The sequence below is a fragment of the Sinorhizobium chiapasense genome (assembly GCF_036488675.1).
Taxonomy (GTDB): domain Bacteria; phylum Pseudomonadota; class Alphaproteobacteria; order Rhizobiales; family Rhizobiaceae; genus Sinorhizobium; species Sinorhizobium chiapasense.
The window spans coordinates 57,672-115,342 of record NZ_CP133150.1 but is presented as its reverse complement, the minus strand read 5'-3'; the positions used below and the strand labels follow the sequence as shown (position 1 = coordinate 115,342).

The window sequence follows — 57,671 nt, the reverse complement described above, 5'->3', positions numbered from 1 at the left end:
TTGCATCAAAGTGCCATCGAAAGCTTCCATCCAGAGCGCAAACCTCAAACGTCAGCAAATCACCCGATAGGGCTGTTTCAGAATGCGCGTTCGATGCTGGATCGCCAGCGGCAACACAGCTGTCCGTCGTGATCGTGATGCCAATCGGCCAGGGTCGGCGTGATCGGAGCGCCTCCATACCTCGCAATCTCGGGCAGCGCGCGATGAGATCCCGCGCAAAGCTATCGTGCTCCCTCAACTGAGCACATTCTGCCGCCACTGCCCTGCGCACTTCTGCAAAGCCAAGGCTGAGATCAACGGTAATTTCCATCGGCACGACAGAAGCGACAAGCGCTTCCAGTGTCTTTAATCCGGCTGGCGACCCATTCGTAGCGGGAGTCCATCCTAATTGAAGCTCTGACACGCCCGTAATGCGGGCGAGATAGATCAGCCAAGCAGTCAGCAAGTGTTCCGCGCGATCAATTTCGGACAACTCAGCCAAAGCAGGCGGCGTGATCCACGGACTCGCCTTCCATCTGGGCGGAGCCGCAGCTATGGACGGCGACAGAAAAGGAAGCTGCAAGGTCTTAAACTGCTCAAGCCGCTGTCGCCAAAAATCCTCCTGAGGCGCCAGCTTTTCATGTGCAGCAGTGATGCTCCGCGCCTGGTCATCGCTCAATATCGGGAGGCGATCGCCGACGTCCACATCAAAACGTTTCGCGAGTGCTCGGGCGTCGAGGTCCTCACCATCTGAGCTGCCAAAGCAAACATCGACATCCTGCGTACCCGTCGCCACACGCCAATGGCTGGAGTGGATTTCAAGCAGGCGACCTGCCGGAAAGCCCGAGCGTCGAGGCAACACCTCCAGGCGCCTGACTGTGGCGGCGTCCTCGCCTAGCAGCACCTTGGGCAGACACATGGGATTGGAATGATACGGTCCAAAATCTACGGCACGTGTCATCGCTGACAGGTCTTGCGCGGGTCGATCCCATCGCAGACAGCCCGCCGCATCCGGCCGTTGATGCTTCGTAAAGAAGCTTCTGTCCATTAGCGCCTGAAACTCCTGGGCCGGTGAGTGCGAGACCGCCATTGTCGTAACGGATCGTTTCACCAGTGTCCTGAGCAATCGGCGTGCCAATCAAACAAGTTGTGCGAACCTTGGTTAAAGGAAAAAACCATGTTGTTCGCGTCGCGTCGGCGGAATATTGGCGCCTCAGTGTCGGACTCCGGACACAGACGTCGGTAGCGGAGGCGACGACACGGATCCTGGCCTGAGGACCGGTCGCCTCGTCCCGAACTGCAATGTCTGCTCGCGGAGCAATCCGTGATGGCGACCTCATGACGAGGCGGTACCGACATGACTGTATAAAGTTGGAGTCAGGCGGCTTCCGCATGCCCGGCCATAGAACATAGAACTTCTTTTCGGCATCGAAACTCGGAATGAGTAGCGCATCCTGCTTGCCACCGAAGCCGGCGGAGGCTCACTTCAACTCTTTAGGCGAGCGTCTGGGAAACGACGGTCGACGCGCAACCGCGGGGCATCATTCTCATCGAAATCGCGCAGCCAAGGCAATGATCCCTCCCGCGAAGGGAAGATAAATTCCGTTTATAGTTCGACTGCCGAAACTCATCGGTTTTTCCGAGTTGCCAATCTCAGCCTCGAACGACCCGCTCTCGTCATTTGTCCTGACACAGACATCTTGAAAATCCAAGAATGCACCAGTACTCGGCGCAGATGATTTGTATACAGCTTCTTTTATCACGAAGATTAGTTTCGGGCCGAAGCGACTGCTGGACCCGCTCCGCTCCATTTCGGTAGGCGTGCATATGATCGGCAGCAGGTCAGCTCCGAGCGGTTCATCATCTTCAATGTCCAGTCCCAGAGCGAGCACGCTGCTGGAACGTCCGGCAACGGCTCCGCACTCAGACAAAGAGTGGGAAATGCTCCCGACGACTCCGAAAGGCCAAAGAGGAGCGCGATCTGCTCTCGACATGATCGGAACAGGAGCAACACCCAATCGTCGCAACGACTCCCGAGCGTGATGCCGTCCCCCCCCAGGCGAACTCACGCCGACGGCGAAGGGAGACGTTTCCCAGCATTTCAGCTTGAGTGGCAAATGGGAGCGGAACCGGATACCTATCGGTCCGCCCGAAAAGCTGATGTCATGCGCGAAGGTTGAGCCGATAGCAGCCCCCTAAAGTCGCAAGCCTGTTCATAGCTGAGCGAGTTTTTGTTTTGGGACTGTAATGTGCGCTTGCGCGCACCGGGAGGATAACTATTCTTCATCTTCAGCTTCAGCCAATTCATCGCGTAGGTTGGGCAGTTCCCGTCCGAGGCGTCGCGCCACGTAGCGACCCAAACCAGTCACACTGGTTCGGATTTGCTCGGGAGTAACCGCGCTGAACGCCAATCGAATCCGGCAGTCTTGAGAGTTATCCAACGCGAAGAAGCTCGTCGGCATAACGATGACATCGTCACGCCTTGCGCACTCGCTCACGCTCTCAGCTCCAAATTTGAAAGGAAGATCAAAACTTAGAAAGAAGCCGCCGGAGGGACGATTCCATCGAATCTGATCCGGAAAATTTGAAAAAACGCTGTCCAACTGACACAACATGGCGTCGCGGTTCGCATGGTACCAATCCAGCGCCGGCTGAACCCAGGCACGCAAGCTTATCCCCTGTTCAATCAACAGCCCTGCCACGATCGCTTGTGTGATCTGGCTTGTATTGAGGGTGACGAAACTCTTGCGCTGAACCAGATCTTCCCAAAGTGCCCGGGAAGCCCGGGCGTCTCCAAAGATCGTCTCGGGCAAAATCGCTGCTCCGACCCGGAGAGCTGGGCTGAGAGTCTTGGAGAATGTCGACAGGTAAATAACACTTCCGACCTCATCCAAAGCGGCCATCGGAGGTACCGCATCTCCTTCATACCGAAATAGCCCATATGGATTGTCCTCCAGAACGACGATCCGATGTCTGGCGCACACTTGAAGGATATCGCGCCGTGCAGCGGTATCGAGAACGCGCCCCGTCGGATTGTCAAAATCGGGAATAAGATATATCGCGCGAGCCCTCCGACCATTCCGGCGCAATTGCGGGACGGCGAACTCGATGGCGTCTGCGATGGAAGGCGCAGAGTTGCATAACGCGGTGATGGGGACCCTTGCAACGTTAGCTGCACCGATCGCACCTATATAGGTGGGATTGCAGACTAGGAGCACGTCTGAAGGTTCGGGACACAGTGCCGGTACGCAGAGGGCAAGCGCCTCCTGGCAACCTGCCGTGATCAGTACGCCATCCGCCCTCGCAGGAACCCGCTCATCGGATCGAACCTGCTGTGCAACGAGCTCGCTGATGACTCCGGCGGTTCGTCCATACTGTAACAACTGAGACCATACTTGCCCACCCCCGTGACCGCCAGCTGAATGTCGTTCATACACAGCCAGTGAATTCAACAGCACCTGGGGCTTCAGCCTAGCGAGGAAACGGTCATTCGGTCTGCCAGACGCCAGCGAGACAGCCGAGGGAAACAGACTCGAGACTTCGTTCAGGAAATTCATTACATGTTGCGACGTAACATCCATCATGAGCCTTGTGGAGGAGCATAAAAAGGAAAAGACACCAGCGTCGCAGCGTGAGCCTACTGAAGGTCTAAGGACAGCTAGTATTTTCCGGATGACTCAAGCTGATCAAACAGTTCTTGAACGTTGCTCTCAAGAAATCCTTCCTTGCCGCTCCTATGGATGAGTTCAATAGTCATCCCGGTATTGGGGCACCGAGAAGAGAATGCCTGTGTTAGCCCAGCCCCCTCAATAACGGTCGTGTCAAACGACAAGCCGCGCTCCTTAAGTGTATCGATCGCCGTCGACACATCATCCACGGCTAAGGCGACGTGAGCTAGCCCCGCACCAAAATTTTGGACAAGTTGAGACACCTGCGACTCCGGCTCTGTACCTTGGCAAAGTACAAAGCATATCCCGTCGCGAACCATGTCTGCAGCCACCATCCCACTTTTCTTACCCTTTATGTGGAAACGGCGCCTCAGCCTAAAGCCAAGGACATCTTGAAACAAGTGGATAGCGTCGTCCAAGTTATGAACCGCTAAAGCAATGTGATCAATACCATGGAATGATGGAGTCGCATGGCTACCCACCTCGGCCGAGTCTTGCGGAACACGATCAATCGACGAATTCATGGAATTATTCATTTTGAGTCCCTTTGTCCTAATTGTGTCCTTGTCCCTAGCTAGCGCAGTCTATTTAGTGACCACCACTCGCCCACTGCATCCGAGTGGCAATATGTAATATGGCACCAGCACCCAGCGGATGACGCGGCCCATTTCCCTGACTATGCGCGCAGCTAATAGGCAATGTACTACTACCAATAAAGACGCTAGCGCAGACCAATCGGGTTGCAGGTTGTCGCCTATCCAAATCGCCTGGATCGCAAGCGTCTGCACGCACTTGAAGGAGACCTATGTGCCATCGTCACCCCCTCATCCAATCCATTCCCTAGGCTGCATAGTTTCAGCCCTGGGCGACGAGCCACAACCAAATGCGGAGCACTGGTTGTGGCTCGGGAGTAGCCACGCTGTAGGCGGTAGTCTCGAGAGTTATCCAGGGCGAAGGGCGCAAGCGGCACCGGCGATGGATACGGCAACGCTTCACTTGCCCGGACCGCACCCAACAGTGCAGTGTCCATGGCACTGGGTTGGATTGAGAGAGCAAGTTTCATCTGAACTCCCGGGTCATGACTGCGAGACCGCCATTGTCGTAACGGATGCTTCACCGTGTCTAGCAATCGGCGTGCCAATCAAAGAGGTTGTGCGAACTTGCTAAAGAGGAACAAAACAACGTATTTCGCGTCGCGTCGGCGGAAATCTTGCAGCCTTGCTGTCGGACTTCAGACACAGACGTCTGGGACCGGACACTATGAACGTGACAACACGGAGCGCCGACCGAGGACGGTCGCCTCGTCCCGAACTCGTAGGTCTAGGCAAGGCAGCCGAACTCGCCTTGGAGTGCATGGATGAGGAGAACACACGGCTACAGTCGCTTCGCGACCGATTGGAGAAAGGACTTCTTGAGCGCATCCCCAACATCTTCGTCACCGGCGATCCGCTGGCGCGGTTGCCGAATATCGCAAACGTCGCCTTCGACAGCATCGACTGCGAGGCGACACATTTCTCCTCAACCGCCGCTGCATCGCCTGCTCCTCGGGCTCCGCCTGAGCCTCTAGCTCCTTGGGGCGGAGCCATGTTCTAGCGGCCATGAATATCCCATGCCCCGGGGCAGTGCGCTTCTCCCCTTCACGCTACAACCGCGATGTCGATCGGGTGCCCGAAGTGCTACCGGGATCGTGAAGAAATTGCGCGACTTTTTCCCAAAGTAGGAAATGCTGAGGACTTCCAGCCCGGGTCTCTGCCTGAGGGAAAGGAGCGAGGTCATGAGGCGTCGGGTCCTTCCAATCAGACAACGCGCGGTGGTGCAGAACAGGCCCCAGGCATCGCCTTCTAAGAGATCTGTGCGCGGGGTCGTTTATCTCTCTGAATTCGTGCCACTTTTCGCAATTCCTTGACGACAGCAGGCGCTCGAGCGGCATCGGCCGAACGTCAACCCTTCGGTGGTGGAATAGCCGCTATCCGGCCGTGGCCAGGATGTTGAAGCTCCGTGTCAGGTTGCAGGCGATGGCGGTACGGCGGATCTGCAGGGATGCTTTGGCAAGACCCCGCCATCGCATGCGGCAAAGTCCATAGCTGCGCTTCCGGGAGCCTCGGGATCAGCTCGCCCATCGTTGATGTTGGCAGCGGTTACTGCATCTCTTCGACCAGTGTAGTCGGCATCAGCACCGACATCGGCTTTAAAACCGTGGACCGCTGGCCGCCCCTTGTGCTTGACCCAATGGCCTTCATCGGCTTCGATGGAGAGTCCCCAACGATCTGCAGCAGACCGCGTACACGCGATTGCACCGCATAGTACTTTCAGGCGGCCTTCGAGGCATGCCAGACCTACTAGATTCGCGTCATCATGCGAAGCGCCGCCTGAACGCCGACATGGAGACTCGGGCTGCAAGACGCTGGCAACGTTACATGTTCGACTTGGACACACACGCAAGGCCTTGAACGCTGCGCCATCGCTTGCGAGCAAACGAGTAGGGCTCTGGTCCCCCCGAGAGCCGCTGAAACGCCAACAATCTCAGCTTTCCCCGGACAGGACCAAACCTACAACTTATTGGAAGCTCTCGGCTAGCCGATGAAGCGGAACACTGCTTCAGCCTGAGCTAGAAGTCTATTCCGCCCCCGGGCGGCATGGCGGGCGGAGCCTCCTTCTTGGGCTTCTCGGCGATCATCGCTTCGGTGGTGACCAGCAAGCCGGCGATCGAGGCCGCATCCTGCAGTGCCGTCCGGACGACCTTAGCGGGGTCGATCACGCCCATTGAGAAGAGGTCGCCGAATTCGCCCGTCTGGGCATTCCAGCCATAGGAGAATTCCGCCTTCTCGCGCAACTTGCCGACGATGATCGAGCCCTCGGCACCGGCGTTTTCGGCGATCTGGCGAACGGGGGCTTCGATCGCGCGGCGGACGATCTCGATGCCGACCCGCTGATCGTCATTCGCCGTCGGCACCTCGGCGAGCGCCTTGACGACGCGCAGGAGCGCGACGCCGCCGCCCGGCAGAATACCCTCCTCGACTGCAGCACGCGTTTCATGCAACGCATCGTCGACGCGTCCTTCCGTTCCTTCACTTCGACTTCCGTCGAGCCGCCGGCGAGCTTCGCGAGCCGCTCCTGCAGCTTCTCAAGGCGTGGCCAGCCAGGCGAGAGGCGAATGGCGGGCGTCCCCCGTCCCGCGGCGGATCAAGCGGATGTCCGAAGATAGCGTGATCCAGGCCAGCCTTTACGGCCCAATCGAAGAGGTCGGCATCGAAGAGGCTCGCTACCAATTTGAGGTCAATGTCTTTGGCATCGCCAGCCTGACGCAGCTTCTGCTGCCAGCAATGAGAAGAAACGGGTCCGGAACGATCGTCAACATTACCTCGATGGGTGGCAAGATCTACACCCTGCTGGGAGGATGGTACCACGCCACAAAGTATGCACTCGAAGGGTTGTCGGACTGCCTGAGACTTGAACTTGCACCATTGGGCATCAAGATTGTGGTCATCGAGCCGGGCCTGATTGAGACGCGCTTCGGCGACGTGATGGCGGAAGCTCTCGTGAAAAGATCAAGCAATGGGCCTTATGCCAAGCTCGCGCAGGACGTCGCCAAGTCCACAAAGGAGGCCTATGGACACGGTCGTGGCACCGATCCTAGCGTGGTCGCCGACGTCGTGTCGAAGGCCATCAAGGCGCGAAAGCCGCGCACGCGCTATGCCGTCGGAAAATATGCCAGACCGATGATCATGCTACGAAAATGGCTGGGAGATCGCATGTTCGATCGGATCGTCATGAGTCTCATGCGGTAGGACATGCGTCCACCACAGCCGTCTCGATCACAGACCCAAGCGCGAGAAGGCGATGTGTCAGCAGAACTTCTCAGAGCGGCCTGATATCCGCGCAGTCAGCCAGATGACGGTCCCGTCCCCAACACCTGGCAAAGTCGCGTCGGCAAAGTGCGCGTCGATTTGGTGGAGTCCGTCAGCATCTACTTCAGCAAAAAGGCGAACGGACTGCATTGAGTTGCCTCATCCTGGATCAATCCGAGTTCACGGAAATTAATCTATGTTCAACCTGGCTTGCTGCCGTCGAAGATAAAAGTCCACAATTTTGCCGAAAGTTTTCGGCTCTCCCATGAATTCGCCCACGCCCCGACTACAAGCGATAACTTTCAGCGCAGATTCGGTCTCTCAGTTTCCAATCAGATTTCAAGCGCGGCCACTTTTGTGCTGAATAGAGTAGCTACTTCCGGATTTTAGTTTTGACATTTCCTTGATCAGTGTTAGTCGAGCAACCGAAAAATGGTCGCCGTTCTCGGCCGCCTGGTGACGGTTTCCCATCCTGACTTCCGATAGGAGAAGAAAATGACAGCAACCACGCTCGGTGCGAGCAACGAACTCTTTGTTGAGCTGGCCGCGGAAATCGTAGCCGCCTATGTGAGCAACCATGTGGTTCCGGTTGCCGAGCTTCCGACGCTTATCGCCGACGTCCATTCCGCGCTCAACAACACCACAGCCCCCGCGCCGGTGGTTGTTCCCGTTGAGAAGCCGAAGCCTGCGGTCTCGGTCCGCAAGTCGGTGCAGGACGATCAGATCACGTGCCTCGAATGCGGCGGCACCTTCAAGTCGCTGAAGCGCCACCTGATGACCCATCACAGTCTTTCCCCGGAAGAGTACCGCGAGAAGTGGGATCTGCCGGCAGACTACCCGATGGTCGCACCCGCTTACGCCGAAGCCAGGTCGCGCCTCGCCAAGGAAATGGGCCTTGGCCAGCGTCGCAAACGTCGCGGCAAGTAAAGCGCTTGAGCCTCGCCGCGCGATCCCTGCGTCGGGTGAAGGACCTTTTACCGCTGAACTCGTAGGAATGCCATGAGCCAACGCGCCGGCGATTCGCGGCATCGCAGCGGTTTGGACGCGATCGTCGCATTATCCTGACGGCGCTGTCAGTGATCGCGCGGCAAACGCATAGAGCCGATGATGCGCCAGCCTCTTCGGCAATGAGGACAATAAAGAAGGCCACATAGAAGTTCCCGACGATACATGGCCTTTATCAACCAAAGACAGCGACGGCTGATTTGACGATGACCCCACCATCCGGACTTCTGCGCATTTGACGGCCGGTAGCGGCGCGAAAGACTTGCAGCAATTGCAGCGCCGGCGGCACCCGCGACCACAGGGTTTTCATGCGTTCCCTGCCATTTCGGCTTTTCCGCACTGCCTGGCCCGTAACAATGCGCTGTGACCAGCGGAAGCCGATCTCGTGCAAATACAGGTCGGCGTGCTGCGGGCTGATATGATGAAAGACGCCAGCAATTGTGCGGCGGACGCGGGAATTGAAACCTTCGACCGAATTGACATGAACGGCGTCCCGAACGTATTCGCGGCTGGAATGCTTCACGGTGTCATGCCTGGCATGGTTCTCGCCAAGGGCTATGAACGCCGTCGCCTCATCGCTCATCAAACAGGCATGGGGTTCGATCTGCGTTTCGGCGGCGCGCGCCGCTGCACGTAGCGAAAGACCAGTCACCACCGCAGCACGCGCGTCACCGGCCGGAGTACCGGGTGTGACGTCATCTGGTCGCTGCACCATCGCCATGACCGGTGTCTTCTGCGTATTTGGCTGACCTTTTCGGCCCCGTCCAGGCGGTGGATCGTCCGGATTTATTCTTGGCCGCCCACCGAGATGAAAATGGTCGATCTCCACCGTGCCATCGAGCATGTGCTCGCGCGCCGCCATGAGACGCAGCGCGTGTCCCATCCGCCAGGCCGTGGGTTGGCTCACCCCCAGAGCCTCGGCCAGGCGCACCGAGGACAAACCTTTATCCGACTGCAGCATAAGCCACATGCCCTTCAGCCAGACACTCAAAGGTAGCTTTGTGGAATGCAGGGGCGTGTGGGTCGTCACCGTGAACTGGAACCGGCAATCGCCGCTGGAACATTGATAGAGACCCGGACGCGCACGCCGCTTGCCAGTATCGCGCCCGGCTATCGCAATCGAGCGTTTGTAACCACAGGCAGGGCAAACTCTCCCAGCCGGCCACACCATGCTTTCCAGCAACCTCCGACACTGCTCCTCATCGCGAAAGGCCACGATCATATCTTCCGCGGTCCGAATGTTGGTAAGCGCTGCAAGCATCGTTTCCGACATCCTCATCTCCCTCGGATCATGCCCGAAGAATCGCATGGCAGCCGTTGGATAGCAAGGTTATTGCTGTCTTTCGTTGATAAAGGCCCGATACATTATGCGATCTTCTGAGCCCAGAACGTGAACATCCTCGCAACAAGCCGTGCACAGGGCTCGTGAAGAACGGCTCCCTTCGGACGCCGGCCTCGGCGCCAGCCACCACGTGGATGGCCGGCATCCGAAACCCTGCACCGAAGCAGACTCTCAGAGGCGGATTCGTGGGTGGCCGCTTTGCGCCCCCAAGTCGGTCATTTACGCTGCGTTGACCGATTCCTAGAAGCAGACACTACCGGCAGTGAGCCAAAGTTGGGCTAGACATCCAGTGACAATATGCTCTTTCATTGCTCCGAATAGCCACTCTCAAGACGCTTGAGTGCCATGATCGCGTGACGCGCAAAGCGGTGAGCTCGGCTTTTGCGTCGAAGTCTCTCGATATCGCTTCGGTCTCCATAGACCCCGACTGTATTGAAGGCGAAGGACATCCCATCTTCCCTGTGCGGAACCTGATGGTAGAACTGGGCATCGACCCCGTCGTCTATGAAGCATCTTGATACCGAGAGGCAATCCGACGGATAGGCTGCCACCAAGTCTAGTGGTGGATATGCATCGACCCTGTCGCTCGGAATAAACCGATAGCATAGCGCTTTCTGAATCTCGCTCAGGCAACCGACGACCAACTGAGCGGGCATCTTGTGGAGCCGCACCCAAGCGAGCCGCGCTTCCTCGGCGTCCGCTGGTCGCTTCGCCTCGACCGCATAGATCAGAAAGCGAATTGCGATGAGGCAATCTTCTTCCGAAGTCGTAGGTTCAAGCGGCTCTAGCTCGGCATGATGTCGACCAACAAACCGGGTCGCGGTCGCAAAGCTTCCCCATTCTTCCTGCGGAAATGGATTTGTCCGGCTTGGCAATGCCGTGAGTGGCCGCAGTAAGGCTGCATCCGTACAATCGCCGAAGGATGCTACCTCCCTGGCAAGCCAATCCAAGTTCGTTGAACTCTTAATGTTCGATGCTCGCAGTGCGCGGCGATAAAGGCGTCGCCGCAACTCTTCGTCCAGTTTGTAGATCTCCTCGCCATAGATGGAGTCGAACGGATGATCGAACATCCTCAAACACAGCGACAGAGCAAGATCGTTATCGACGGCATCTTCATCATCAACAAGCACAGACGCCAGCTCGGCTTTGACCTGCGCCCGTGAATCCTCGGCCTCAACGTCGAGTGCGCCCAGGATCTTCAGCGCGTCGATGACACTCGAATTGATGGCCCAGTTTGCTGGGTTCACTTCGAGAGAGTTGATAGCCTCAATTAGGCGTTCAAGCACCCCCTGCGGTGCCCAACGTGCATAGCCGATTGAATTCAGCATGACGAGCTGGACATGGTACGGCTCCCACCGAAACCGCTCGCGAAACAGATAAATCAGGTGCTCGGCGAATTCACTATCATTGCCATCGAAGAACACCCGCCGCGCTTCCAGGAAAAAATGGAGTTGGCCAGAAGTTAGTTCCTCCAGCTTGATCGGGAAGGCTTGCTTCTCTTTAGATGAAGGTTCAAAGCCGCGCCGCGTTGACCGCGCAATTTCGGTAAATCCGACGGATTCACCGAACCCATAATAGGTCAGGGCGAAGCTTTGGCTTCGGATTGGATATCGCTGGTCCCGGGCGAAATCGGCCCACCGGCGCCGCTCCGTTGCTAACCGGGCATCTATTTCGGCACATAACCTCAGGAAGATTTCAAGGCCCGGTCCGTGAACGGCAAGACGGCCGAGAGCTCGGAACCTTGCCATTTCAGGATGCGTCCACTCACGCCGAGTCGCCTCGTCCCAGCTGATTAGGACGGAATCGCCTTTCTTCGAAAGCTCGAGCCGAGCATTGCGAATTTCGTCGACACAGTCTTCCGTCGCCTCGTTCAGCAAGTCCCATGCGGTCGAGGCCGCGACTGGGCCAAAGTGTCCTCTCGCCGCATCTCCCAACAATGACGAACTCATCACCTCGGAGAGGACGCCTTGAGAGACCGCAGCATCTTCGATCGCCGCAACGATGTCGCCGGCGATCGGCTCAAGGATCGGCGCCGACAACAGCTGCCCAAAGCTTTTGGGATCACTCGCCGCCGCTCGCGCCAGATCGAACGCCGCGCATGCATTTAAAATCATCTCATGGGAAAACGAGACTCGCCCGGCCCGTCGTACCAGTAGGCCCACCGCAAACAGCGCATCGCACTCCGCAAAGCCGAGGCCTTCAGCACGCATGAAATCGTCGAAATTCGCTTCAGCCATCGAGAATGCGATCTGCGTATGCAGCGAGCTCGCAAGCCGCCTCAAACCAAACGATCCAGCCCGCGCGTGCCCAGCCAAACGCTTGCGGATGTATTGATCGATCAGAAGCAAGCGGGTGACGTTGACCTTTAGACCGCCGCCAATTTCCCCGATGAGACCGGCCTCGATGCCCGATCCCACGGCCCGGAGCACCTGCAGAGCGACCGGTGTGAGTTGCCCTCCCACCACCCGTGCAATTCGTTGCTTCAATTCCAAGCTCGGGCGGGCAACCGCCACGCCTCTGAGTCCAGCGAACTCTTCCGGCTTTGCATCTTGACCGGTGATGACGAGCAGTGCCCCCATTCGTCTCGCCAGTGCCCGGACACCACGGAGCGCCTCCGGGGCCGTCGCACCGAACTCGTTGACACCATCGACGATCAGGAAGACTGGCCGATCGGAGTGCGCGACTGCGCGATAAAGCTTCGCTGGAGCGCTATCGGTGAGAAGCCCAACCTCCCTGCGCAGGCACTCGGCCCACGAGCCGGTGAAGTTCTTGGCGGCGATAAAAAATGTCGGGTGCCCTGCCTCAGCGAAGCTCGCCGCGAGCCATTTCGCCATCAGGGACTTGCCGCAGCCCGACGGGCCGCTGATGAAGCACCCCGCATCGGCCGCAGCCGCATTCATGAGTTCAGTGCGTTGATCGTCGGTCTCGGGGAGCCAGGATTTTCCATCCCGTCCATACTCGGCCGCGACAGCGGCGGCGTAGCGCCCAAGCAGGTCAAGCTCCTCGCGCGATTCGGTGCCCGCCATAGCTTGGTCCAAGGTCACCGAGCTCAACTTGAGCCTCCGCGCAAACGCCTCCCAGTCCGCGATTGACCATGGTGATGCCCCCACCGTTTTTAGCTGACGGGGAAACAGATCGATTGTCGTGACGAGCGCCTTGAAATTGCCGGGCGTGACGACGGATCCTTTCGGGATCGGGGCGGTGAATACGACGTACCCGTCCGGATAGAAGTTACCCACCGGCTTTGCCGCCTGCATCGCATCGCGCACTAGGTTCTTCGCGCCAACCGCTTGCTGATAGGCGTTCGTATAATCTTTCCACTCGCCAGACGCGGACAACCGCATCCAAGTTCCGTTGACATCACCGCGAATCGGAAGCCGGCTAGTCTTCACTTCCACGACTGAAACTGAATCGGCCGTGGCGATTATGCAGTCGATTTGACGACCTCCCAGTTCGATATTGGCAAAAACGATCGACGCGGTCTTTTGCTGGTCGAGCCATGAAACTATAGATGACAAGAATTTTCGTTCCGACTCGTGATCGATCGGCGCGCCAATCCAAATTGTTGTTTTTGTGGAATCTCTAGTCATGAGTGTACGATAGCAGAGCGTGGAGCAGACCGCACCGGTGCTGCGGGCATCAGACTTTCACCTGCTCCCAGGCGTGAGGGGCAACTGAAGTCGCCGGGAGGGCCTGCGGAGAGGCGGTGTCTGCACTCCTCGCAGCGGTCATCGGCTGGATTTCATATGATCGACTTGTTGACTGAACTCACCAAGCGCTCTGGAGAAACAGTGATCCCGCATGGTGAGTCGTTGCGCAACCGTGCTTCGATAGGCTCTCGCGCGATCGATCTTGAGACGATGGCGCTGGAATGGGCATGCGGCCCCGAGGCGACGATTGACTTGCCGAACAGTATAAAGCAACCCACAGTTACATCGAGCTGATGCTGTTAGCTTCACATCGGATGTAATTGCGCTTGATGCGGGTGGGCGATTCTCCTACAAATCGGGCGGGGGAATATGCCTGCGCAACCTTTGCCGGGCAGCATCGCCACGGCCTCGACGCTGGCCTTCGCGCTCGTTCATAAGTATGTCGACGGCACGCCACTCTACCGCTTAGCGCAGGCATTCGAGCGCGCCGGCGTTCCCGTCAGCCGTGGCGCTCTGGGCCACTGGGTGATCGGCTCGAGCGAAAAGCATCTCTTCCGCATCTATGACGCCCTGAAGCTGCGGCTCAGATCGCAGCCTCTCATCCATGGCGACGAGACGACGGTTCAGGTGTTGAAGGAAAAGGATCGAGAGGCCACCAGCACGTCATATATGTGGGCCTACCGGAGAGCGGCGAGGACAGTGATGAGCCGATCGCGCTGCTCGATTATCAGCCAGGCTGCGGCCAGATACACCCGCAGACCTTCCTCGGTGATTACCGCGGCATAGTGATGAGTGATGGCTATTCCGCCTGGCGCACGCTGGAAGGGGCAACCCATATTGGCTGCATGGCCCACTCCAGACGGCGCTTTGTCGATGCCCTCAAGGCGAGGAAGAAAGGCGGCGGTCCGCCGGAGCAGGCGCTCCGGTTCTTCGAACAGCTCTACCGGGTTGAAAGGCAGGCGCGGGACGAAAAACCGGACAGAGGCGAAACGCCAGATCAATGCATTCACCGCTTCCGCCAGCAACACAGCATTCCGTCCTGAACGCCCTGAAGGAATGGCTCGACGAAATCGCCCCGAAGGTCTTGCCGGACAGCAAGCTTGGCGACGCCGTATCCTACACTCTGAACCAATGGGAATATCTGACGCGCTACGCCGAAGACGGCAGGATGCCGATCGACAACAACCTTCTCGAACGCGATATCAGAATCTTTGCCACTGGCAGAAAGAGCTGGCTGTTCAGCGACACCGTCGATGGAGCCAAGGCCCGTGCCGTCGTCTACAGTCTGATGCTGACCTGCCGCGCCTCACGCGTCGAGCCGTTAGCCTGGTTGCGCCACGTCCTCACCGAATTGCCTCAGCGCGCCGGCGACGCCGATATCACCGACCTGCTGCCCTTCAACTTCCCCAAAACTGCCACTGTCGCCTGATCCAGCGCGACGCTTCCCGAAATCAAACGCCGAAAGGCGGCGTCAACGTGCGGGGAAAATCGCGCTTACGAATATGCGGAGCAACTCGGTCGTGAGACGGCCGACCCGTCAACGAAACCATCAAACTGATCGTTCCGCTGCTCGAAAGTTTCATCGCCACCGACCGCGGATTCGCAAAGGTCCGCAGGTCGAGTTCTGAGCCGGCGCCATTCAAATCGTAATCGTCTCAGGTCCGGGACCTAGCGATCAAGGCTTCCCCAGTTATCGCTTCTATGCTCCGACTGCTGTGAGGATCCGCTCAGCGACTGATTTGTCGTTGAGATATCCGACGATGCCGTGACGATTATCCGTCTTATTGTCCACCGAGTCGTAGTTCTCGATAGCCGGAGTGACCGGAAAGTTAGCCGTGTCCAGGGGATAAAGGGCAACAACGTCGCGCCGGTCGAAAGCATTGAACCAATCGGTCACGGCCTTGGGATACGTTACCGGACGCATTTGCTTGACAACCGCACGAATTCCCAGCGGACACCCCAACGACACGTAAAGGGGTACGCTGAGATTTTCGTCGCTCTTCAGTACGTTGTAGGCAACGACCGAGCCAAGAGAATGACCGACGACAATCGTCGGCTGCCGCGTGAGTTCCTTGGTCACTACCGCGTCAATGGTGTCCTTGACCACGAAATTGGTTGTATACAGATACACGTCTCGCATGAAGGTTTCGAGCGAACGTTGACTCAAACCTGTAGCATTCCGGTCGATGGCGCGGATGATCGCCTGTACCCACTCCCAGTTCTCCGGCCCCCTTTCCCTCGTAGTCGGATCGAATTCTTCATTGATCTGCTCATCGGTAATTCCTGCGCGCAACCGGATCTCCTTGGCCATGTCCGCCTGGAACTCAAGAAAATCCTCCTGAGAGGCGTCACCCCTTGAATGGATCTCAGATGGTAGTGGAAGCTGCGACTGACGGACAAATTCATCGAGCACGTCACCATAGAACGGAAATGCGATTTCAAGGTTACTAGGAACCTCCCTCCCAATCGCAGCGGCGCCTTCGTTCAAGGTGTTTAGCCAAGTCGTCTTGAGATCAATCGGGTTGGAACCACCTTGGCCTCGGCCGTGCACGAACAGAAGTTTCAATGGGGTTGCTCTGGCCGATCTCGGGAGGACCGTCGCCAGCGCGGCTGCCCAACAAACCTTGAGCATTTCACGTCGATCAAGCATGGACATAGATATCATCGGAGCCTCCCGTCCTCGAGCGCCTGCATGATGAGGTCCATGCCCGGCGCACCAAACGTCGTCCACAGCGCCGGCAGCAGATGAGGCTGCGCGGCCATATATGTCTCGGGCAGTTGCACGTCTCTTACTCTCACCAGATTCCAGCCCTGCGAGAGCATGGGACACAGAGGAAAGACGTCGTCCGGAAGGTTGCGTCCGCTGAGCTCTCCATTCAGCATCGCGACATCGAACAGGATCGCATTGAGATCGCCGCGCATCAGGCCAGCGACCGAGTTCACCATATCGACAAGGGCTGCTTCATTGTAAGCGTAGGCGGCGTAAAGGCCGAGGGTGGGGTCGGCGAATTTTCCCATCCTAAGGGCATTCCCAAGCTCCAGTGCCTGCCTTGTCCTTTGTTCGCCGTAGCCTTGGATCCGAAAGATCCCAAGCTCAGCGGCCGCTGCGACTGTGGCGCGCAACTCACGAATTCGATCGCTGGGTGGGTTTCCTCCGTCGTCGTAGCTGACGTTCCTGACGAGGCCGCCCTCGACGACGATATGGCCAACGAAGTCCCTTAGGCCAGCGACTGCCGTACCCGCGCCATTCTCAAAACGTATGGCGACAGTGGCGGCCGGGCCTTCGAATTCCACGTGAACGATCGTCTGCTCGCCGCTGACCGCGCGTTCAGTTCGCGCCCCCGCAGAGGCAGCGATGCTTTCAACAGCGGCTCCCACGATGGTGAAGCCGGATGTCAGGAACACTCCAGACGGGGCTTGATCAGGTGCTGCAAGGATCACACTTCGAGCCTCGGTGAAGCCCGACTCAGCCGCGATGGCATCTACACTGGCTTTGCTGAACTCAGGGCGGGGAGCACTGAGGCTCGGGTCGACCTGAGCCAAAGCCAAACTGACAACATCGGAGAGATTGGGCTCACGCGCGCGTGCCTCCTCGGTCCGGGAGGCCGCTGTCAGCCGACCTATATAAGTCGAGTCGGACGAGCACACGTCTGTCTGGGGCCATTGCCGAAGATTGATGTTGCGTTGTGCCGCCCGTTTTCTCACTTCCCTAAAGAGAAAATCCTCAAGCCTGCGGTTCGGAACGACTTTGACGCCGTCTCCCAGGTCCAGCACCATTGTTTCGTCCGGCCTTTTGAAGGCTTCGAGGAATACCGAGGTGTAAATTCCCTCGTACTGGGTCACGTTCTCGCCCATGGGCACTTCCAACGCAGCCTGCCCAGGTCGCGCGGCAAAGAACTTGTCAATCTTCGGGGCCACCTCGCTCACGGCTCCCTCTGGAGCGGGGAAGATTGATTCGCCGCTCAAGAAGTCCATCCTCAGAGACTCCGGTCTTGAGCGGCAAGCATCCGAAATGAAGACGATGTTGGATACCGGCCATAGCTGCGCGCGATCGAAGGATGCCGCAAAGTTGACGGCTGCTCCTGAGTCTTCAGGAGCACCAGATAGCAGCCACCGCTCGGACCCGGTGATGAGGCAGCCATGGCCAGCGAAATAAATGACCAGCTGAGTGAGGTTGGACCGCTTCACCAGCTCTTTGACGGTGTCCTTGATCGGCTCCATTTCAACGGGGCCAGTGTCGTCGATGAACCGCCTGACCTCGAATCCCTCCGATGCGAGCCAGTCGCCAAACATGCGCGCGCCTGATGCCGCCCCATTCAGAGGTACCAAATCTCCCGGCCGATCCACCCCGATCACCACAGCTGCCCGAGGTGATGGAACGGGATCCTGACCAAGCGCCCGCCGGGCTGCCGCTGTCCCGACTAATGACGCGCCGAGAATTAGAACCTCACGCCGCCTCATGGAGCTCCCCCAAGACACTCCAGGTCCGCACTTCATTCGCGAAGCGAAGCGTTGCCGCCAGTTTAGGTAAGCTACCACATAAGAGAGAACTGGACGAGCATGTCTTTTAGAGGCTGCTTGCACTCGCTCGTAACACCACCAAGGGCCTGCGCCTGCACACGGCGAGGCCTTTTGTCGCGGCGCTCGAGCGCACCGGCGAATTTTGATCCGTTTCTATGATCCGCCAGCAGATCTTGAAAGACAGTGTTGCGGGAATCCTGGATGATCTGAGAACTTCCAATCAGACGCAGCAGCGGCCGATAGCGGCGCTGGCCAGTCATGGAATACATTGAACATGCGTCCCGTGAGCGACCTCACCCGAAATCTGTCGGCCAATTTGCAGGCCATCTTCAAGACCGGGACATACTCCTACGGCGCCCTAATTCGCATATCCGGGCTGACGGATGCCGAGGTAAACAACATACTGGAACTCAAATCGGGCCCCACGCTGGAAGTCGTCGAGATCATTGCCCTTACTCTCGATTGCGAAGCGGGCATGCTGCTTGGCGACGATATCCGTCACGTGCTCAGGGCTGTCTGCGGAAAGGGCGATCTGGCAGTTCATTGAGGCGGGGTGACAAGGAGTGTTTGCCTGGCAGCAAAGCTCGGAGCGACAAAACAGGCTCCGTTCGCTGTGCGATTTTCTACCGGACGTCGCACTCTCTTAAGTTTTGCGATTGCCAGACGACAATCTATAAGGCATAAATTAGGAACGGGTGAAATTTCAAGTTCTGCAAGGCTCCGACGGGGGACTCGGATCATGCGGCATGAACTGGACGCGCGCGAATATAAGCTTCTCCTCAACCCACAGCGGTTCCTAGAGGCACCTCCCGATACAGTCGCCGAAATTTTCTGGGACGAGCATCTGAAGCCGCTCATCCGTCGACTTGGGCTGCGAAACGGTAACGAACCACGCCATGCGGGTCGGTTTGACAAGCGAACCGAACGCATCGTCCGCTATTGGGATACGCCGGACTGTTTTCTCACCCGTGCCGACCTCGCTCTCCGAGAGCGCCTACCGGCTGAAGATGAGGCGAGACCGGGCGCGAGGTCGAAAATCACGCTCAAGCTGCGGATGCCGGATCTGTTCGTCGTAGCCTCTACTGACTTGCCCGGGACCGGTGGCAAGGTCGACACCACATTCGAGGAGGACATAGCTCCGCTCGAGGTCGACGATCCGAAGCCAACCCAGCGAGGGGTGGTGGTGCCGGAGAAGCGATCGATCCGCAGCCGTTTCGCCCGCTCCACGACCCTCAAGAAGGTGGAATGGACCACCTCCTCCCAGACGCTGGCCGGTCTCAAGCTACTGTTTCCCACCGTTCTGGACATTGCCGCCGGCTCGGATGCGAGACCTGCGACGGAAACGGCACTGATCAGCGGCCCTAAAATCCGCGAACTCGTCTTGGAGGGCCCGAGCGTCAGATTCAGCGCCGATATCGTCGGAGAGTTTGCCCTTACGCTGTGGTACTTCGGCTCGGACCACGTGCCCTCCACGGTTGTGGAAATATCCTTCAAATGCGCCACCGTCGGTGGCGACATGCCCGGCAAGGCAGCTCGACGAGCATTCGACCTTTTCGTCGCCATGCAGGAGCTCGATGCCTGGGTGAATACCGAGCACTCCAGCAAGACTTCGCTGGCACTGCCCAAGGGATGCGGAAGGCCGGTGGAATGAGAAACGGCCTCGTACGCCGTCCCCGACGGGAACGGCCCTGTCATCAGTTCATGAATAGGCGTCGATAGAGTACCCGAAGAGACCTTTTTTCTGACGGAGGAGAACGGGCATGGACATCTATCAGCAGATCTGGGACGCCGACCAAAGCGGCAATGGCGTGAAGCCGATCCTGGCAGGGGCTGGAGCCGCCCCGGAGACGGGTTACGTCCGAGTGGTCAATACCGACGGAACGGGCACTCCCTCCGGCGATCTCAAAGTCCTCTCCGAGGTGGAGATACCGGACCACAAGAAGAAAACCTATGACCTGGTCCGCGCATTGTTCGACAACTACGTCCTGGATGAGCGGGAAGCCGAGATCGAGACCCCGGAAGAGCGCGCCGAGGTCCACGAGCTTCTGGAGGCGATCGTCGATACGGCGCCGATGCAGGTGGCTCGGGCCTATATCTCCGAGGAGACCGGCACGCCCGTCTCGCGCGACCGCTGGTACGCGACGCTGACCGAACAATGGTTCCGTCGTTTTTCACAGAGCGGCGACCGCGATCTCTCCGGCTTCGAGCATGTCTTCGTCGGCGAGCAGGAAGGCCCGAAGGTCCAGGGCTATCACTTCTGGTACAAGTATCACCTCGACGACGGGCTCGCCTCCGAGATCGACCGCAATCGCTTCCCCGGCTTCAAGGACGACCGTATTCTCTATCTGCGTGGCCAGTACAAGGACGGCCAGGAGCAGTTCCCGGAATCCGTGACGATCTCCTACCGTTGGGATGCACCCGACTACGACGCCCGCAAGACGCGGCCTTTGACGAAGCCGATCGGCGGCTTCTTCGTCGGCTGCAGCGTCGAAGGTTTGATGGCCATGGGAGCGGTGCGAGCCCATCGTGGTGCCCGCGCGCCGAAGGAGGCGGTGATAAACGGCGCCCGCTATGACATGAAGCTCTTCCTCGACCAGAGCCAGCGCTTCGTTCGCACGTTCTTTCCGGTCTACCTTGGACCGGCCGGCGAACGGCCCTTCGGCGGGACGACCGAGGAAACGCCAAGAGAGACGCCACGCATCGTCAGCGGCGCCGTCAAGATCGTGGCTGCGTTGGTCAATCCGATGGGGCACGACGAAGGCAACGAAACCGTGACCCTTGTCAATACGGGCATCGACACGATCTCGCTCGACGGCTGGTTCCTTGTCGACAAGATGAGTAACCGCTTCGGCATCAAGGACGTGGCGCTAGCACCGGGAATGGCGACGACCATCCTGCTGCCGCGCAATTCCGTCCAGCTCTCGAACAAGGGAGGCGAAATCCGGCTCGTCGACCGGGCGGGCGCGACGACTCATCTCGTTACGTACAGCAAGGCACAGGCCGATCGGCAGGGAGAGACGATCATATTCTAAGCTGTCGCGTCCATTGTTCCGGCAACCACAGCGTCCGTTGTTTTCAGATATGCGAGGGGAATGCGATGAGTGACAGTTGGCAGAATGTCGTACTGCGGAACCAGCATCCGAAATTGCGGATGTTCGCCAATTGTGACCCGGACGTCAGCTCCGCGAAATCTGAGGTACAGCCGGCGCTGCGGGTGGCCAGCGTTGAACTCGCGGCCTCCACCCCGCCCCTCGCTACGGCCATCGCACCCGACGCCGCCCCGGTCGCCGGCACCGCCAAGAAGCACGGGGTGGACGTACAGGCGCAGCGAGAGGCCGTCGAGGTCAGCGTTTTCGTCCGCTCCACCGATACACTGCCATCGGTGGCTGGCCAGCAGACTTTGCGCGGCATGGCGACCCGCCGGATGACCCTCGATGAGGTGTACAATCTCGCCCGCGAGCCCAGCACGATCTTTATCGAACCGGCCGACGCCCTCAAGCTGCCGCGTCCGTTCAAGGGCAGCGCCGGCGGAACCGCTCCGACCCGGCGGGTCCCGGGCGCCACGCCGACCGAACTCGGGGACGGCAAGGGCATGCTGATCGGGATCATCGATGTCGAAGGCTTCGACTGGGCCCACCCCGATTTCCTCGTCGGTGGCAAATCCCGCTTTGTCAGTATTTGGGACCAGGGTGCGAAGGTCGGCCGAAATCGGAAGGGCCTCAAGCGCGGCCGCGTGATCACCGCCGCCGACATGCAATCCGCACTGACGGACGCCGCCAAGATCGGCGTCTCGCCGCACGATCTCGAACCGCAATCGCAGATGGCCGTGGGCTCGCACGGCACCCATGTCGCCTCGATTGCCGCCGGCAATAGCGGCCTCTGCAGCGCTGCCGAAATCGCCGCGGTGCTGATCGCACTGCCTGAAGACGAGATCGACCGCCGCACTTCGTTTTACGATTCCACCTGCCTGCTCGATGCCGTCTACTACCTGCTCGACCTCGCCGGTGAGCGCCCCATCTCGATCAACATCAGCCTCGGAACCAACGGCCACGCCCACGACGGGTCGAGCATCCTCGACCGCTGGATCGACGCCTTGCTGGCGGAGCCTGGCCGTTCGATCTGCATTGCCGCCGGCAACGCCGGGCAGGAGCGACCGGAGGCTCCGGACGATCTCGGCTACATGATGGGCCGTATTCATGCGAGCGGGAAAATTGACGCCCAGGGCCTCGATCACATCCTCGAGTGGCAGGTCGTCGGGGACAAGATCAAGGACGCCTCGGAAAACGAGCTCGAGATCTGGTACGACCCGCAGGATCGCTTCGCCATCAGCATCCGTCCGCCCGATGGAGACTGGATCGGCCCGGTCCTGCCCGGTCAGTTCATCGAGAACCACCAATTGCCGGACCGGACACTGATCAGCATTTACAACGAACTGCATCATCCGACCAACGGTGCCAACTACATCGCCGCCTACCTGACCCCGTTCTTCGGCGACGACCTGATCATCGGGATCCCTGCCGGCGTGTGGCAGGTCCGGCTGCACGGCCTCGTCATCCGCGACGGCACCTTCCACGCCTGGATCGAGCGCGACGATCCGGCCGATCTAGGCGACGGGAACTATTTCTGGCCCTCGTTTTTCACCGAAGCCTCGCACGTCGATACCTCGTCGGTCAGCGCGCTGGCCTGCGGTCAGCGGATCGTTTCGGTCGCCAATCTCGATGAAATGAAGCGCCGCGCTCACATCACCTCGAGCCAAGGGCCGACCCGCGACGGCCGGCTGAAGCCCGACATCACTGCTCCCGGAACCCGCATCGTCGCCGCCAACGGCTTCGGCGATCCGAACAATCCGTGGATCGAAATGACCGGCACGAGCATGGCGAGCCCCTACGTCGCCGGTGTGATCGGTTTGATGTTGGCAGCCGAGCCGACACTCACCGCTGCCCAGATCCTCGGCATCATCAAGGCCACTGCACAGCCCCTTCCGGGCGCCACCTATAAGTGGGTGAACGACTTGGGTTTCGGCGTGATCTCTCCGGCGGCGTGCGTCGCCGAAGCCTCCCGGGCGCTGAGCCGCACCGAGTTGAAGAAACCCACTGCGCCGGCGACCGGAGCCCCGGTGGTCGCCGCGGCCCTGCACCCCGCCTCAGCCCGGCACGCGAAGCCCCCACAACTCGACGCCCCCCAAGGACCGCATCATGAAAATCACGCTCTTACCGTCCGAGAAGGGCGATTGCCTGTTGCTCGAAGCCGATGCCGTCAGCATCCTCGCCGATGGAGGTATGCCAGGATCCTACGCCTCCGAGGTGCGCGGCTTCCTGGGCGAATGGGCGGAAGACACCGGCAAGGACCTCGACCTCGTCTATGTCTCACATGTCGATCAGGATCACATCGCCGGCGTGCTGCAGCTCCTCGAAGATACGGTGAAGTGGCGCGTCTTCGACCATAAGCACGCCAACGGCCACCGAGCCGCCAAGCCGCCCTTCAAGAGACCCCCCAAAATCAAACGCATCTGGCACAATGCCTTCAAGGCAATGGTCGACGAATCCGAGGCGATCGGCAGCGTCCTTGCCGCCCGCGCCAACACGCTCTCCAGTTCGACAAACCCGTCGCTGCTTCGGCTCGCCGACGCCTTCCGCAGCGTCGCCAACTCCATCCCCGAGGCGATCAAGGTGTCGCGCCGCATCGCCGCCGATCAGTTGAATATCCCGCTCAACGGTGAGTTCGGCAATTTGCTCGCCATGGTTCGCGGCCAGGAGGAAATTGGCCTGGACCCCGCCAGTACCCTCGTCATCCGTGTCATCGGTCCGTTCGAGAAAGACCTCCAGATCCTGCGCAAATACTGGAAGAACTGGCTGGCCAATTCCGAAAACGCGGGCAGCGTCGACAAGCTCGAGGCTTGGCTCGAGGACAATGAGGGCCCGATTCCGCCAGGGTTCGGCGTCTCCATCGATGACGAGCTGGGCAACCGCAAGAGTGTCACCGAGCCAAACCTCGCCTCTTTGATGCTGTTGCTAGAGGAGCCTAAGGCCGGCGGCGATGTAACCCGCGTCCTCTTGACCGGCGACGGTCATGCCGATGATATCCTTGCCGGCCTCACCCATCACGGCCGCCTCGTCGATGGCGCCGGCTTGCATTTCGATGTTCTGAAGCTTCAGCACCACGGTTCCGAGCACAATCTCGACCGCTCCTTTGCCAAGCGCATCACCGCCGACCACTACCTGATCTGCGCCAATGGCGAGCATGAGAACCCCGACCTGCGCGTCCTCGAAGTGCTTCTCGACTCGCGCTTGGGCCCCGCCGAGCATCTCTCGCCCAACCCACAAGCCGATCAGCCTTTCACCATATGGTTCAACTGCAGCACCAATTATCTGGAGAAACAACAGGCTGCCCACATCGCCAAGAAAGGAGCGCCGTCTGACAAGCTAGCCAAGTGCATCGCCCAGTTTACGGCGGTCGAGCAGAAACTCGCCAACGCGAAGCAGGCGAGCAACGGTCGGCTGAGGGTCAAATATCTGAAAGCCTCGCCGCTCGCGCTCGAGGTCTGAACGGAGAACACCGATGTGCCTGACGACCTGCGTGCCTTCGCCCGGTCTGCGTCCATCGTGATCTGGCAGCCGAGGTCGACTGTCCGAGCATTAGGAAGAATATCAACCTAGTTCACCCCATGAGGTTGTCGCAGCTATTTGCCCTCGGGGGCTAATAAAGGATCGGCCGTTATGACGATCAAACGAGCGGAAGACGAAGTCCGGCCCCATGGTTTCGCGGAGATCCTGGCTCTTGAACATGCCTCCATTCGAGCGCGTCGCCGTGCTGCAAAAGTTGATGTTCCTAGCGACTGTGATTCCACCCAAGGCGTCCCTGCCGATATATTCGGCGTTTCCCTCTCAGGAGGTGGAATACGCTCAGCCTCATATTGCCTCGGTGCACTACAGGCCCTTCACGCATGGGGCTTGATCAGCCGCATCGACTACTTGTCAACGGTTTCTGGTGGCGGCTACGTGGGCACGAGCATGATCGCCGGCATGCATGCGAACCGTGAAGAGAATGGCGAACCTGGATTCCCATTCGCCCGACCCTCCCACGAAAGTATTCGAGACTGTGAAGCGGTGAGCCATCTGCGCGACTACAGTCGCTTTCTCGCGCCTCGCGGGTTCCTGGATATAATAACTTCCACAGTCATCATAATGCGCGGCCTGGCAGTAAATATCCTCTTGCTGCTCTCGTTTCTATTACCTGTCGCAACAGTCTTTATTCTGAGTAACCCGACAACGGAGGAACTCAAGCACAGCATACTCCTGGACGTTGCAAATGCAGCGCTTCGCGAGGAGTGGAGAAAAAGTAGTTCCTGGTGGCCCAGCGTTGAACCTCTAATCGCTAGCCCCTTCGTCTTCTCTATGATTACCGCCATTTGTCTGGGCGTTTGGCTGATAGGCTGGGCCCTCCGGCGCTCGTATGTCGAGAGTTTCGGCCGTTCGCATCCGAACGGAAGTGCATCCCTGGAGTACGATGGCCACGGCGCGAGGGTTGGCCGCTGGTTGATCATCGCCCTTGTCTTCGCAGCAGCAATGGAATTCCAACCCATCGTCATAAGAGCCGTAAAAAATCAGTTGGACAGCGACGGTGCAAGCACACAAGGGCTCGCAAGTCTTGCAACAATCGCTGGAGCAATCGTCGGGTTGACTGCAGCATTCCAGGGTAAATTAGTCGTTTGGATTCAGCGCGCATTGAGCATCCCCTCCATTGCTGCGCACCTGCGGTCGCTCCTGGCAAAGATTGTGCTCTACGGCGCGGCAATGCTGCTGCCACTGACGATATATGGGCTGTTTCTACTGATCGTAATTTGGGGAATTAAAGACGGAGGCGCTTATCCGTACAGTCCTGATTTTCTCGTTTCGAAAAATTGGACCTTCTCGACTGTGGTTGCTGGGTTCGCTGTTCTTTTCCTTGCCGCCACCCAGATTTTAAGCAGGAGCCTCAAGAGTCGTCCGTGGGAAACCCTTACGGCAATTGTGCACGGCCACTTCAACATTTCCATATTGGTGCTGGTCGGCATATGGTTGGTCGCGCTAGTTGTTGCGGCCATCGCGACGAGAAGCGGACCTGGTAAGAACGTCGGGGACTGGATCGTCCTTTGCAACTATCTGGCATTGAGCTTTGCAGTGGGAGTAGTTGCGGCAGCGTTCACCGAGAACGCGAACGGGCTGCACAGGCTTTACCGAGACCGGCTCCGCGTCGCTTATCGCCTCGGAGACAAAGAAGGAAGACCGCTGCCTCTGCACGCTCTTCCAGACGAGGCCCCCTACCTACTCATCAACGGCACATTGAACGTCAGATTGCCGAGAAAGGACGAACCAACAGCAAGCGGGAAGACCGGCGCCGCGGTGGCCACGACCGAACGTCACCGATTGCCAGATCCGGCGAAGCGCGGACGAAATGCAGAGTTCTTCCTATTCTCTAAGCATGCCATGGGCAGCGAATCGACACTCTACGCCGAGCCGAAGTGGATTTGGTCCGTAGAGCCCGAGCTCGATCTCGCAGCAGCGGCTGCCATTTCAGGCGCTGCGGTGTCGTCGAGCATGGGCCGTATCGGCATAGGATTATTAGGACCTACTCTGGCACTGCTGAACCTCCGACTGGGATTTTGGCTTCCAAACCCCTCCAGACCAAAAGCTCAAGACAGACATTGGGAGGATCTCTTCCGACTCTATCTATTTGCCGAGGCGTTTGGTCGGCTGCGCTCTGACAGCTCACGTATTTATGTTACTGACGGCGGCCACATCGACAACATCGGCCTCTACCAGCTCCTAAAACGCCGCTGCAAGTTTATCGTCGTCATCGATGCGGAGGCGGATCCGGGCATGACCTTTAGCGCCTTTGCCGATGTGCAACGCTTTGCACGTATCGATCATGGGGCGCTCATATCGCTTGATTGGCGTCCGGTAAGAGATGCCGCACTTGAGAGATTGGCTGACCGGTCCAAGTCACGTTCTCGTCCTCTCGAGGGATGCCCCCACTTCGCTATCGGGTGCGTCACCTATGAAAACGGCGATCAAGGTATCCTGCTATATGTAAAGGCCGCCGTCACCGGAAAAGAGCCTGATTATGTATTGGACTACGAACGGCGCTATCCGGATTTTCCGCACGAGGCAACAAGCGACCAGTTCTTCTCCGAAGAACAAATGGAAGCCTATCGGGCACTCGGCTTCCACGCGGTCAACGAAGTTTTCTCACAAGCACAGACTTGTACCGCCGGCGGATCGATCGGAACCGGATCAAGCTCCACGGCGTCGTATGCCTTGATGGGGCACGAGCAACTGTTGGTCCAGCTTGCGAGTAAATTGAACGCACTGAATCGCTTGGCTGTTATCTCGAGGGGATAATTCATGGCTGATAGTCCTCATCAATGGCCGGAGCATCTTGGACGGGCGCGCCTGATTTCAGGGATTTCGCTGATTGCGGCCGCACCCTTTATATCCTTCTCCAATCCCGTTTCAGCTGGCTACCTATTGCTCGTGGGCGTGATGGCTTGCGTGGACTGGACCAAAATACAGAAAGTGGCACTGTCCGTGAGCTCAGTTAGCTTCGAGCGTTTTGAACGGAAGGTTGAGGATGCGGAACAGATATTGAAGGAAATCCGTCAGGTGGAGGAACGAATATCATTTGTTTTGACGGAACAAATGATCAATCGAGGGGCACAGAACCATCCTGGCGGAGGATTCGGCGAGGAAGCAGAGTTCGCCATCTACCGCAAATTGCAGGAAATGAACAAAACAACAGAGTCACCTTCGTTAAAGGCCAATATGAAGGAATTGCAGCGAGACATGGGCTTTCAACTCTGTAACGGTATCTTTGGCCGAAAATGGCTCGAAAAATCTGCTGCCAACGACTGGGCCCGCTCCACGAGTTTTCAAGACCTCCCAGACAGGCAGAAAATAATCGAACTAGCTTCCTTGGATGGAGTCGATCTGACTAGGGTCAGTGAACTACTGGACGCCTATGTACGCTTTCGGGAGAAAGATATAGTCCCATCAGACGAGTTAATACGATCGCTTTATGAAAGCAAGAACTACAGAGCACCGGGGGAACAGGCGCTCACATAATCTGACAAGAAGCATCCCCGATTTCCGCATTCCTGAACGTTGTTCGATGCGGCCGCAGTGCCAGGTTTGCCGCCTGGTTGGGCGGCTCGCGTTGACAAACCTTGGAGGGAAGAAGCCGCAGAGGCTGGGTGTGACCTATCGGGAAAGCGCAGGGCCGAGGGCGTCCGTCCGCGGTGTCGGCTGTTTATCCCTCGCCTTGAAGGGATACGAACCTGCAACCAGCATCTGTTTTTCTAAAAGGATTGAAAAAAAACAGATGCTTGCGCGCTTCGCCACCACTCCTTTTATCGCAGGGAAAAATGGTCGCGGTTGCTCATTCGATCATTCGGTCAGGATTCCGCGGCTTTCACTTCTTTGGGCGGCTAGTGCAGCGTAATTGGTTCCGCCGGGTAGACCTGCTGGAACCGGCAGTGGGTCTGGCACCAGGCCGCCGCCGGCGGGGACAGCCAGCCAGTCATTTCCATCATGCTGTCGAAGCGCTTCGGCAAGTTCTACATGATGACCGGCTCGTGATGGGCGATGCGATTCCGAAGGCTGCGAATTTGCGCCAGCGGGCCGGAGAAATCCTTTCGTCGCAACCCCTTTCCATCCGGCTTGCGGCCGATCTTGTGCAGGATTGTCTGCCGCAGGGTTTTATAGTCCTTACCAAACATTGCGGTCCAGAAACTGAATGTCAGGGCGGCGGCGATCCGGCCGGGGGTGGGCTCCTTTCTGCTTTCCTCAATATCCTGGATCGCCTTGGCGAGGTGTTCGGGCTGCCATTCGCTTAGGAGCAGGCCTTCTTCTTGAAACCAGCTTTCATTGACCGCTTCGGTCACTTCTGCCTTATCAGAGCGCAGGCGTGCCGCCTCACGCGGCCGTATGTCCCGTCTTCTGAAGGCGTTCATGCTCTTCGATGAGATACGTGATGTAGCTCCGGATAAGATTGCAATAGAGCCGGGCCTCGTTCTGCCGAATGGCGATGCCGGCTTTGAGATCGATGCCATGGCGCACACCGCCGCCCGTCGGCGAGGACAGATAACCGTGCAATTTCGTCATCCATTCCAGAATCTGCTCCTGTGCCGTACCGCGGTTACTGCCCTTCAACTCTCCAATGATCTTGTTGAAGTACTTTCCCTGAACCGTACGGTCACTTGTGCCCGTGCCACGGAATACGGTTGAAACCGACTCCAGGAGCCACAGGATTTCAGAAACAGCTTGCCGGCTCTTGCCCTCGCCTAAAAGGCGGTCCGATTCCTCAATGGCCTCCTCGATCAGAGCCCGCGCCTGCGCGTCCAGAGAGGGCGTGACGTCCGGTACGGGGATCGGTCGCGCCTGCGGACTGGTTGCAACGAGGTCAGGCGGCTGGATCTGATAGCCTGCGTCGTGTTGTGCCAGGGTCCGATTTATCAGTGAAACGTCGGGTACAGCTAGCCCGTTATCTGCACATTCGACGCACACGTTGTAAAACGCCTCGATGAACAGCGGGGCGTTATCTTCCGCCCGGCGCATCGCGCTATCCAGATCAGACCACGCCCAGCTCAGGCTGCTGCTGGTGCCCGAACCGCCGAACGCTTCCTTAAAACTTTCAACGATACGCCACGTGTTTCCCTGTGCGGCGATTTTTTCGATAAACTCGTAAAATGCTCGGGATAGGGTTACAGGCGCGGGTCCTGGGCTGGAAAACCGCCAAGACGGATCGAAATTAAGCATTGCGCAGGCTCCGCTGTTAGGTCTTTGTGTTTCCGGGATGGGGCCGCTACTCATCGAGTCAGGATTCAACGGCTTCTTCTTCCTTGGGCGGCTGATAGTCTGTCAGAGTGGTTCGGGTTAGGTCCTCTTCGCTCGGCATTCGGCCGCGTTGTAGGACCGCTTGTAATGCGTCACGAAGAAGAAGCCAGGCGCGAAGCCATTGGGCCGTGATCGACGGCTTTCTGAACGCATGAGATATTTTGCTCCGGTCGCCATGGCTCTTCTTTGCAGTCTCGTAGGTTACCGATCGCGGATGCGCAGGCGCAATCAGCTCGGCCAACAGAAGGAATGTTCGACAGGTGATTTCCGTACCGGTCGACGGGAAAAGGCTTTCAATGCCCTGCCGGGTGTGCAGGATCGAACTCGGCAGATCGGGCATCTGCATCGCGGCTTCCCCGCACACGTTAGTTTTTCGTCAGCCACCGCGCATAGGCCCGCACATCGATCATCGGCACGGTCCCGATCTCCTGCAGCCGAGCGATCAGTTCCAAAAGGAAGCCCGTGACGGATTTCCCATTGAGCGTCACCGCCGTCTGGCCGTCCGCGTTGCGACCGAACCAGCCATGGGCGGCCACGCACCCGATATCAAGCAGGCTTTCATCTGGCGCGCTATCCAGCAGGTCCATCATGGATTTGCCCATGGGCGGACTCCAGTCGCTTTCGAACGTCAGTATGCCGCCGAGAATCCAATGCGGCTTTTTAGGCTCGGATTTCCCGCCGAGCCACGTCACCGCCAGGCTGGTCCGGTCGAGCTGGCGGACACTTGCCGCCTTGTCGCGGGCATAGCCTACATATTTCGCGGTGAGCGTCTGTTTCGCCTCGAATACTGCAAATTCCGAGGCAATCCGCCCCCTGATTCCGAAATGATCTCGCCCCCCAATTCCGAGAAATAGTCGCCCCCTGATTCCGAGATGATGCCGCCCCCATCGGCGGGCATCTGGCGTGGGTGTTCTGCTGGTGTGAAGTTTCTTCCTTCGGCGTGACGAGGAAGGAACGGGATGCCTGCGGAGAGACTGGAGATGCGGCGTGTCCGCGAGATATTGAGATATCGCTTCGAACAAGGACTCGGCCACAAGTCGATCGCGGTCCGGGTTGGCGCTGCGCCATCGACGGTGCGCGAGACGCTGCGGCGTGCGGCCATTGCGGGGCTATCGTGGCCGTTGGGTGACGACGTCAGCGATGCGGTCCTGGAAGCGGCGCTTTACAAGGCGGCCGGGACGAAGACGGGGCATCGTCGGAACCCCGAGCCGGACTGGGCGCAGGTCCATCGCGAGCTGAAGCGCAAGCACATGACGCTGCAGATCCTTTGGGACGAATACATCAGCCGTTATCCGGACGGCTATCGCTACAGTCGCTACTGTGACCTTTACCGCGGCTGGGCGATGAAGCTGCCTGTGACGATGCGGCAGGATCACGCGGCCGGCGACAAGCTGTTTGTCGACTATGCCGGCGACACGGTCACGGTGGTTATTGATCGGCTGTCCGGCAAGACACGGCAGGCGCACCTGTTCGTGGCGGTTCTGGGAGCATCGAGCCTTTCATATGCGCAGGCACGCTGGAGCGAGACGCTTCCCGACTGGATTGAATGCCATATCCTGGCGCTGGAGTTCTTTGGCGGTGCGCCAGCCTTGCTGGTTCCCGACAATGCCAAGGTGGCGATCATCAAGGCCTGCCACTTCGATCCCCAGGTCAACCGGACATATTGCGGAATGGCGGCCCATTATGGCAGCGCCGTCTTGCCGACGCGGCCGCGACGCCCGCGTGACAAGGCGAAAGTGGAAGCTGCGGTTCGTATCGTCGAACGCTGGCTGTTGGGCCGCCTGCGCCATCGCATCTTCTACAGCTTGGCCGAGGTCAATGCGGCGATCGGCGAATTGCTTCATGATCTCAACGACAAACGGGTTCTGCGCCGTGTCGGCGTCACGCGCCGCCAATTGTTCGAAGAGCTTGATCGTCCGGCTTTGCGACCGCTTCCTGTCGAACGTTATGTCTTTGCCGAATGGCGTATCCGGCGTGCCGGGCTGGATTATCACGTCGAGATCGAGCGGCACTATTATTCCGTTCCCTATCGCTTTGCCCGCGAGCAGGTCGAGGCTCGGATTACCGCCAATACGATCGAGATCTTCCACAAGGGCGAGCGAATTGCTGCCCATCGCCGCTCCAGCGGCAACGGCAAGCACACCACGATCCCCGATCATATGCCGTCGGCGCATCGCCGCTTTGCCGACTGGACGATCGAACGCATTCAACGCGAAGCCTCTGCGATGGGGCCGGATGTTGCGCTGTTGTGCGAGCGCATTCTTGCCGACAGGCCGCATCCCGAGCAGGGCTTTCGAGCTTGCCTCGGCATCATCCGCCTCAACAAGAGCTTCGGCCGCGACAGGGTCAATGCCGCTTGCAGCCGGGCGTTGGAGATCGGGGCAAGGACCTATGGCTCGGTGCGCTCCATCCTCGACAATCACCTAGACCGGACGGCTGCCTCAAATGGAGCGGCGTCGCATGAGCCGATCCATCACGCCAACATCCGCGGTCCCCGCTATTACCACTAAGGAGAAGGAAAGATGCTTGCTCATCCAACACTCGATAAATTGAACGCCATGGGCCTGGCCGGCATGGCAAAGGCCTTTGGCGAACTCGTTGCCAACGGCGAAGCCGAACATCTCTCGCACGCCGAATGGCTCGGACTGCTGCTCGAACGGGAATGGAGCTCCCGTTACGATCGGAAGCTTGCGGCACGCCTCAGGTTTGCCAAGCTTCGCCACCAGGCCACCCCGGAAGATGTCGATTATCGCGCCGAACGCGGCCTCGACCGTGCTCTCTTCATGAAACTGCTCGGTGGCGACTGGATCAACGCCCACGACAATCTGGCCATTTGCGGCCCCTCGGGTGTCGGAAAGAGTTGGTTGGCTTGCGCTCTCGGCCACAAGGCTTGCCGAGACGATCGCTCAGTTCTCTATCAGCGTGTCCCAAGGCTGTTTGCCCAGCTTGCGCTCGCACGTGGTGACGGCCGGTATGCCCGGCTGCAACGGACCTTGGGCCATGTTCAGCTCCTGATACTGGATGATTGGGGGCTCGAAGCGCTAAATGAACAGGCCCGTCACGATCTGCTGGAAATCCTCGAAGATCGCTATGGCCGTCGATCGACGATCATTACCAGCCAACTTCCCGTATCCGCCTGGCACGGCGTCATCGGCGACCCAACCTATGCCGATGCCATACTCGACAGGGTGGTCCACAATGCCCACCGCATCGAATTGAGCGGCGATAGTCTGCGCCGAAATCTACCGCGCAAAGCTTGACACCTCGCCTGAATGAACTGACAACAATCATCGCCTGCAGACCCCACTAAACAGGGGGCGAGATCATCCCGGAAACCGGGGACGCAATCATCTCGGAACAAAGGGGCGGCTTCATCGGAATCGGCACGAATACGGCGTAAACGCTTTCGGCCGGAATGATCTTGATGCCATGCATCTCGAAAATCAGCGGCGTGTACTGCCGATCATAGACGACGACGTCGATCTGTTCGCTGAACGAACCGTGATTGTCCACGACATGGGCGGTCGCAACTTCGTATCGCTTCGGAAGGTAGGTATTCAGAAGTTCGACCCAGACGGCTTCGCTGGCGTCGCCTTTCGTGCCCGGGTGGGCGAACGACCTGCGCGCCTGGTCCAGGCTCTGCTCCACCTTGTCATGCAGCCCGGCCAGCAAGACCGGCAACGACCATTCGCTCATCTGACCACCCGAGCCCATGTGCTGTTGAGCGCCAGCGTGGCGGCTGCGCTGATCCTCTGTTTCTCCGCAGTGGTCAGATCATCCGAAATCACGTTGTTCGTATTGGCGGGATCGACAAAGCGAGCGTTCGAAAAGCTATCGCGGAGATACCTGAAGCAGGCTGCCACCCGATCGCTCAACGTGGCGTAATTGGTATTGCGCAGCGCTCCGATTACCGCCAGTTCCAAGTAGAAGGATGGGAAATCGAGATTATTCTGATTGCGCCACAGCTTCACGAGCCGTGTTTCCTGCGGACGCCCGGCTGTCCGGACGTGGGCAATGTGGGTCTGGACGTTCGTCTTCGTCCACGCGCCGGCGCGGCGGCGATACAGGCTGTGATCGCCCGTATAGGCATTTTGCCGCTTGGCCGGGACCAGGTCCACGTCGTAGCCGTTGACCTTGATGTTGATGGAGACATTCTGGCGCTTTGGCGCGTAACGCAGCGCCGTGAGCCTGTCGAACAGCTTTTCGTATATTTGCTGCAGCGTTTCAGTCGTCTCCTCGGAGAGCGAGATAAACAGGTCGATATCCGTGCCGCTGTGGTTGGCGGTGCCTTTTGCGAACGATCCGCTGGGGTTCACCGCAAGCAGCTTGTCGCCCGCCCAAGCGGCAATCATGGGCGTCAACATTGTCAGGACACCTCTGACAGGGGAATAGGTGCCAGTGTCAACGGCCTCGCGGGCCAATATCCCTTGCAAGTAAGCGTCGCTCATACGGGTGAATCGATTCCCATACCAATGTGTGGGTGTAGGGTCCCATTTTACACGCTAGCCCGCAAGTGCTTGTCACGGCCAGGCTGCAACTACGGCTCGGCAGCACCGCGTTGCGCGGCTCCCGGCTTCTCAGAAACCGGTTGTCGTTTTGCATTTGATCGATGCGGCCGACGCGGAGGCGATCTGCGAGGCCGTGGCACGGCCGACCATGCGTTTCGTCGCGGTCAAAAGCATGGAACGGCAAGGCGTCCTGATGCTGCATAAGTCCCGCGACCTGTTGGTCCGCCAGCGCACTATGCTGATCAATCCCTACGCGGATACCTCACTGAATTCGGCATCATCGCCGCGCAAGGGACCGCCGGAGTGAAAGCGGCGATCGAGGCTTTTCGTGCGATGCAAGACAGCCTGCCCACATTGACGCGCAAGGCGCTGCATGGATTGATCAAACAAATGCGCATCGTGGCTAGCGAAAACCGACGAGATCGAAAAGCAGATTTTAGCCTGGCATCGGAATAATGCGGCAGCCGGCAGCCGGCGGTCGTCACCGGAGAGGTACCAACAAGCCGACGAGCCGGATATTAGTGACGCGACGGCGTCGAAGCCATGACGGTTGAGCTTGCTATCACCATCCCGTAGGACCGCCTCCCACGGTGCGCCGAGTACGGTTGCCCCTAAACGAACGAGAACCGCGGGGGTTTTCAACAAATGATTGCTGACGCCCAAGTGCTGCAATTGTAGGCGAGGGCGAATCGTGGTTCGATCAACTTCTAGAAAGAGATGGAGACTTGAATGTCAAAGCCACCCAGTTCAGGAATCCCGGGACACACACCTCCTGGCCCCCCACCCGGCGTGCCGGGACGCCCGGATGGCGTTCCACCCGGCCCGAAGGATCCTCCGCAGCCGCCGGACCGGCCAGTAGGCTGAAATGATCGAACTTCGCCATCTGCAACCGGGCATGGTTCCGCATTGGGAGCATGCTTGGAAGGGTAGGTTCGACTTCGAGTTGCGTGATATCGCCGCTTTCGTCGGGGATACCCTTCGTATCGATGACAAGCAACTGCGAGACGGGATCCTGCGGCTCGAATTCGATTGGCCTCTATCTGACGGCCGCCTATGTCCATTACAGGCATCGTTTCCAGACAGCTTTCCATTCGTTCGCCCGCAGGTGGCGCTGCGAGGAGATCCATCCAGCTTTCCGGAAAAGCATTGCTCACCTGCCGATGGAACCCTCTGTCTGCTTGGACGAGATACAGGCCTCTGGTCTGCGGAATGGACCTTGGCCACCCTACTCGAGAAACAGCTTGAAAATGCCTTGAACGGAACAGGCCTCGAAGACCCGCAGGCCGAGCCGATCGAGGTCTGGTGGAATGCTCTAGCGCCTAACTTCGAGGCATTCGTCGAAGGCAGCTATGTGCTGGTCGATTCTGCTTGGCGCCTTGAGGACGCCGAAACAGGAGTCTTGCGGCTTACCTACTCGATCGAGAAGGTGGGAGAGAAAATCAAGTTCCGTGGCGCGGTGGATGAAATCAAAGCCCTAAACGGGACGGTACTTGCGACCAGAGACTTTCCCCTTCCCCCGGACTTGCAAGCCAAGAGTCACACCGCAGCATTTCCTTGGCGACGCACCGGCCGCTTCGCTCCTCCGCCGCCCGGAAGGTGGCGTGACAAGAAGGTGCAGGATCACATCGCTTTCGCTCGGCGCCCCGTCGACAAGACGTCGCCTGCTATTTCCATTTCGGTCACTGTCCAAGCGACCGACCTTAGCTCGGGCATTAAGGGCGACGCATTCCTCTTTCCTCTGCTTTATGGTCCATCGAAATCATTCCGCGATCCAAAGCCGGGCCAGGCAAAGATCACCAAACCGTCTATTGCGATCATCCCCACTTACCGTGCTGGTGAAATGGACGTGGGCTTCCGCGTCCCTTCTACCAAGATATTGAGGGACAGGACGGTGGCAGTCTTCGGACTGGGAGCGATAGGCGCTCCCGTCGCGATCGAGCTGGCCCGAAGCGGGTGTAACCAGCTCGTCGTCGTCGACCACGACATCGTCGAGCCTGGCAACTCAATTCGCTGGCCATTGGGCAGTACGGCTTGGGGCACCCTGAAAACGACAGCGATCAAACAGCATGTGGAGGCTCAATACCCCTGGGTATCGGTCGAATCCCACCGTCACTTTCTCGGCATGCCCACCGCGGATGAAGGCAACGGCGATCATTCCGTGCTCCCTCCAATCATAGCCAGGTCAGACCTTATAATCGATGCGACAGCATCCCCCGGAATATCACGGTTGCTCGCCGACTGTTGTAAGAGAGCCGAGAAGCCGCTCATTTCAGTGTTCGGTACCTTGTCCCTAAGAGGAGGCGTCGTCGCCTATTACCACCCGAAATCCGGCTGCCCGACATGCCGCGAGTTCGCCTACCAGAAGGGAGTTATTGAAAAAGCGCCCGGATCTGGGGAAAGCTCTGGCTTAAGGCAGCCACCGGGATGTGCGGAACTGACATTCACCGGCGCTTCGTTCGATCTTCAGGAATTGTCCCTAGAGTCGGTGCGGCTTGCAGTGGACGTCCTTTCGCAGCCGGACGAGTTCAACGGGTCCGTAATCCACACTCTTTCTCTGCACGATGGCACTAGACGAGTACCACCTCTTTGGAGGGTCGATGACCTACAGCCTGCGCCTGAATGCAGATGCAATACGTAGTCTGGCTCCCTAGGGCGGTGCGGGACGAGATGTGTCTCGATGCGGATCGGTGGTACGAAAAAGAAACTGGCGGCACCTTCATGGGATATTGGGCCGAGCCAAATGTCGCCGTCGTCACGGCGATGATCCCAGGCGGCCCGAGCGCAGTCCGTGAGCGGCATAGCTTTCTTCCGGACCTGGACTGGCAACACGCAGAAATCGCGAGCCACTATGAACAGTCAGGCAGGCTGGACACATATCTCGGCGACTGGCACACGCATCCAGGCGCAGTCTCTGGCAGCCTTAGCTGGAAAGATCGAGCGTGCCTGAAAAGGATCATCAAAACCCCAGCAGCGCGAAATCCTACTCCAATCATGATGCTCATGTGCGGCGATCCAAGAAGCTGGGTGTTGCACTCATGGGTAGCCCGTCTGGGACGTCAGCTTCTCTTTTTCGATCTGCTTTCCGAGGATGAAGCTGCCATTGAAGTATATGACTGACGCTCACTTGAAGCGCCTTCCGATCTTCTGCCCTATTCAGGATTTGGAGCAACTGCTGATGGTATCGACTGAAGACGAGCTGTTGCAGACGTTCCGGGCAGCGACCGAGGAGAAACATGCCGGTTGGGGCGCGCGATCGATTCGGTCGAGGATCGCGGACGAGCCCAAGAAACGCAAAGCCCTCCCGTTCAAGCTGAGCGAAGTGTTGCCATGGTGGCAAAAGGTCGAAGAGGCGAAAGCTGCCCGTGACAGGAAGAAGCAGGATTAACCCGGAGCCCACCCATGTCCGTTACGAACGTCCGCGCTGCTATCGAACGCTTCCTTGCCTATGACAAACCGCAGGTGCTGTGCATCCGGGGCGCATGGGGCACCGGCAAGACCTATACATGGGACGAGGTGCTGAAGAAGACGGCGGCCGATAAGAAGATCAAGGCGAAGAAATACGCCAAAGCGTCGCTTTTCGGCCTGAATTCCATCAAGGAGCTGAAGCGGGAAATCTTCCAGTCAGCCATCGACATCGACCAGATCGGCAAACCGTTCGACATCGAGAACGTCACCAGCGTGGTCGATAACCTGAAGTCGTGGAGCAAGTGGGCCTTGAACAAAGCCAGCTTCGTCCACGAGGATGCGATGACGGCCGCTATCGAGGTGGCGGCGCTGTTCGCCCGTGAACAGCTCATTCTCATCGATGACCTTGAACGCAAGGGCGAAGACCTGCGGAGCGTGGATGTGCTGGGCTATATCTCCCAGCTCCGGGATGACCGGTCATCCAAGGTGGTACTGCTGCTCAATGATGAAGAGCTTGAGGACCAGCCGGAGTTCACGTCCTACCTGGAGAAGGTGGTGGACGTCTATCTGCGCTTTGAGCCGACTTGCGAGGAAATCGCCGGTATTGCGATACAAGAGACGGATAAGGTTTCGGTGCTGGTCCGCCAGGACGCTATTGCCCTCGGCATCACGAATGTGCGGATCATCCGAAAGATTCATGCGCTGGTGAAGGATTTGGTGCCGTTCATCGATGAGTACGCGGAAATCGTCACCGTCAATGCGGCGGCCGTCATTACGTTGCTGGGATGGAGTCACTTCCAGCCTAAGACGGCTCCGCCGCTCGATTACCTGAAGCGGGTTCACACGTATTCCCCGAAGCAGGACGACGTTGACTTCGATATGAAGTGGCGCGACCTGCTGCTGAAGTACCGCTACACGCACACCAGTGAATTTGACCTGGTGCTGCTGAAGGGTATCGAGAACGGCTATTTCGATAAGGCCGCAATTGAGAAGCACGCAGCCGAGCTGGACCGGGCCGAGGAGAAGAACAAGGCCGAACAGGAAGTGCGAGCAATCTGGGATGAGATGCACTATTCTTTCACGAAGCCGGCACAGGGCATCCTCGATAAATTCTTCGAATGCTACATGCGCAATATCGAATTCATGACGCTTGGCGATATGGCGATTTTCGAACGGCTGTTCCGGGAGTTGGGGGATGACCGCTCAGAACAGCTGGTGGACCGGTACATTGCGGCCAACAAGACGAAGCCGGGCGCTTTTGATTTCGAACGGCTTGAGCGGTTCGGCGATGTGCTGACGGGTCCGGTGAAAGAAAAAATTGCAGTGGCCGAGGCGGAACAGGCACCTAAGCTCAACCCAGACGAGGTGCTTATCGCACTCGGTACGCGAGGCTACGAGGAGGAGCTGTACGACGTTGCCGCCAAGCTGCCGGTGAGCGAATTCGTCCGCATCCTGAAGTCCTACGAAGGGTCGAAGCTTTCCGACATTATTTCCGGCTTGCGCCAGTATCTGAACACAGGCGGGTTGGACCCGCGCATACATACCATCATGGACAAGGCTGGTCTGGCACTGCGGCAGATCGCAGAGGAAAGCCCGATTAACAAGCGCCGGGCGATGCGGCTGGGCCTTATCCAGCGGCTTGACGCCAAGGACGCAAAAGCGGCAGGAACTGCAACCAATCAGGAGCAGGCAGGGGAGCAAGCATGAGCGACGAAGCGCCGAGAAGGATTGTGGGGAATTCACCCTCAAATTCTTGGCCGGATACCCCTCGTCAACTCATTTCGCCTCTGTTGGCAGGAGCTGCATAATGTCCCGCTTTGACATGAATTTTCGGACATCGGCAATGTAGGTCGCATCGAGAGCGTAGACGTTCTTCCGAGCCTGCCCGATCGCCGCTTCGTTCGTCAGGCGGACGAGGCGGCCAGCCGGTTTGGAGCAGAAGTCATCGGCAAAACTCTGCTTCATGAAGCCCACGAAAAGATGGTGGGGCCCGATAGGAAGTCCGAAATGCCCATCATCCCGCATCAGCCCGTTGGTCATTACCAGCGGCCGGTCAGAGGTCATGAACGGCCGAATCTTATTTCGGGTATCCAACACCCGCCAAATCGCACCCATGAGCAGGCGAAGCAGGTTTTCCCGCTGCATCATATCCGTGGCGAGCATCACGGCTATACGCTCCGGAACTTTCTTGTCGCTGCCTTTCAGGTATTCCTCAAGGGTCGCAGGCCATCCCTTCTGCTTCGCCTCTTCATAGCGGGCGAGCAATTCCGTGTCAGGATTGAACCAGTAATCCGAGATGCGGCGCTTAAACTCGGCAATCTGGTCCGGCGTCCGCATCATCAGGGAGAGCAGGAAACGTGCCCAGGCTACACGCAGCTCACCGGTCGGCATGACGCCGGTCAGCAGCTGGTCGCGGGCTTTCGCGGCCGAGGCATCGACCACACCCATGAAAATCTTTTCGACGTTGTGCTGGGTCTCCGCAGTGGTGTCGGGGATGATGTACAGGTCTTCCTCGTAGCCCGTCGAGTTGGTACCGCGCCGCCGCGAGCGGATTTGGTTGGACGGCGGCACCCTCCCAAACTCTTCAAGCCTGTGGTCAGGCCCCAACCACGGCCGGAGATAGAACTGCGGGATGTAATGGTGCTTCACGGGCCTACCACGTATTCTTCCCCTTGTTCTGGATGAGCTTTTGCGCCTTTGCCGCCAGCATGGCTTTTTTCTCGTCAATCAGCTCGGCAAGCGCGTCTTCCAGCAGCTCAAAGCAGTCGAGCAAAGCGTCCACGTCGCCCTGCCCTTCATGGCTCCCGTAATTCCCGACATGACGTAGGGCGTCGAGCGCGTCTTTGTGGCCCGGCTTCATCTTGTCAAATTCGGTGATCCGCTGCGAAAGGTTCAGGTCGTACGGCTTACCCTTCTTATCGAGCTTTTGAGTCGGCACCTGAAAGTGATCCATCAGGCGCTCGACGAAAATACGGAGCCGGTTGGCGCAGGCGGCCTTGTCCAGCCAGTAAAGCTCGAAGGCTTTGCGCAGCTGCATGGCGCAGGCGTCCGATAGGTTTTTGGAAACCGGAATGATGTGCGGGGCCGGACGAACAAGCATCGGCACAAGCACGCTTTCCCACCATTGCCTGTGAGCGTTCCAGTCTTCAAAGAACTCTGCCACTCGGTTGCCACCGACAGCCACGACCTCTCCACAATGCGCGACATCGCACTTGAGCAGGGCGACGAACCGCTCCATCGTCCAGTCCGGCTCTGATTCCTGAAGCTTCTGCTCTTCCTTGGAATATTCGGTCTCCTCGACATGAGGATAGTCCTTCATCGGATGCAGGAGACCGTTCTGGCAGTGCGGGCAAAGCCATCTCGGAAGCTTGTCAAAACCTATCGCCCACTGCTCGCGGTTCATGCCGTATCCCCCTCAGAACTTGAGATGACGATTACCGCGAATCCTGTTTCCTAACCAGCGGCTGCCCACCCTTCATGCACTGCCAACGCCATTCAGACGCACAGATTCATGATATTTCACCTTGCCTTGGTGCATCCGGCCGGTCGTGCTCCTTGAGGCCGAGCTCCGCGGCCGCGATGATGCCATTGACGATCGCCAGCAGGCGGGGTGTCGAGCGCGCGATGCCGACGGCGCTCGACGGGGATGGATTTCAAGCCGAGATTGATGGCGGCGAGATGCGAGACCCGCTTGCCGCAGCGCCTCGGCGGCGAGCAGCCGGCCGAGCCAGGGCGCATGCTGCAGGACCTGCAGATCATTCCAGGCGTCGAGCAGCAGGGCGGCGCGCAGCACCGGCGGCAGACCTTCGGTCTCGGTCAGCACGACGCGCCATTCATCGAGCCTGACATCCTCATCCCAATCGAGATCGTAGACCAGCAGATCTTCTTCGGCCCGAGCGCTCTTGGCGGGGCCGGTCCGCCTCGCCTCTGCGATGACGACCTCCGATCGGGCGAGCAGCGCATCGATGACGCCAATTCGGCGTCGAACGGACTGGCGGTTTGCTTGCAGGCATGCTCCCCCTCCCCTCCTCCGACGGGAGATGCTGCATGCCACGCCTACCGGGGACCGTCGGGGCCGAGCGCCCAGCCGAGCGGCTGCGTAGAACGTCGCGGGGACCGTCAGTTCGTGAGTGCGCGTTCGGATATCATGGTCGGCGTCGTGCAGCGCCAGGTCCTTGAGGTGGACGTCGGATCCCACAGTGAGGCACGGGTACCAGCAGGGCATGCTCCACCACCCCGGTTAGCCCTGCACCTCATCACTACCATCTACTTGGAAGCGGCATCGATGACGCGTCCTATATCAGCAAGCGGGCGATCGTCTTTCGTTCCGAACTGATCAACCGCACGCCACACGTCGGGGTACTTATTGCGAAGAATGGTCAAAGCAGCTACGCACTGAGCTTCATGTGGCGCCTCTTCGTCAAGCTGCGCTGCCTGTGTAAGAATCTCAGATACGACATCCACGGTGAGAGATTTCGCCTTGGCCAGAACTGCGACGCTTTGCGAGATGGCTTCGTTAGCCGCGGCAATGTGCAGTTTTTCTGCGGCTACTGGGGCGCATACTGTCTCAATACGGGTTCGGATTTCGGTTTCGATCGGATTCGTGTCAAGTCCTTTATACGCAAGAAACGCTGCATGCGAAACGAGAGTGCTTCCGTAGATTGCGAAAGAAGCGCGTATATGCCGACGCCTCCCAGTATGGTGGTTACGATGCCGACGATCCTGCTAAGGCTCATTCCAAACTCCAATTCAGTCGAAGCCTCACGATACCCGCCAAGGGTTGCAGAATATTCAACGCGCTCGGCCACCAACTGGGCTGCATGACTTTGCTCTCCCCAACTCCGACATTTGGAAATGGCAACCGGAGGCAAATTGGGTGGCAGACCGGATCGGCTAAGGGGAGCGTGCATAAGTGCGGGACGCGTTGAGTGGTGCCAGAGGGCTTCGGCGCTGGCGGCAATTCATGATTCCTTCATGGCCAAGAAGCGACTTGCCGCGCCCGAATATGCCGACACGCTTTCGCTAAAGGCGTTGCGCGAGCTCGTGACGGGTCCTGGCCGATGAGGTCGGGCAGCTTTTCAGTAGAGGCCACGATCCTGCGCTCTGAGAACGCCGCCCTTCGGGAAGACAATGCGGCGCCGCGGCTAAGCTCGACAACCAGCTTTTGCGCGACGAGATCGCGCGCCTGCCGCGCCGACCGCGTCTTAGATGACTATTAACCATTTGAATTAACGTGTTCAATTCTACAAACCGAAACTAATTGACGGATACTTTCCGCCACCCGGACGCTATTTTCCGCGCCCTTCTCACTATCGATAGTATTCAAGTATCGATAGTGAGGTGGTCCAGTGCTTGACCATCCGCTGATCCGGCGTTATCGTCACGCAAATGCTCGAATTCGCAGCGTCACCACGCTTGAGCGGCGAGAAGCGAATTTCAACGGAGTGTTCGATGAGCGTTACCGTCAAGGTCGCCGAGGCCAAGGCCCATCTTTCCGAACTGCTCGCCCGTGTCGAAGCCGGCGAGGAGGTCATCATCGCCCGCGGCAACGATCCGATCGCCGTGCTTTCGCGCATTCGCAAAGAGAGCAACATCGAGACGGCAATTGCCGAGATCAGGGCGATGCGGGCGCTGGCGAAACCCGTTACCCAGGACGAGATCCGCGCCTGGCGCGACGAAGGCCGTGCCTGACAATGTCCTTCGTCCTCGACGCCTCGATCGCTGCCAGCTGGTTCCTGCCCGACGAGCAAAGTGAAGCCGCCGAGCCGCTTATCGCGGCGCTGGGAGTAGCCCCGGGCCTGGTGCCTTCGCTGTTCTGGTTCGAGGTCCGCAACCTGTTCATCATGGCGGAGCGACGCGGTCGGCTGAACCCCGGAACGGCGCTCGCCATGACCTTGAGCCTGCGCGGTTTGCCTTTGCAGGACGGAGGCATCGGCAATGACGTCTCCGTCGTCGATCTTGCCCTCAAACATGGCCTGTCGGGCTACGACGCAAGCTACGTCGCGCTGGCAAAATCGAGTGGGATGCCGCTTGCGACCACCGACCGAAAGATGGCCGCCGCCGCCCGCAGCGAAGGCATCAACATCGTGGGACCGCTCGAGCATGAGCCCTGATCCGAACACGATCAATTCTGCACGGCCGGACGACGAAAGCGCCGAGCGCGCCTCCCACCTCCGTGATCGCGATGGCGAGCAGAAGATGGAAAGGGTGCGGGATCTCGCTGCCGAGGGGCGTCGTACGGTCCCGGCCGGATTCACCTCCGCTCATGACGCGCTTTATGACGAGCATGGTTGCCGCGATGACCGCCGGCGAAGGAGCCGCATGATGATAACGGCGTGCAGCATTCAAGCCGTCTTCCTCCGCGTCCACGAGCACGACGCGCTCAACACGCACCGGCCATGGTGTCGACGAATCACGCCGCCAATGCCGTGAAAGGATCTGCCGAATGGACGACGAGACGCGCTTTGCCTTTGAGAAACTCCTGAACGTCGCGCATGGCGAGAGCGGCCAGAGCGGCCGCGTCGCCGGTTTCCTGCTCGCCTGGTGGAATGCCGAGGCGAACGGCGGCTTCGATCTCGCCGATCTGTTTACGGTCGACCGCGAGATTGCGGGCGATATGACGACGGTGTTTGCCTATCTCGCCCGCTGCGAAATCGCGGAATACCCGACGGACTATCGCGGCGAGATCGAGCAGATCATCGCGCGCTGGCGACCGAGCGCCTCGGCCGAATGAGCGCCGTTGTCGATCCGGCTTTCAGCCGGCAGCATTTTCCTCCGTCAGCCGTTCGGCATTGAGATGATCGAGACCCGGCTCCATTTCGGACTTCCCGACCGCGGCGAGATCAGTGTCGCTCAGGTCCGCCGTCGCCTCGACGCAACGGTCGCGCCGCGACAGCCGCAGATAGTCCTCATAGGCAAGCAGAACGGTGTGCGGGCGGCCGTTCCTGGTGACGATCACCGGCTCGCGCACGGCGGTATCCTGATAGACCCCGAAATTCTTGGAAACCGCCGCGGTGGTCACGATCAACGTCATTACAGCACTCCTATTTTCCGAACGAACAGGAATTCCGAAGTTTGCGCAAGAGCGTCGGAGGGAACTCGTGATCGACGATAATAGAGCACCGGAGCCAGACAGCCAGGCAGTGCTCCGCCGCGCCGAGGAACTCGACGCACTCGACGCCATCCTGCCCTTCGACCGACGCGACCAGTTCGCCGCGCTGCTGACCGACGACGACGTTGCAACATTGAAGCACCTGGCGCAGGAGGGCATGGGCGAGAACACGCTTCGGGCGCTCGCCTCCGACCTTGGCTATCTCGAGGCGTGGTGTCGGTTGGCGACCGGTTCCCCCCTCCCCTGGCCGGCGCCGGAAAGTCTACTGCTGAAATTCGTCGCCCACCACCTCTGGGGTCCGGTCAAGCGCGCCGAGGACCCGGCCCACGGCATGCCGGCCGAGGTCGAGGCGGGATTACGCGCCGAGCGCCTGCTCCGAGCCTCCGGCCCACATGCGCCAGGCACGGTGCGCCGTCGGCTGACCTCCTGGTCGATCCTCACCCGCTGGCGCGGCTTGACCGGCGCCTTCGGCGCACCCTCGCTCAAATCCGCCCTGCGGCTTGCCGTCCGCGCCAGCACGCGACCGCGGCAGAGGAAGAGCAAAAAGGCCGTGACCGTCGACGTACTCGCCAAATTGCTGGCTGCGTGCGCCGGCGAGCGGCTGGTCGATCGGCGCGATCGGGCGCTGCTTCTGACCGCCTTCGCCTCCGGCGGCCGTCGCCGCTCGGAAGTGGCGGCCTTGCGCGTCGAGGATCTCACCGACGAAGAGCCGGTGCGCGCCGATCCGAACGACGAAAACTCCCCTCCCCTCCCCTGCCTGTCGATTCGCCTCGGCCGCACGAAGACGACGACGAGCGAGGACGACGAACATGTGCTGCTGATCGGTCGGCCGGTGTCCGCCTTGAAGCGATGGCTAACGGAAGCCGAGATCACAGAGGGGGCGGTGTTCCGGCGCATCGATCAGTGGGGCAACATCGACCGGCGGGCACTCACGCCGCAGTCGGTCAACCTGATCCTCAAAAGTCGGGCCACGCAGGCTGGCCTCGATCCGGCGCTGTTTTCGGCGCATGGCTTAAGATCCGGTTATCTCACCGAAGCGGCAAACCGTGACATTCCGTTGCCGGAGGCGATGCAGCAGTCGCTGCACAAGTCCGTGGCGCAGGCGGCGCGCTACTATAACAATGCCGAGCGAAAGTCAGGCAGGGCGGCACGGCTAATCATCTGAGCCGGCGATAGGGAGCCTTGACTGGTGCCTACCGGTTCGCCTGGTTGGCATTCCTTGCAGGACCATCGAAATTTCCGACTGAAGGAACCGGCACCCCGATTCGCGCCGTGGCGCCGGAAGGCCATAGCGGGAACCGGCGCTATGCCCTCTGTCTCGCGAATTTCGAGGCGCTCATGAGCGAGATCTGATGCGTCTCGGCGACGCCCGCATCCTTATCCACCAGAGTTCAGGAAATCGCGCGAGATTACGGGATCGAGCAACGCCTCCAGATCAATTGGAATGAGGCTAAGCCAGAGGATATCACGCGTTACATCGGGTTGCTCGCCTCGGCTCAAACGATCGCTGCTGAAATCGCGACGCGCAATGATCGTAAGCAGCCTGAGGAGGCAGATTACCGGGCAGCCTTCATTTCATTATGTCTGTGGCCTCCGAACAAGCCACCGTTTGTAGAAGACTCGTGGCCGACTCAAATTCCAGCCTTTTACAGCGTAGAGGAAAGAGCACTGCTTCGAGAAGCAGTCGGCAATACAGCCGCTTCGCTACCCAGCTATTTCAGCCGGTTCACTGAGGCGGCTGCCAGCGCCCTGCCCGGGGACAGGGAAACTGCCCGCTTCATGTTTGGTACCGTCGCTCTCCCTTGGTAGCCCGCGCGCGCCCGTCGTTGCAGCGGCTTACGTCACTAGTTCCATCAGCAAGAGAACCAGGTTCAGTCCTGCTCCCCTCGAATAAGCCGTCAGCCAAAGCTGGGGGAGGGGCGGCGCGGTTAGGCGTGTGTCACGCCGTCTTCTGATGCGTAATCAGGTGCCCATTCCTGAAATTCATGCCCCCCTGAATGCCCGAGGGTTCTCAACTTGGGTCCCTGGACTTTTGCGGAACGCATGGAGCAAAATACCCAAGTGGGTCACCCAACTCGTCGCGCCCGCTTTCGCATTGTTCGCGCCGTGCTCAATAAAGCTGGCCTACCGCGCAGCAACGCCGAGGGAAGGCAGGAGCGATGAAATTTCGACCAAGTCGCCCGCCGAAAATAAGCGCCCCAGATGTGGCTCGGAGTTAGCCGCGGCTAACTGCGCTTTGACCGGCCGGGCCGTTAACCTTTGATTAACGAAAAAGCTCTTGCCCCCGGGGAGAGAATCGGAGCTTATATTTCAACTGCGGTGTGAACCGAATTCATCGCAAAAAACCGCAGTTGCGAAATTTGGATTGAAAGAGCATGACTCCGATCGCTGAGAAGATCATAGCCACAAGCGTCTCAGATCTCAAAGGGCTGATTCAGCGGCATTCGTCGGCGCTGTCTCAACAGCTTCAGGCCCACAACGCGAGTGTGTTCCCGCCGCATGCGGAAAAAGGCATTCGAAATTTCACCCCAGCCGAGACTTCTAAGCTCATCGGAATAGGGGAGGGCTACCTGCGCCAAGTAGCGGCTGAAATGCCAAATTTGGCAGCAAGCCAAAGCGGCGGACGCCGGAGTTACTCGGTGGAGGACATTCACGAGCTGAGGAAACAGTTGGACCAGGGTACGCGGGGGGGGCGTCGGTATCTTCCTCACCGTCGGGTCGACGAAGAGTTACAGGTGATCGCGGTCATGAACTTCAAAGGAGGATCGGGAAAAACAACCACGTCTGCCCATCTGGCGCAGTTTCTGGCGCTGAGAGGCTACCGTGTTCTCGCAATTGACCTTGATCCACAGGCAAGCCTTTCAGCACTATTCGGTCATCAGCCTGAAATCGACGTCGGCCCTAACGAGACGCTCTACGGGGCTATACGCTACGATGGCGAACAAAGGCCAATTGCAGAGGTAGTGAGAGCTACGTACATTCCTGATCTGCACTTAATTCCCGGTAATCTAGAACTCATGGAATTTGAGCATGACACGCCTCGCGCTCTGATGAAGCGTCAGCCGGGCGACACGCTCTTTTTTGCCAGAATCGGGCAAGCAATTGCGCAAGCTCAAAACCTATATGATGTCGTGGTTATCGATTGCCCACCGCAACTTGGCTACCTGACGTTATCTGCACTCACCGCCGCCACCTCGGTGTTGGTCACTGTTCATCCGCAAATGCTCGATGTGATGTCAATGAACCAGTTCCTTGCGATGACAGGAGATCTGCTGGAGGAGATATCCGCAGCTGGAGCGCGTACTGACTACAAATGGATGCGCTATCTGGTAACCAGGTTCGAACCAAGCGACGGCCCCCAGAACCAGATGGTCGCTTTCCTTCGATCGATATTTGGGGATCACGTATTGATCCATCCAATGCTGAAAAGTACCGCCGTCTCGGACGCAGGCCTGACTAATCAAACACTCTTCGAAGTCGAGCGGAGCCAATTCACGCGCTCGACCTACGATCGGGCACTCGAATCCATGAACAATGTCAACGCCGAAATCGAGGGGTTGATCAAGAAAGCGTGGGGTAGGGCAGCATGAGCAGGAAGGATGTCTTCGCTAATCTTAGTCAACCGGCCGCACCTGTTGCTGACAGCGTCGGGGAGGTCCGGGCGCCCAAAAGCCGTATTCGCCCAATTCTTGGCTCGCCCGAACTTATTCAGGACGCCTCACATTCCCCGGTCGGCGCTATAGGTCAGTCTTTAAGCGAGGTCAGTGAACGCAGTCGTCGTGCCGAGGAAATCGAGAAACGCCTCTCAGAAGGCCAAACAGTCGTTTCACTGGACACGGCGAACATAGATCCGTCGTTCATACCCGACCGCATGCTTGGGGCTACAGAGGCGCACGATCGTCTGGTCGCCTCGATCCGCGATCAGGGTCAGCAAGTTCCTATCCTGGTCCGACCGCACCCCGAAAGTCCCGGCCGGTATCAAATTGCCTTTGGACATCGACGCCTTCGCGCCATTAGCGATCTGGGGATTCAAGTAAAGGCGATCGTTCGAGAGCTGACCGATGAGCAGTTGGTTGTCGCCCAGGGACAGGAGAATAGTGAGCGCCAGGATCTAACCTACATCGAGAAAGCTCGTTTTGCTGAACGTCTGCAGCAGCGCTTTTCACGCGATGTGATCATGGCTGCCATGTCGGTTTACAAGAGTGACCTTTCGAACATGTTGTCCGTGGTGTCTCGGATACCCGATGACATAATCGACTCGATTGGACCTGCTCCAGGTGTTGGCCGGCGGAGCTGGATCGAGCTTGCCGATCTGCTTTCGAACTCGAAGTCACTGGAGCGTGCTGTCAGCTTTCTTGGTGCACAAGACACTCAGGGCTTAGCCTCGGAAGTAAAGTTCAAGGAGCTTCTCGCTCATCTGAAGCCGCGACCGAAGAAAGCGAAGGCGGACGTTTGGTCCACACGTGCAGGCGCGCGCCTCGCCAAAGTTACACATAATGATGCGAAGGTCGAAATTATCATCGATCGAAAGGAGGCGCCGGAGTTCGCAGCCTTTGTCCTCGATCGGCTCCAGTCACTGTTCGAAGAGTCTCGCTCCAAGAACTGAGTTCACGTCGTTATAATCAGGAGAGTACCGCAAAAGAAAAAAGCCCCCGAACGTCGCCGTCACGGAAGCCCTTTTCGATGTTTAGCAGCTAGAGAATCGCACTTCCGGGAATCACTGTCAAGAGTCTTGGCACCGCTTCGGTGAGCAGATTTCTTTTGCCTTGAAGAAGGTAGAGGCAATGGAAATGGGATATGCGACGACGCCGTTTGGGCGGCGGCCGATGTCACTTGGCATGCTGGCAAGGCAGAAACTTACCGAGACCATCGACCCGGGAATGAAGCGCAACAAATGGAAGCTGTTCCGGGCTATTTGCGAAGCACGGCCGGCGCTTGGGGTAACTGATCGAGCGCTCACCGTCCTGGACGCACTTTTGACGTTCTACCCGGAGGACGACCTTTCCGAAGCAAGCGGCCTGATCGTCTTCCCCTCGAACGCACAGCTTTCCCTTCGTGCCCGCGGAATGACCGCAGCGACGCTGAGACGGCACCTCGCCGTGCTGGTCGACGCGGGTCTCATCGCTCGCAAGGATAGCCCTAATGGAAAGCGTTACGCGCGACGTGACAGGCGAGGGGATATTGGAGAGGCGTTCGGCTTCAGTGTCGCGCCGCTGTTGGCGCGTGCGACTGAAATTGAGCGCCTAGCTGCTCAGGCCGTGGCCGATCGTGAGCTGCTGAGCGCTGCCAAGGAGCGGCTGAGCGTCTGCCGACGCGATATCTCCAAACTAATTGCGGCAGCCGTCGAAGAGGGACTTCCAGGAGATTGGGAGGGCATTTCGTCGTCGTTCCGGATGCTCCTCACCAAGATTCCCCGCGTCAAAAACCTCGAAAACCTCGAACCGGTAGTCGAAGAGATGATGCTTTTACGAGCCAAGGTCCTCAACATCTTGGAAACAAAGGTTAAAACTCAAAAAATGAGCGCCAATGAGTCTCAACGTGAGCGCCACAAACAGGATTCAGATACTTACTCCATCTATGAATTTGAACCAAGCTTCGAGGCAAAGGAGGACGCACCCGCCGTTGCCGACAATGCCCCGAGCACCGGTGCGGCAACCGAGGGCCAAGTAATCTCTTTTGGAAAGCGAGCCAGCAAAGTGCTTCGTCAGACGGATTCCGTCTCTGGGCACCTCCTCAAATCCTTCCCCCTCGGCTTTGTGCTCCGAGCATGCCCGCAAATCACCGACTACGCTCCGGGCGGAACGATTGGCAACTGGCGGGACCTGGTTTCGGCAGCTATCGTCGTGCGAACGATGCTTCGTGTCAGTCCCTCTGCATTTGAGGAAGCCTGCTCAGCCATGGGTCCGGAAAACGCTGCTACTGTGATGGCCTGCATCCTGGAGAGGGGAGGGCATATCAATTCAGCCGGGGGTTATCTGCGGGATTTGACCCTAAGAACCAAGAAAGGCGAGTTCGCAATCGGGCCCATGTTGATGGCGCTATTGCGCGCGAACGGCGGAGCGCGGCAAGATGTCGGCTGATGGGCGATGCTTGTTCGCTGCTGCCGATGCCAGCTTGAATCAACGCTCGTCAGCGTCAAGCGACATCGACTGTCCCGGACATCGATATTCCAGCCCACTGTAGCGGTGCGAGCACTGTAGGATTCTACAGTAGCCATCCCAGGTTCCGCGATATCTAATCCGAGGACTGCCAACCATCGAAGGAGAGAACTTTGCCGATCCCACACATGTCGCCAGAATTTCTGCCGGAAGATCATCCCGACCTACTGGAAAACACGGATCTGCCGGCAAAGGTCATACGGGTGTTGCGCAACGCCTGCTTCACCCGGCTTAGCGACTTCGACAATATGACCGACATCGACTTGCTTCGCGAACCAGGGATGGGCTTGCGTGACGTCCGGGCGGTCCGGGAAGCTCGCGCGAGGCAAAAGCTCCGCGATGGCGACAAGCCCTTCGACTGAAACTGCTTCGTTCGCCGGTAAAGGATGGCGGTCATTTCCCTGCCACTACCGCCGCACAGGCAGTTCCCCTCTGGAGGTTGTTGACCTTCTTCATGGGCCGCGGCTTTCCGCCGGCCTCTCTGTTTGCCTTACCGCCCTGCATTATCCGCGCCATTCCAAAGTGCTGACGGACTTCACGCGAGCGACCGTCTCGACGCTGCTGGCGTTCAGAACCGTCATGCTCCCTCGAGGGAGCAAACAGGGGGCGCCTGCTTGCTTGCTTCGTTCCAGTAGGGGCGGACTCCAGCGGTATACCCGCGTGTCGGCGCAAGTACACCGTTCGCGTCTAAACGGGATGGCGGCCGCAGAGGAAGGCGAGGCTTTGTCTGGCACCGGGTCGAATCATCCTAAGGCACGCCAAGGTCAAAGCGAAAAATTCGTCACTAAAATTTGTCGCCTCATACGCTTTGAAAGGAACTCAGCTTGTCCAAAAGCTCCTTCGAAATCTCGAACTGCCGCGCGGTCCCACGGCCCATCGAGTTCTTGACCATGGTCTGGGTCAGCATTCCTCGCTTTACCAGAAGATCGACTGTCTCCTTCGCCCCACTTCGCGTGAGCTTCAAAAGTTCCGATATATTCGTGAGGGTTAGCGGTTGATGGGCCTGACTCATCGCATAGAGAACCGTCATCATGCCGATCTCCTTTAACCGCGCCTGTGGGGTCTCGTCGTCGAGCGGATGATCGACGATCTCCTGCAGGATCAGGCCGTTGAATGCAATGTTGTGCCAGTGCGTCTTGAGCGCTCTTGTCATATTTTAAACTGTGTTATATACGCAAGTACGAGAGATGCGAGAACGGGCTGATTCGTCCCGTCTGCGATTGCGTTCCGTCGTTTCGGAGAGGCTATCCCATGAAAAACCTTCTGCTCAATCCGTTGCTCGCCGTCTGCTGCACAGTACCACTCTATCTCATTTCCGGTAGTCATGCGCGCGCCGATGATTGGGGATGCGAGGTTATCCTGTGTCTCTCCAATCCCGGCGGTCCAACTGAATTCGCACAATGCCGGCCGCCAGTCGAGAGACTCTGGCGGGAGCTTGCCAAGGGACATTCGTTCCCGACCTGCAGTGGCGTCGGCTTCAAGAGCTCGCGGCCCGGCTACGAGCCGTACTTCTGCGACGCAGGCTACAAGCTGGTCGGGGATTACGGCCCGCGCGGTCAGCAGGCAACCTGCGTGTCCCAGTCCCTGCAGGAGGTCAGCGAGGCGTTGTGCAGTTTCGACCGGGATAGACGCAACAATAGTTCCGGTTCGCTCGTGTCTCCCCGTTGGAAGAAGGTGAACGGCAGCATGCGATGCATGGCGTATCGGATCACGCGACCGAATACGCGGTCACAGCCGCATTATGTCGACGTCACCATCGACGGCTCCGGCACGCACAGGGTCTGGTACTGACGATGGGTGTGGCATTCGTCGATCTTGCCGAGGCTTGTGCGCCACGCATTGAGGTGGAGACCCTCGCCGCCATCGTTAGCCTCGAGAGCCGGTTTCGGGCGTTCAACATTCGTATTAACAGCGGTCCGCCGCTTGCCGCCCAACCGGCGTCAAAGGCCGCGGCGGTCGAAATCGCCACCTCTCTGATGGCTGAGCATCAGGACATCCAGCTTGGGCTTGGCGCTATCGGCATCGAAGAGCTTCAGAAGCTTAATCTCTCAGTTTCCGATGCCTTCGATCCGTGCCTGAACCTCAAGGCCACGGCGACCCTTCTCGACGGCTATTACCGGCTCGCCGCTGGCGCGGGCGCGGACGCTGCCCGGGCCGAGACCGTGATGCTTCAGTCCTATTACGGCCGCAACGACCCTTCCGTCGGCGCCATGGTCGACTATGACGCGCAAGTGCGCCGGGAAGCAGAGCGCCTGTCGCAGCAGCTTGCCTCGCTCACGATTGAAGACGTGCAGGATCAGGTCCACACCGGCGAGCAGCCCGAGGATCAGGCGGCGCGCCAGCTTTCCATCCAGTCCTCCAGAACCGCCGAAGCGATGCCCTGGGATGTGTTCAACACCCGACGACGATCCTCGGTTCTCGTTTTTCAGAATGACCGATCGGAGCAACCCGAATGACCGCCAGACACTCTATCCGCCCCTTCGCCGCCTCGGCTCTGATGGCCGCCGTCATCGTTGCCCTCCTGGTTGAGCCAGCCTTTGCGCAGTCCGCCGGTATTGAGACCGTGTTGCAGAACATCGTCGACATGCTGACCGGCAATATCGCCAAGCTGCTCGCCGTCATCGCCGTGATCATTATCTGCATCGCCTGGATGTTCGGATACATGGACTTGAGGCGCGCCGGCTTCTGGATCATCGGTATCGGCGGCATTTTCGGCGCCACCGAACTTGTCAATACGATCGTCGGAGGATGATCTGATGGCGAGCGCCCCACGCCTCGAAGAGGACACGCTGTTTCTCGCTTGTACCCGGCCGGCGATGATCGCCGGCGTGACCATGGAGGCGATGGGCTTCAACATCATGGCGACGACCATCCTCTACATCACCGCCGGGTCGGTCGCCTACGCGCTCACCGGCGTCGTCTTTCATTTCCTGTTTCGCGCGCTCGTCAAACACGATCACAACATGTTCCGGATCCTCGTGGGGTGGCTGGAAACCCGCGGCCGCTCGCGCAATGCCTCCTATTGGGGCGGCTCCAGCCTTTCTCCGCTCAAACTTCTCAAACGCTACGACGAAAGGGATCTGAGCCTTGCCTAGCCTTGCAACGCTTCGCTCCCGTGAGCTCGGGCCGGAGACCTTCATTCCCTATATCCGCCACGTGGACGAGATGACCATCGCGCTTGGCTCGAGAGCGATGATGGTGATGCTTGCGCTCGAGGGCGTCTCCTTCGAGACCGCAGATATCCTCGATCTCAACGGACTGCACCGCGATCTCAACACGCTCTACCGCAATATTGCCGATGAGCGGCTGACACTCTGGACGCATGTCATCCGCCGTCGCGACAACGCCTACCCGCAAGGGGAATTCGCCAATCCGTTTTCGGCTGGCCTGAATGCCAAATACCGCTCACGGATGGTTGAGGAGGACCTGTTTCGCAACGACCTCTACGTCAGCCTGATCTGGCATCCGGATCGTGATCCGGCCGAGAAGGCTGCAAGCCTTCTCAGGCGACTGCAGAAGTCGCGCCGATTGGCCGTGGAGGTCGATGAGAACGCGCTCAAGCACCTTCGCGACAAGGTCACTGACATGACCGCCGGCCTCAAGCGCTTTGAGCCGCGCATTCTTTCCCTTTACGAACGGGACGGAATTTTATTTTCCGAGCCGAGCGAAGTCCTGCACCAGCTTGTCGGCGGCCGGCGCGAGCCGGTCCCGTTGACGGAAGGTCAGATATCCTCGGCGATCTATTCGGATCGCGTGATCTTCGGCCGCGAAACCGTCGAAATCCGTCACGAGGCTCGGAGCCGCTATGCCGGGATGTTTGGCTTCAAGGAATATCCGGCCGCCACTCGCTCCGGAATGCTCGACGGCATTCTGACGGCGCCCTTCGAGCTCATACTCACGCAATCCTTCGCCTTTGCTTCGAAGTCCGAAGCGCGCACCATCATGGGCCGCAAACAAAATCAGATGGTCAGCGCCGGTGACAAGGCGGCCTCGCAGATCGGTGAACTCAGCGATGCGATGGACGACCTGGAATCAAACCGTTTCGTTCTCGGAGAACACCATCTGACACTTTCCGTCTTCGCGCCTTCGGTCGTCGAACTGACCGACAATCTGGCAAAGGCGCGCGCCTATCTCACCAATGGCGGTGCGGTGGTCGCGCGCGAGGATCTCGGGCTGGAAGCCGCCTGGTGGGCTCAGTTGCCGGGCAACACCCGCCATCGTGCCCGGTCGGGCGCCATCACTTCGAAGAACTTTGCCGCCTTCTCCCCCTACCACTCCTATCCGACCGGGCAGAAAGACGGCAACGAGTGGGGGCCGGCCGTCGCCATGCTGAAGACGGCTTCCGGCTCGCCATTCTATTTCAATTTCCATCATGGGGATCTCGGCAACACCTTCGTCTGCGGCCCATCGGGCGCCGGTAAAACGGTGCTCCTCAACTTCATGCTCTCGCAGCTCGAGAAGCACGATCCGCACATGGTGTTTTTCGACAAGGACCGCGGCGCCGACCTCTTCGTCCGCGCCGCCGGCGGCAACTACCTGCCGCTTAAGAACGGTGTTCCGACCGGCTGCGCGCCGTTGAAGGCGCTCGACCTTACCGCTGCAAACAAGGTGTTCCTCAGCCAATGGGTGGGCAAGCTCGTCGGATCGGCGAGCCGGGAACTGACGGTCACGGAACTCCGCGACATCGCCGCGGCGGTCGATGGTCTCGCCGACCTTCCGGTCGAACGCCGCTCGATCGGGGCGCTACGCGCCTTTCTTAATAACACCGATCCCGAAGGCATCGCTTCGCGGCTCAGGCGCTGGGAGAGGGGAGGGCCGCTCGGATGGGTGTTCGACAACGAGGTCGACGATATCGGCATCGGCGCCAAGTTCATCGGCTACGACATGACCGATTTTCTCGACAACGAGGAAATCCGCAATCCGCTGATGGCCTATCTCTTCTACCGCATCGAGCAGCTAATTGACGGGCGCCGCATCATCATCGTCATCGACGAATTCTGGAAGGCGCTGAAGGATGAGGGTTTCCGGGATCTGGCGCAGAACAAGCTGAAGACGATCCGCAAACAGAACGGCCTCATGCTGTTTGCAACCCAGAGCCCGCGCGACGCGATCGCCTCGCCGATCGCACACACGATCATCGAACAGTGCCCCACTCAGATCTTTCTGCCCAATCCCCGCGGAGATCACGCCGACTACATCGGCGGCTTCAAGCTAACCGAGCGGGAATTCGAGCTGGTCGCGCGTGACCTCTCCGTCGAAAGCCGACGCTTCATCGTCAAGCAAGGCCACAATAGCGTCGTCGCGGAATTGAACCTCTACGGCTTCGACGACGAGCTCGCCGTCCTTTCCGGCCGGACCGCCAATGTGGAGCTCGCCGACGCGATCCGGGCGGAGCTCGGCGACCGGCGCGAAGACTGGCTTCAGGTATTTCAGGAAAGAAGGAGAGCAGGCTGATGCAAATGCCTAAAGTCCCCACGATCCTCGCGATATTGGCTATGATCCTTTCGGCCGGCCAGGCGCCAGCGCAAGGCATCCCGGTTATCGATCAGACGGCGATCGCCAAGCAGATCGAAAGCATTGCCCAGCTGAAATCCCAGCTTGATACGCTCAACCAGCAGCTTCAGCAGGCCGAAGCGCTCTATGGATCCTTGAACAAGATCACCGACATGGCGGATGTCGCAAGCCTGCTCAACGATCCTTCGATCCGCAAGGCATTGCCGCAGGACTTCGACGCGGTCGAGAGCCTTTTCAAGGGGCAGGGGACCGGCGTCCTCGGCAACTCGGCCACGCAGTTGCTTGAGGACAATTCCACTTACCGCACCGACGCGGACGACTTCTACGCGCAGGAATTGTCGCGCATCCAGAACCAGAACGCCGGACAGTTGAGTCTCGGCCAGCAGATCTACGACACGGCGACCAAGCGCATCGACGGTATCGATCAGCTGCGTCAGAAGATTTCCAGCGCCGCCGACGCAAAGGATATTGCCGATCTCCAGGCGCGGCTGCAGGCGGAATCTGCATTCCTGCAGACGGATGTTTTGCGGATGCACGGGCTGCAGATGATCCAGCAGGCGCAGGTCCAGGTTAACGAGCAGCGCAAGGCCGAGGATTGGCGACAGCGCATGGACGCGATGGGAGCGGCCCTCAAATGATGCGATTTTTCTCTGCCATTCTATTGCTGGCGCTCTCGTCCTGCTCCGATCCGTCGGAAAAGACCTATACCGTCGACGCGTTGATCGCTGACGAAACCTTGCTGGCAAAGATCCTCGGGGAATGCCGCAACAATCCCGGCGAACTCAGCCAGATGCCCAACTGCAAGAACGCGGAGGCGGCTGACGGCAAGCTGCGCCTGGAGCGCATACGCAAGTCGCTTGGAGGCTGACGCATGTACCAGGTCTTCAGCTTCGTCGACACGCAACTCAAGACACCGCTCGAGAACTTCATTTCCTCGGGCACCTCGAACATTGCGAACTGGATCAGCGGGCCACTGACGGTGGCGCTCACCCTTTACATCGTGCTCTACGGCTACCTCGTGCTGCGCGGCTCGGTCCAGGAGCCGATTCTCGATTTTGCCTTCCGGGCGATCAAGCTTGCGATCATCGTCAT

At 58.8% G+C, this 57,671-nt stretch carries 52 protein-coding genes and 7 pseudogenes (2 of these 59 cut by a window edge); 38 read left to right on the top strand and 21 right to left on the bottom strand.

Annotated features, from left to right (window positions below):
* The 4 genes from RB548_RS22040 to RB548_RS22030 form a co-directional block, all read right to left on the bottom strand.
* A protein-coding gene (locus RB548_RS22040) for an amino acid adenylation domain-containing protein (protein WP_331375415.1) crosses the window boundary here: on the bottom strand, positions 1-1,027 show its 5' portion. It extends 9,374 nt beyond the left edge of the window; 1,027 of the gene's 10,401 nt are visible here — the first part of the coding sequence; it begins with the start codon at positions 1,025-1,027; its stop codon lies off the left edge, out of view.
* 499 nt (positions 1,028-1,526) lie between these two features.
* Complete coding sequence (locus RB548_RS32185; protein WP_408642442.1) at positions 1,527-1,973, bottom strand: 4'-phosphopantetheinyl transferase family protein; 447 nt, start codon at positions 1,971-1,973, stop codon at positions 1,527-1,529.
* Positions 1,974-2,255: 282 nt separating this feature from the next.
* Entirely contained in the window at positions 2,256-3,536 is a 1,281-nt protein-coding gene (locus RB548_RS22035; protein WP_331375414.1) for an aminotransferase-like domain-containing protein, read from the bottom strand.
* Positions 3,537-3,637: 101 nt separating this feature from the next.
* Positions 3,638-4,183, bottom strand: coding sequence for a VOC family protein (locus tag RB548_RS22030; RefSeq protein ID WP_331375413.1), 546 nt, complete (start codon positions 4,181-4,183; stop codon positions 3,638-3,640).
* Between the two features lie 769 nt (positions 4,184-4,952).
* Here RB548_RS22030 and RB548_RS22025 point away from each other — a divergent pair.
* A pseudogene (locus RB548_RS22025) lies at positions 4,953-5,367 on the top strand (aminotransferase class V-fold PLP-dependent enzyme); the annotation flags it as partial.
* An 888-nt stretch (positions 5,368-6,255) separates the two neighbouring features.
* Here the strand turns inward: RB548_RS22025 and RB548_RS22020 are convergent.
* Positions 6,256-6,773 (bottom strand): annotated as a pseudogene (locus RB548_RS22020) (TCP-1/cpn60 chaperonin family protein); the annotation flags it as partial.
* Positions 6,774-6,868: 95 nt separating this feature from the next.
* Here RB548_RS22020 and RB548_RS22015 point away from each other — a divergent pair.
* Together RB548_RS22015 and mucR are read left to right on the top strand one after the other, a co-directional pair.
* Positions 6,869-7,435 (top strand): annotated as a pseudogene (locus RB548_RS22015) (SDR family NAD(P)-dependent oxidoreductase); the annotation flags it as partial.
* Between the two features lie 555 nt (positions 7,436-7,990).
* On the top strand, positions 7,991-8,422 hold the full coding sequence (gene mucR / locus RB548_RS22010) for an exopolysaccharide biosynthesis transcriptional regulator MucR (RefSeq protein WP_331375412.1): 432 nt from the start codon (positions 7,991-7,993) through the stop codon (positions 8,420-8,422).
* A 253-nt stretch (positions 8,423-8,675) separates the two neighbouring features.
* Here mucR and RB548_RS22005 read toward each other — a convergent pair whose 3' ends face one another.
* Both RB548_RS22005 and RB548_RS22000 read right to left on the bottom strand, forming a co-directional pair.
* On the bottom strand, positions 8,676-9,773 hold the full coding sequence (locus RB548_RS22005; RefSeq protein WP_331375411.1) for an IS1595 family transposase: 1,098 nt from the start codon (positions 9,771-9,773) through the stop codon (positions 8,676-8,678).
* 374 nt (positions 9,774-10,147) lie between these two features.
* Positions 10,148-13,360 carry an NERD domain-containing protein gene (locus RB548_RS22000; protein WP_331375410.1) on the bottom strand — a complete coding sequence of 1,071 codons (3,213 nt, stop codon included), beginning with the start codon at positions 13,358-13,360 and terminating at the stop codon, positions 10,148-10,150.
* 228 nt (positions 13,361-13,588) lie between these two features.
* On the opposite strand from RB548_RS22000, the gene RB548_RS21995 reads away from it, so the two are divergent.
* From RB548_RS21995 to RB548_RS21985, 3 genes and pseudogenes are all read left to right on the top strand, one after another.
* The gene (locus tag RB548_RS21995; RefSeq protein ID WP_331375409.1) at positions 13,589-13,786 is read left to right on the top strand and encodes a hypothetical protein; all 198 of its coding nucleotides are present in this window, start codon (positions 13,589-13,591) and stop codon (positions 13,784-13,786) included.
* Positions 13,787-13,861: 75 nt separating this feature from the next.
* Positions 13,862-14,921 (top strand): annotated as a pseudogene (tnpC, locus tag RB548_RS21990) (IS66 family transposase); the annotation flags it as partial.
* A gap of 119 nt (positions 14,922-15,040) precedes the next feature.
* A complete protein-coding gene (locus tag RB548_RS21985) occupies positions 15,041-15,142 on the top strand; it encodes a DUF2274 domain-containing protein (RefSeq protein ID WP_408642441.1) in 102 nt (33 codons plus the stop codon).
* A 49-nt stretch (positions 15,143-15,191) separates the two neighbouring features.
* On the opposite strand, the gene RB548_RS21980 is transcribed toward RB548_RS21985, so the two are convergent.
* The 3 genes from RB548_RS21980 to RB548_RS21970 form a co-directional block, all read right to left on the bottom strand.
* Positions 15,192-16,157 carry an alpha/beta hydrolase family protein gene (locus RB548_RS21980; RefSeq protein WP_331375408.1) on the bottom strand — a complete coding sequence of 322 codons (966 nt, stop codon included), beginning with the start codon at positions 16,155-16,157 and terminating at the stop codon, positions 15,192-15,194.
* Positions 16,154-17,953, bottom strand: coding sequence for a caspase family protein (locus RB548_RS21975; RefSeq protein ID WP_331375407.1), 1,800 nt, complete (start codon positions 17,951-17,953; stop codon positions 16,154-16,156). Before RB548_RS21975 ends, RB548_RS21980 begins: the two co-directional genes overlap by 4 nt.
* A gap of 71 nt (positions 17,954-18,024) precedes the next feature.
* Complete coding sequence (locus RB548_RS21970) at positions 18,025-18,282, bottom strand: hypothetical protein (protein WP_331375406.1); 258 nt, start codon at positions 18,280-18,282, stop codon at positions 18,025-18,027.
* A gap of 5 nt (positions 18,283-18,287) precedes the next feature.
* Here RB548_RS21970 and RB548_RS21965 point away from each other — a divergent pair, with 5 nt between their 5' ends.
* The 7 genes and pseudogenes from RB548_RS21965 (at position 18,288) to RB548_RS21935 (ending at position 28,113) form a co-directional block, all read left to right on the top strand.
* Positions 18,288-18,560 (top strand): hypothetical protein, encoded by a 273-nt coding sequence (locus RB548_RS21965; protein ID WP_331375405.1) that lies wholly within the window; start codon positions 18,288-18,290, stop codon positions 18,558-18,560.
* Between the two features lie 192 nt (positions 18,561-18,752).
* Positions 18,753-19,664, top strand: a complete 912-nt coding sequence (locus tag RB548_RS21960) for a hypothetical protein (RefSeq protein WP_331375404.1) — start codon at positions 18,753-18,755, stop codon at positions 19,662-19,664.
* Positions 19,665-19,773: 109 nt separating this feature from the next.
* The gene (locus tag RB548_RS21955) at positions 19,774-21,045 is read left to right on the top strand and encodes a hypothetical protein (RefSeq protein WP_331375403.1); all 1,272 of its coding nucleotides are present in this window, start codon (positions 19,774-19,776) and stop codon (positions 21,043-21,045) included.
* 65 nt (positions 21,046-21,110) lie between these two features.
* Positions 21,111-22,973 (top strand): annotated as a pseudogene (locus RB548_RS21950) (S8 family serine peptidase); the annotation flags it as partial.
* A gap of 319 nt (positions 22,974-23,292) precedes the next feature.
* Positions 23,293-24,558, top strand: a complete 1,266-nt coding sequence (locus RB548_RS21945) for a ComEC/Rec2 family competence protein (protein WP_331375402.1) — start codon at positions 23,293-23,295, stop codon at positions 24,556-24,558.
* Between the two features lie 171 nt (positions 24,559-24,729).
* The gene (locus RB548_RS21940) at positions 24,730-27,393 is read left to right on the top strand and encodes a patatin-like phospholipase family protein (protein ID WP_331375401.1); all 2,664 of its coding nucleotides are present in this window, start codon (positions 24,730-24,732) and stop codon (positions 27,391-27,393) included.
* Positions 27,394-27,396: 3 nt separating this feature from the next.
* On the top strand, positions 27,397-28,113 hold the full coding sequence (locus RB548_RS21935) for a hypothetical protein (protein ID WP_331375400.1): 717 nt from the start codon (positions 27,397-27,399) through the stop codon (positions 28,111-28,113).
* 491 nt (positions 28,114-28,604) lie between these two features.
* On the opposite strand, the gene RB548_RS21930 is transcribed toward RB548_RS21935, so the two are convergent.
* The 4 genes from RB548_RS21930 to RB548_RS21915 are packed head-to-tail and all read right to left on the bottom strand — an operon-like array spanning position 28,605 to position 30,575.
* Positions 28,605-28,931: an Abi family protein gene (locus tag RB548_RS21930; protein WP_331375399.1), complete on the bottom strand. Its 327-nt coding sequence runs from the start codon at positions 28,929-28,931 to the stop codon at positions 28,605-28,607.
* 31 nt (positions 28,932-28,962) lie between these two features.
* Positions 28,963-29,805, bottom strand: coding sequence for a hypothetical protein (locus tag RB548_RS21925; RefSeq protein WP_331375398.1), 843 nt, complete (start codon positions 29,803-29,805; stop codon positions 28,963-28,965).
* 58 nt (positions 29,806-29,863) lie between these two features.
* Positions 29,864-30,229: a hypothetical protein gene (locus tag RB548_RS21920; protein ID WP_331375397.1), complete on the bottom strand. Its 366-nt coding sequence runs from the start codon at positions 30,227-30,229 to the stop codon at positions 29,864-29,866.
* A gap of 19 nt (positions 30,230-30,248) precedes the next feature.
* Positions 30,249-30,575: a hypothetical protein gene (locus RB548_RS21915; protein WP_331375396.1), complete on the bottom strand. Its 327-nt coding sequence runs from the start codon at positions 30,573-30,575 to the stop codon at positions 30,249-30,251.
* Between the two features lie 288 nt (positions 30,576-30,863).
* Here RB548_RS21915 and istA point away from each other — a divergent pair, with 288 nt between their 5' ends.
* Together istA and istB are read left to right on the top strand one after the other, a co-directional pair.
* Positions 30,864-32,393, top strand: a complete 1,530-nt coding sequence (istA, locus tag RB548_RS21910; RefSeq protein ID WP_331375439.1) for an IS21 family transposase — start codon at positions 30,864-30,866, stop codon at positions 32,391-32,393.
* A 12-nt stretch (positions 32,394-32,405) separates the two neighbouring features.
* Positions 32,406-33,143 carry an IS21-like element helper ATPase IstB gene (gene istB / locus RB548_RS21905; protein ID WP_331375395.1) on the top strand — a complete coding sequence of 246 codons (738 nt, stop codon included), beginning with the start codon at positions 32,406-32,408 and terminating at the stop codon, positions 33,141-33,143.
* A gap of 127 nt (positions 33,144-33,270) precedes the next feature.
* Here the strand turns inward: istB and RB548_RS21900 are convergent.
* Both RB548_RS21900 and RB548_RS21895 read right to left on the bottom strand, forming a co-directional pair.
* Positions 33,271-33,579, bottom strand: a pseudogene (locus RB548_RS21900) (DUF6602 domain-containing protein); the annotation flags it as partial.
* Entirely contained in the window at positions 33,576-34,247 is a 672-nt protein-coding gene (locus RB548_RS21895; RefSeq protein WP_331375394.1) for a nucleotidyltransferase family protein, read from the bottom strand. The pseudogene RB548_RS21900 and the gene RB548_RS21895, both read right to left, overlap by 4 nt.
* Before the next feature lie 205 nt (positions 34,248-34,452).
* Here RB548_RS21895 and RB548_RS21890 point away from each other — a divergent pair.
* The 6 genes and pseudogenes from RB548_RS21890 to RB548_RS21865 form a co-directional block, all read left to right on the top strand.
* Positions 34,453-34,680, top strand: a pseudogene (locus RB548_RS21890) (IS110 family transposase); the annotation flags it as partial.
* Positions 34,681-34,694: 14 nt separating this feature from the next.
* A complete protein-coding gene (locus RB548_RS21885) occupies positions 34,695-34,847 on the top strand; it encodes a hypothetical protein (protein ID WP_331375442.1) in 153 nt (50 codons plus the stop codon).
* Between the two features lie 409 nt (positions 34,848-35,256).
* Entirely contained in the window at positions 35,257-37,029 is a 1,773-nt protein-coding gene (locus RB548_RS21880; protein ID WP_331375393.1) for a ThiF family adenylyltransferase, read from the top strand.
* Entirely contained in the window at positions 37,017-37,508 is a 492-nt protein-coding gene (locus RB548_RS21875) for a Mov34/MPN/PAD-1 family protein (protein WP_331375392.1), read from the top strand. Before RB548_RS21880 ends, RB548_RS21875 begins: the two co-directional genes overlap by 13 nt.
* A 7-nt stretch (positions 37,509-37,515) precedes the next feature.
* A complete protein-coding gene (locus RB548_RS21870) occupies positions 37,516-37,776 on the top strand; it encodes a hypothetical protein (protein ID WP_331375391.1) in 261 nt (86 codons plus the stop codon).
* A 14-nt stretch (positions 37,777-37,790) separates the two neighbouring features.
* Entirely contained in the window at positions 37,791-39,503 is a 1,713-nt protein-coding gene (locus tag RB548_RS21865) for a hypothetical protein (protein ID WP_331375390.1), read from the top strand.
* A gap of 69 nt (positions 39,504-39,572) precedes the next feature.
* On the opposite strand, the gene RB548_RS21860 is transcribed toward RB548_RS21865, so the two are convergent.
* From RB548_RS21860 to RB548_RS21850, 3 genes are all read right to left on the bottom strand, one after another.
* Positions 39,573-40,445 carry a DUF4238 domain-containing protein gene (locus tag RB548_RS21860; protein WP_331375389.1) on the bottom strand — a complete coding sequence of 291 codons (873 nt, stop codon included), beginning with the start codon at positions 40,443-40,445 and terminating at the stop codon, positions 39,573-39,575.
* A gap of 4 nt (positions 40,446-40,449) precedes the next feature.
* Positions 40,450-41,199, bottom strand: coding sequence for a DUF4145 domain-containing protein (locus RB548_RS21855; RefSeq protein ID WP_331375388.1), 750 nt, complete (start codon positions 41,197-41,199; stop codon positions 40,450-40,452).
* A 72-nt stretch (positions 41,200-41,271) separates the two neighbouring features.
* Positions 41,272-42,021, bottom strand: a complete 750-nt coding sequence (locus tag RB548_RS21850; RefSeq protein WP_331375387.1) for a DUF1612 domain-containing protein — start codon at positions 42,019-42,021, stop codon at positions 41,272-41,274.
* Positions 42,022-43,247: 1,226 nt separating this feature from the next.
* Between RB548_RS21850 and RB548_RS21845 the strand changes: the two genes are divergently transcribed.
* The 4 genes from RB548_RS21845 to RB548_RS21830 are packed head-to-tail and all read left to right on the top strand — an operon-like array spanning position 43,248 to position 44,529.
* Positions 43,248-43,487, top strand: a complete 240-nt coding sequence (locus RB548_RS21845) for a type II toxin-antitoxin system Phd/YefM family antitoxin (RefSeq protein WP_331375386.1) — start codon at positions 43,248-43,250, stop codon at positions 43,485-43,487.
* 2 nt (positions 43,488-43,489) lie between these two features.
* The gene (locus RB548_RS21840) at positions 43,490-43,909 is read left to right on the top strand and encodes a type II toxin-antitoxin system VapC family toxin (RefSeq protein WP_331375385.1); all 420 of its coding nucleotides are present in this window, start codon (positions 43,490-43,492) and stop codon (positions 43,907-43,909) included.
* On the top strand, positions 43,899-44,228 hold the full coding sequence (locus RB548_RS21835) for a hypothetical protein (RefSeq protein ID WP_331375384.1): 330 nt from the start codon (positions 43,899-43,901) through the stop codon (positions 44,226-44,228). The genes RB548_RS21840 and RB548_RS21835 overlap by 11 nt, the downstream gene beginning before the upstream one ends.
* A gap of 13 nt (positions 44,229-44,241) precedes the next feature.
* Positions 44,242-44,529: a DUF7673 family protein gene (locus RB548_RS21830; RefSeq protein WP_331375383.1), complete on the top strand. Its 288-nt coding sequence runs from the start codon at positions 44,242-44,244 to the stop codon at positions 44,527-44,529.
* 21 nt (positions 44,530-44,550) lie between these two features.
* Here RB548_RS21830 and RB548_RS21825 read toward each other — a convergent pair whose 3' ends face one another.
* Entirely contained in the window at positions 44,551-44,829 is a 279-nt protein-coding gene (locus RB548_RS21825) for a type II toxin-antitoxin system Phd/YefM family antitoxin (protein ID WP_331375382.1), read from the bottom strand.
* 67 nt (positions 44,830-44,896) lie between these two features.
* Between RB548_RS21825 and RB548_RS21820 the strand changes: the two genes are divergently transcribed.
* The 5 genes from RB548_RS21820 (at position 44,897) to RB548_RS21800 (ending at position 51,427) form a co-directional block, all read left to right on the top strand.
* Positions 44,897-46,072 carry a site-specific integrase gene (locus RB548_RS21820; protein ID WP_331375381.1) on the top strand — a complete coding sequence of 392 codons (1,176 nt, stop codon included), beginning with the start codon at positions 44,897-44,899 and terminating at the stop codon, positions 46,070-46,072.
* A gap of 1,210 nt (positions 46,073-47,282) precedes the next feature.
* Positions 47,283-48,497, top strand: a complete 1,215-nt coding sequence (gene repA / locus RB548_RS21815; protein ID WP_331375380.1) for a plasmid partitioning protein RepA — start codon at positions 47,283-47,285, stop codon at positions 48,495-48,497.
* The gene (gene repB, locus RB548_RS21810) at positions 48,494-49,513 is read left to right on the top strand and encodes a plasmid partitioning protein RepB (protein ID WP_331375379.1); all 1,020 of its coding nucleotides are present in this window, start codon (positions 48,494-48,496) and stop codon (positions 49,511-49,513) included. Before repA ends, repB begins: the two co-directional genes overlap by 4 nt.
* A 178-nt stretch (positions 49,514-49,691) precedes the next feature.
* Positions 49,692-50,987 (top strand): plasmid replication protein RepC, encoded by a 1,296-nt coding sequence (repC, locus tag RB548_RS21805; RefSeq protein WP_331375378.1) that lies wholly within the window; start codon positions 49,692-49,694, stop codon positions 50,985-50,987.
* A 191-nt stretch (positions 50,988-51,178) separates the two neighbouring features.
* On the top strand, positions 51,179-51,427 hold the full coding sequence (locus RB548_RS21800; RefSeq protein ID WP_331375377.1) for a hypothetical protein: 249 nt from the start codon (positions 51,179-51,181) through the stop codon (positions 51,425-51,427).
* A 437-nt stretch (positions 51,428-51,864) separates the two neighbouring features.
* Here the strand turns inward: RB548_RS21800 and RB548_RS21795 are convergent, their stop codons facing one another.
* Positions 51,865-52,218, bottom strand: coding sequence for a helix-turn-helix domain-containing protein (locus RB548_RS21795; RefSeq protein WP_331375376.1), 354 nt, complete (start codon positions 52,216-52,218; stop codon positions 51,865-51,867).
* Between the two features lie 98 nt (positions 52,219-52,316).
* Between RB548_RS21795 and RB548_RS21790 the strand changes: the two genes are divergently transcribed.
* The 8 genes in view from RB548_RS21790 to RB548_RS21755 are tightly spaced (at most 5 nt apart) and all read left to right on the top strand, a layout consistent with a single transcriptional unit that may run on beyond the window.
* Positions 52,317-52,856, top strand: a complete 540-nt coding sequence (locus RB548_RS21790) for a hypothetical protein (RefSeq protein WP_331375375.1) — start codon at positions 52,317-52,319, stop codon at positions 52,854-52,856.
* A 2-nt stretch (positions 52,857-52,858) separates the two neighbouring features.
* Positions 52,859-53,521 carry a lysozyme family protein gene (locus RB548_RS21785; protein WP_331375374.1) on the top strand — a complete coding sequence of 221 codons (663 nt, stop codon included), beginning with the start codon at positions 52,859-52,861 and terminating at the stop codon, positions 53,519-53,521.
* Positions 53,518-53,817, top strand: a complete 300-nt coding sequence (locus tag RB548_RS21780) for a TrbC/VirB2 family protein (RefSeq protein WP_331375373.1) — start codon at positions 53,518-53,520, stop codon at positions 53,815-53,817. Before RB548_RS21785 ends, RB548_RS21780 begins: the two co-directional genes overlap by 4 nt.
* Positions 53,818-53,821: 4 nt before the next feature.
* Complete coding sequence (locus tag RB548_RS21775) at positions 53,822-54,160, top strand: type IV secretion system protein VirB3 (RefSeq protein WP_331375372.1); 339 nt, start codon at positions 53,822-53,824, stop codon at positions 54,158-54,160.
* Entirely contained in the window at positions 54,153-56,519 is a 2,367-nt protein-coding gene (locus RB548_RS21770) for a VirB4 family type IV secretion/conjugal transfer ATPase (RefSeq protein WP_331375371.1), read from the top strand. The genes RB548_RS21775 and RB548_RS21770 overlap by 8 nt, the downstream gene beginning before the upstream one ends.
* Before the next feature lie 5 nt (positions 56,520-56,524).
* Positions 56,525-57,217, top strand: coding sequence for a P-type DNA transfer protein VirB5 (gene virB5 / locus RB548_RS21765; protein ID WP_408642440.1), 693 nt, complete (start codon positions 56,525-56,527; stop codon positions 57,215-57,217).
* Entirely contained in the window at positions 57,214-57,447 is a 234-nt protein-coding gene (locus RB548_RS21760; protein ID WP_331375369.1) for an EexN family lipoprotein, read from the top strand. Before virB5 ends, RB548_RS21760 begins: the two co-directional genes overlap by 4 nt.
* A 3-nt stretch (positions 57,448-57,450) precedes the next feature.
* Positions 57,451-57,671, top strand: the start of a protein-coding gene (locus tag RB548_RS21755; RefSeq protein ID WP_331375368.1) for a type IV secretion system protein. The gene runs 712 nt beyond the window's last position; only the first 221 of its 933 coding nucleotides appear in the window; its start codon is at positions 57,451-57,453; its stop codon lies beyond the right edge, outside the window.

Coding starts and splice junctions, on each gene's coding strand:
- RB548_RS32185 (WP_408642442.1), bottom strand. CDS start 1,973: ATGTCGAGAGCAGATCGCGCTCCTCTTTGGCCTTTCGGAGTCGTCGGG.
- RB548_RS22035 (WP_331375414.1), bottom strand. CDS start 3,536: ATGAATTTCCTGAACGAAGTCTCGAGTCTGTTTCCCTCGGCTGTCTCG.
- RB548_RS22030 (WP_331375413.1), bottom strand. CDS start 4,183: ATGAATAATTCCATGAATTCGTCGATTGATCGTGTTCCGCAAGACTCG.
- mucR (WP_331375412.1), top strand. CDS start 7,991: ATGACAGCAACCACGCTCGGTGCGAGCAACGAACTCTTTGTTGAGCTG.
- RB548_RS22005 (WP_331375411.1), bottom strand. CDS start 9,773: ATGTCGGAAACGATGCTTGCAGCGCTTACCAACATTCGGACCGCGGAA.
- RB548_RS21995 (WP_331375409.1), top strand. CDS start 13,589: ATGATCGACTTGTTGACTGAACTCACCAAGCGCTCTGGAGAAACAGTG.
- RB548_RS21980 (WP_331375408.1), bottom strand. CDS start 16,157: ATGATATCTATGTCCATGCTTGATCGACGTGAAATGCTCAAGGTTTGT.
- RB548_RS21975 (WP_331375407.1), bottom strand. CDS start 17,953: ATGAGGCGGCGTGAGGTTCTAATTCTCGGCGCGTCATTAGTCGGGACA.
- RB548_RS21970 (WP_331375406.1), bottom strand. CDS start 18,282: ATGTATTCCATGACTGGCCAGCGCCGCTATCGGCCGCTGCTGCGTCTG.
- RB548_RS21965 (WP_331375405.1), top strand. CDS start 18,288: ATGCGTCCCGTGAGCGACCTCACCCGAAATCTGTCGGCCAATTTGCAG.
- RB548_RS21960 (WP_331375404.1), top strand. CDS start 18,753: ATGCGGCATGAACTGGACGCGCGCGAATATAAGCTTCTCCTCAACCCA.
- RB548_RS21955 (WP_331375403.1), top strand. CDS start 19,774: ATGGACATCTATCAGCAGATCTGGGACGCCGACCAAAGCGGCAATGGC.
- RB548_RS21945 (WP_331375402.1), top strand. CDS start 23,293: ATGCCAGGATCCTACGCCTCCGAGGTGCGCGGCTTCCTGGGCGAATGG.
- RB548_RS21940 (WP_331375401.1), top strand. CDS start 24,730: ATGACGATCAAACGAGCGGAAGACGAAGTCCGGCCCCATGGTTTCGCG.
- RB548_RS21935 (WP_331375400.1), top strand. CDS start 27,397: ATGGCTGATAGTCCTCATCAATGGCCGGAGCATCTTGGACGGGCGCGC.
- RB548_RS21925 (WP_331375398.1), bottom strand. CDS start 29,805: ATGCTTAATTTCGATCCGTCTTGGCGGTTTTCCAGCCCAGGACCCGCG.
- RB548_RS21920 (WP_331375397.1), bottom strand. CDS start 30,229: ATGCAGATGCCCGATCTGCCGAGTTCGATCCTGCACACCCGGCAGGGC.
- istA (WP_331375439.1), top strand. CDS start 30,864: ATGCGGCGTGTCCGCGAGATATTGAGATATCGCTTCGAACAAGGACTC.
- istB (WP_331375395.1), top strand. CDS start 32,406: ATGCTTGCTCATCCAACACTCGATAAATTGAACGCCATGGGCCTGGCC.
- RB548_RS21895 (WP_331375394.1), bottom strand. CDS start 34,247: ATGTTGACGCCCATGATTGCCGCTTGGGCGGGCGACAAGCTGCTTGCG.
- RB548_RS21880 (WP_331375393.1), top strand. CDS start 35,257: ATGATCGAACTTCGCCATCTGCAACCGGGCATGGTTCCGCATTGGGAG.
- RB548_RS21875 (WP_331375392.1), top strand. CDS start 37,017: ATGCAATACGTAGTCTGGCTCCCTAGGGCGGTGCGGGACGAGATGTGT.
- RB548_RS21865 (WP_331375390.1), top strand. CDS start 37,791: ATGTCCGTTACGAACGTCCGCGCTGCTATCGAACGCTTCCTTGCCTAT.
- RB548_RS21855 (WP_331375388.1), bottom strand. CDS start 41,199: ATGAACCGCGAGCAGTGGGCGATAGGTTTTGACAAGCTTCCGAGATGG.
- RB548_RS21850 (WP_331375387.1), bottom strand. CDS start 42,021: ATGCCCTGCTGGTACCCGTGCCTCACTGTGGGATCCGACGTCCACCTC.
- RB548_RS21845 (WP_331375386.1), top strand. CDS start 43,248: ATGAGCGTTACCGTCAAGGTCGCCGAGGCCAAGGCCCATCTTTCCGAA.
- RB548_RS21840 (WP_331375385.1), top strand. CDS start 43,490: ATGTCCTTCGTCCTCGACGCCTCGATCGCTGCCAGCTGGTTCCTGCCC.
- RB548_RS21835 (WP_331375384.1), top strand. CDS start 43,899: ATGAGCCCTGATCCGAACACGATCAATTCTGCACGGCCGGACGACGAA.
- RB548_RS21830 (WP_331375383.1), top strand. CDS start 44,242: ATGGACGACGAGACGCGCTTTGCCTTTGAGAAACTCCTGAACGTCGCG.
- RB548_RS21825 (WP_331375382.1), bottom strand. CDS start 44,829: ATGACGTTGATCGTGACCACCGCGGCGGTTTCCAAGAATTTCGGGGTC.
- repA (WP_331375380.1), top strand. CDS start 47,283: ATGACTCCGATCGCTGAGAAGATCATAGCCACAAGCGTCTCAGATCTC.
- repB (WP_331375379.1), top strand. CDS start 48,494: ATGAGCAGGAAGGATGTCTTCGCTAATCTTAGTCAACCGGCCGCACCT.
- repC (WP_331375378.1), top strand. CDS start 49,692: ATGGAAATGGGATATGCGACGACGCCGTTTGGGCGGCGGCCGATGTCA.
- RB548_RS21795 (WP_331375376.1), bottom strand. CDS start 52,218: ATGACAAGAGCGCTCAAGACGCACTGGCACAACATTGCATTCAACGGC.
- RB548_RS21790 (WP_331375375.1), top strand. CDS start 52,317: ATGAAAAACCTTCTGCTCAATCCGTTGCTCGCCGTCTGCTGCACAGTA.
- RB548_RS21785 (WP_331375374.1), top strand. CDS start 52,859: ATGGGTGTGGCATTCGTCGATCTTGCCGAGGCTTGTGCGCCACGCATT.
- RB548_RS21780 (WP_331375373.1), top strand. CDS start 53,518: ATGACCGCCAGACACTCTATCCGCCCCTTCGCCGCCTCGGCTCTGATG.
- RB548_RS21775 (WP_331375372.1), top strand. CDS start 53,822: ATGGCGAGCGCCCCACGCCTCGAAGAGGACACGCTGTTTCTCGCTTGT.
- virB5 (WP_408642440.1), top strand. CDS start 56,525: ATGCCTAAAGTCCCCACGATCCTCGCGATATTGGCTATGATCCTTTCG.
- RB548_RS21760 (WP_331375369.1), top strand. CDS start 57,214: ATGATGCGATTTTTCTCTGCCATTCTATTGCTGGCGCTCTCGTCCTGC.